The following is a 42869-nucleotide window of genomic DNA, read 5'->3' as shown; positions in this document are numbered from 1 at the left end:
TGGGCGCGAGCCCGGGGAAACGCATGCGCAAACCATCCGCCAAGCCCTGGAAGGGCGACATGGATGAGGCCATGCCAAACGTGCGAAGGCGGCCGGAGCATTTTATGTCGTCCCTCCGGGACTTGCGCCGCGGTGGGGGGCGGCACCCCAGGCTCGCGCCTGGGGCTACCACATGTCGCCACGCTGTGGCTGCTGCGCCGCGGTCTCGATCGGACGCCCGGCGGGAACGGGGGCTATCGCCCAAACGGCTCAGGAGGCCGGGCGACTTGACGACACGTTGTGGCTACCACGCCGCAGTCTCGATCGGACACCTGGCGGGAACCGGGGCTATTGCCCAAACGGCTCAGGGGGCCGGGCGACTTGACGAGACGCTACGGTTTTTCGCGTGCTTTGCTTACTGAAAACCGTTGAGTCTTGCTTTGCGTTGTCCTGCCTCGCCCTCGCTGAATGTGCCGCTGGTCCTGCTGCCGGTGTGTCTGCTCGGGGCGGTGGCGACGGCCGTGGTTCTGGTAGCGTCGTTGCCTTTGATGGTCGCTGTGCTATGGGCCGTTTGGACGGCGGCCGTCAGCTGGTTGGTCCTGGCCGCGGGCTGGATCGCCATTGCCCATCGCTTGCCCGGTTCGCTGGACCGAGGCCTCGGCAAGCGGTTGGTCGATTTTTGGATTCCGTTTGTCGGCGGGCTCTGGGCCGCTCACCTGTACGTGCTGTGGGTCGCCGGCCGGACGGTCTGGTTCTACTTGGCCATCTGCTTTGGAGCCGACGCCCAGCAGTGGCTCGGCAGCGGCGGTGTGACGCGGCACCTGCCCCTGTTCGTGCCCGGCGTAGCCACGATTCTCGTCAGCTGTCTGGCGGTTCGCGCAGCGGTTTCGCTGCTGCGGCGGCGACAATTGCCGGCCCGCTGGAGCCGCGTGGTGACGGCATCGGCCGCCGCTGTCCTGCTGGTCGGCTGGGTCGGCGGAGACCGCCTGCCGCCGCTGGCCCACGCGCCGCAGCGGTTGCCCGCCGGGTGGCAGCGGCAACTGCCCACGCTCGATGCCCGGCCGCAAGCGGAACCCCGTTCTCTCGAACGCGAGCCTTCGCAGAACATTGTGTTGGTCGTGATCGAATCGCTGCGGCCCGACGCGGTGGAGCCTGAGACGATGCCGTTCCTGAGCCGGTTGGCCGAGCAGGGAACGTCCTTTCCGGAACACTACAGCGGCGCGAACAGCTCGCTGCCGGGATTGTTTTCCCTCTTGAACGGGTCGACGGCCAGTGGGGCGGCCGAGCACCTGGCGGCTCAGCGGCCACTGCGGCTGCTGGAAGCGATGCGGCAGTCGGGCCGCGAAACGGTGTTGATCGCCGGCGGCGAACCCTCGGGGGACGCGGCCTGGGGCAGGATGCTTTCTCCAGCGCATTTCGATCGTTGCCTCACCCGCTCCCATGCCGATTGGTGGCAGGGCGATCGCTGGGCTGTCGAGCAGCTGAGCTGGGCCGTCGAGCAGCGACGCGATGACGGCAACCGCAAGCCGATGTTCGCCGTCGTCTTCCTGACCGCGACGCACTTCGCTTATGAAACCGATACCGCCGGCGACCCGCGGTTTCAGCCGCAGGCTTCGGATGCGATGCTGTTGTTGCCGGCCGACCCGCTCAGTCGCCGCGGTGTGGCGATCGCCAACCGCTACCGCGCGTGCGCGTTTCGGCTGGACCAGATCCTGCAAAGCCAGCTCGCGCATCTGGTCGATCAGGATTTGATCCTGGCGGTCACCGGAGACCACGGGCAATCGCTGTACGACGACGGTACGATCGCGCACTGGAGCCGGTTGAGCGACGCGCAGACGCGGGTTCCCTTTGTGATCGCCGGTGGAGACGCCCGGGCGCTGCGTATCGACCATCCGACGGTGCACGCCGATGCGGCCGCGGTGCTGGCCGGATTGGCCCGCGGCCGCGTGGAGCTGCCGCGACCCCGACCGCTGCTGCTGGTGCAAGCCAACCCGATCGCCGCTTATGAGGACTGGGTGATCGTCGATGGAGCTTCGCGCAGTGCCTGGCGACGCTACGAGGACCACACCGAGTTTGTCGGCGGGATCGACCGCCGCGGCCGCTTGCTGTGGTAATGTGTGGCAGAGGGCCAAGTTAGTCCCGGAGGGACGGCAGGTTGTAGCCACGGGCGTCAGCCCGTGGAATGGGAAATGATAGGACCGTTCAGTCCCGGAGGGACGGCAGGAACTGCATTCCTGTCGTCCCTCCGGGACTAGCCGAAGCGTGGAGCTACAGATCCATGGGCTGGCGCCCATGGCTACAGCCTATCGCCACCTCGTGGCTGCTGCGTTCGGATACCGCAGGCCATACATCGATTCCGCCGGAGTCAGTGAAATTGAATTTGCGTACGCGTATCGCCGACCGTGTGGTGTTGCTGCCGTCGACCGATGAGATCGAACCGGGCACTCAGCAGCGGGTCGAACTGCAGGCGGGGCCGTATGGACGGATCGAAGCGTTCGTGCACGCCGAACAGGGGCTGAGTGAAACGAAGCCGCGGCTGTTGGTGATCAAGTTGCCGGGAACCGGCGGGCGGGCGGAACGTTCCAGCCAGTTGCCGGTGAACTTTCTGGACGAGGTGCACGCCGAGGTGTGGACGTGGAACCCGCCCGGCTATGGTCGCAGCCCGGGGAGAGCCTCGTTTGCGAACCTGCCAGCGGCGGCGCTGGATTTTTTTGATGCTGTGGTCCAGCGGCGACGCGGCGAGCAGACGCGGGTGTGGGTGATGGGCAACAGCCTAGGCTGTGCCAGCGCCCTGTATCAAGCGTCCCAGCGAGCGGTCGATGGTTTGATCCTGCGCAACCCGCCGCCGTTGGTGCAGACCATCCCGCATGTCGCGCTGCGGCACCGCGCGGCGCTGCTGCATCCGCTGGTCCGGCCCGTGGCCCGCTGGATCTCGTCGGGCATTCCCGCCGAGATGGACGCTTTGGAAACGGCGCCGAAGTGCGACATGCCCGCGGTGTTTATCCAGGCCGAGTGCGACACGATGGTTCCGCCGGCTCTGCAGCAATTGATCCGCGACGCTTACGCCGGAGAGATTCGTTTGGTGCGCTGGGAAGGGCTCGAGCACCACGAGATGCCCGAAGAGTCGCAACTGGAAGAGCTGGGCGAAGCGGTCGGGTGGCTGATGGAGCAGTGTCGCCTTTCGCTCCGCGAAAGTAGCTGAGCGTCGCCTTTCGCTCCGCGAAAGTAGCTGAATGTCGCCTTTCGCTCCGCGAAAGTAGCTGAGCGTCGCCTTTCGCTCCGCGAAAGTAGCTGAGTGTCGCCTTTCGCTCCGCGAAAGTAGCCGAGCCGTTTGGGCGATAGCCCCGGTTTGGGGAGGCTTTCACAGGCTGGAAGCCTATGCCACTGGTTCACAGGCTGGAAGCCTATGCCACTGTTCGGCTACGGGCACGGCCACTAGTTGGCGGTCGTTAGGGCGGCGTCGTCGGTGTCGCGGGCTTCTTTCAGCATCTCGACCAGCTCGGGCAGGACCAGCGAGCCGGGCAGGGCGTAGCTGACCACGCGGCCGGCGCGAGCGATATTAATTCCCACGACGTTGCCTTGGGTGTCCAGCACCGGACCGCCGCACTGGTCCGGTTCCAGCACCGTGTCGTGCTGGATCACCCGCTCAAAACCGCTCAACCGCTGGCTTCGCTCGCCGTTGACGCGGGCATCGTTCTCGGATTCCTGCATCAGCGAAAAGTCGCGGATCTGGGCTTCGACCTCCACCGTCGTGTCGTCGCGCTGGAGTGTCAGCCGCACGATCTCGCCGGGGTACATGCCTCGCAGCGCTTGGATCACTTGTTTCTGTCCGGCTTCGTCCTTGCCATTGATCGCGACGATGCGGTCGCCGGGCAACACCCCAGCTTCGTCCGCTCCGCTCGAGGGCCAGACGCCGTCGACCAACGCCAAGCCCTGTTGGTCGTTGCGAAGGGCCACGCCCAAGCGGCCCACGTGCCCGACGCTCCGCGGTTGCGAGCCCATCACGCCCAGGCCGATGGGCGCGTCGCCGCGACCGGCACTGATCAGAAAGCTGCCGATCTGGGGTTCGTCGGTGGCAAACTGGACCCGCGGCAGGCCGCGAACTTTATCCACCTGCAGCAGCGCCAGGTCGACCGCACGGCGAACCGCCGCGATCCGGGCCTGCATCAGGCGGCCATCGGGCAACCGGACGCGGATCGGATCGGCGCTCAATTCGCTGTGCTTCGTTAACACGTATCCGTCGGTCGAGACGATCGTTCCGAGCGCCACCGGTTTGCCGGCCGAGAGCACCTGGACGGTGGCGTAGCCGGCTTGCTGGGCCAGCGGAGCGATCAGACGCATCATCTGGCCGTTGTCGCGGCGGTTGGACATCCGCGATCCCAAGTGCGCCTTCATCCAGTCGGGCGTTCCCAGGTCCTCGGCCCAGACCGCTGGCGTGGGCAATACCGCTGACGTGGGCAATGCAAAAACGATGCCCAGGCAGGCGAGGCACAGTGATCGAAGCATGGTATTCACCGAGGTGCACAGGATGAGAGGTTGTGAGAAGCGCAAGCGAGGGTCGGCAATGTGGTCGTGAGGCTTGGTTCAATCGGAACGCGGATCGCGGCCGATCTCGACGATGACACGTTTGACTTGGCCATCGCGTCGCAGCCGGATCACCACGCGTTTGCCCGGCATGGTTTGGTCCACCGCATCTTTCAACGACTGGAAATCCGTGATCGCGTCCTGGCCAAATCGTTCGATGATGTCGCCGGCTTGGATCCCCGCTTGGTCGGCGGGAGAGCGACGATGGACCGAATCGATGATCGCCAGCTCGCTGTCCGGTGCCCCGCGAACGCCCAGGACAGGACGGAAACCCGGCAGGAATCCCCAGGCTTTGCCGGCACACAGATCGTCCCAGGAGTCGCTGTAGTGGTCGACCGGCACGTGCAGGTTGTCGGCCACGTCGTTACCGATTCGGCTGTGCACCGCGATCAAGCGGCCCTGCATGTCAAACAGCGGACCGCCGCTGTCGCCGCCGATCAACGCACAATCGGTGACGATTGATCCGGGCCGGATGCTCAGGATTCGTCCTACGCGGGTCACCACCCCACGATCGAGGTCGTAGCCGCCCGGATGCCCGGTCGCCACGCACCACATGCCCGGCCGCAGGTCTTCACTGGAACCCAGCGAGGCGTGGGGCCACGGCCTGCCGTCGTTCTGGCCCGGTTCGATGCGGATCAGCCCCGCGTCGACTTCGCGGTTCATGCCCAGGGTCCGGCCGGCGTAGGTGCGGCCGTCGGCGAACGTCAAACGCACCCGCAGGCCCGGTCGTTCGGCCACGTGGGCCGCGGTTAGGACAAACCCGTCGGGCGTGATGACCACGCCACAGCCCTGGGTATTGCCCGCCTCGTGGCCGTTGATCTGAACATTCACCGTGCATTCGGCGGCCAGCTCGGCGATCTTTTTTTGCTGCTGCTCCAGCGCCAATAATTCCTCCAAATCGGAGGGAACCTTGCCCTGGCGAATCAAACCGACCAACCGCTCGGGCGGCTGGACGTAGGTCAGTCCGTCGCTGGCCGAGCCGGTCAAGCTGGCCGAGCCGGAAGCAGCGGCAGTCGGTTCGGCCGGGGCGTCCGCCGGCGAGGGTTCCGCAACCACGTTCGCCGAAGATGCCGCTTGGTCCGTGGGCGACTGAGCAACCGCCGGCGGGACAGCTGGCAGCGGCGAAGCGATCAGCAACGCCGCGAGGAGCCACCTGCGGGGAATAAGGTACAACGACAGACCTGGCAAACGCATGGCGGCTCGGCGGTTCGGGGACTTTGGAATAAGCGAGTTCTGCGGTCTTGCCGCGGAAAGTTCGGTCCGGCTGGGGATCGGACAATTAGCCAGGATCGGTATACTGACGTTTTATTTTAACCATAAACCAACCCCCGGGTCCAAATTCTGGGCTCCGCGCACGCTCTCCGGATCACACTGACCATGTCCGCTGCAAATTCGTCCACCGCTTCTCGATTCGCCGCGGATGGTCGCGACAAGGCGAAGGACGCTGCCGGGCGGGCCCTGATCGTGGGCTGTGGGTACCTGGGGCTGCGGGTTGCGGACCGATTGCAGCGGGACGGCTGGCACGTCGCCGCGGTGACGCGTAAATCCGACCGGGCCAGACAGTTAGCCCAGCAGGGCATCGAACCGGTGCGAGCCGACTGGACCGACCGGGCCAGCCTGCGAGCGCTGCCGCCGCACGAGCGCATCCTGGTCGCGGTGGCCTACGACCGCGACAGCGGTGAGAGCCGGTTGGAGAGCCAGTACTACGGGTTTCGGAATCTGCTGCGGTCGACCGACCCCGGTGCCGATCTGTGTTACATCAGCACCACCGGCGTATACCACCAGGACGATGGCCGCTGGGTGGACGAGCGTTCACCATGCTGGCCGCGTTCGGAGTCCGCGAAGGTGCACCTGCAGGCCGAGGGGCTGTTGGGCGAGCTCCGCGGCGGTGGGGGCAGCGAGCGGCGGGGCGATCGGGGGGGCCATCCGTGGACCGTGCTGCGGCTGGCGGGCATCTATGGTCCGGGCCGGGTGCCGCTGGTTCGCAACGTCCGCGAGGGCCGGCCGATCCCGGCCGCGCCGGAGCATTACTTGAACCTGATCCACGTCGACGACGCGGCCGCGGCGGTGCTGGCGTGTTGGCAGGCTGGCCCCAAACAGCGTCGCCGTTATTATGTCGTCAGCGATGGCGCGGCGGTGCGTCGCCGAGACTTCTACGGCGAGGTCGCTCGGCTGAGCGGCTGCGATCCACCGCGCTTCGTGGCTCCCGAAGCGGGCTCGTCGGCGGGCCGTCGAGGCGGCAGCAACAAGCGCATCTGGAACGCTCGCCTGCGGCAGGACTTACTGCCTCGACTACAATTCGCCGACTACCGTGCCGGGCTCCGCGACATCCTGCGGGCGGAGTCCTGAACCGCGGGGGCCTAGACCGCGGGGTCCTAGACCGCGGAGTCCTGAATCATTGTGCAAACCCTGCCGGGGCTGTCGTCCCGTGCGGGCTCATTCGTTTTTCTCTTGTTACCGTGCTCGGATTTATCCAGCGGAGTCGAACACCTGATGCTGTCTCGCAAGCCGATGTTTCCCGGCGTAATCGAACTGAATTTCCAAGCGGGCGAAGTTTTCGGCTGCAATGTCTATCTGGTCTATGACAGCGACGAATGGTTGTTGATCGATATCGGCTATGAGGAAACGGTCGACGATTTCATCGAAGTGATTCGTCGGCTGGATTTTCCGCTGTCCCGTTGCAAGACGATCGTCGCGACGCACGCCGATGTGGACCACATTCAGGGGCTGGCCAAGACCAAGCAGATTTTGCGCACCACCGTGACCTCGCATCCCAACGCCGTCAAACCCCTGCAAGCGGGCGACCGGCTGATGACGTTGGCCGAGATCGAACCGCAGGGGCTGCACATGGACATGCCCAAGGTGGAGATCGAGCATCAGATCAACGACGGCGACATCCTGACGGTGGGCAACAAGCAGTTGGAGGTTTGGCATACGCCGGGCCATACCGACAGCCAGTTGGCCTTCCGCATCGACAACATCCTGCTCAGCGGCGACAACATCTATCGCGACGGATGCGTGGGCGCCATCGACGCTCACCACGGCAGCGACATCAAGGCGTTCATCCGTTCGCTGACGCGGATCCGCGACAGCGATGTCGAGTGGTTGCTGCCCAGTCACGGACCGATCTTCCGCAAGGACAACGCGATGTTGGACGCGACGATCGAGCGGTTGAATGGGTACCTGACCATGGCCGACTTCGGCACCCTGGCCGAGTCGTGGCCGTTGATGGATCAGTGGGAAGACGAGGTCGCCGACGGAACGCTGCCCGACGGGGTCGGCGAAGTCGAGGCCTGACTCGTTGCCTCGTCCACTACGAGTTGCATAGTCGTTGTTTCAGCTCGCGGGCGGCCTGTTCGGGGGCGGCCGCCGCGGTGACGGCTCCGGCCACGGCAATGCGTTCAAATCCCGCCGCTTGGACGTCCTGGACGTTGCCGGCATCGATGCCGCCGATCGCAAATGCAGGCAAGCTCACGCGGTTGGCGACCTCCCGTAGAAACGCCAGTCCCGCGAACGCCGTAAAGCTCTTGGTTCGGCTGGGGAATGTCGGTCCGCAGCCGATGTAGTCGGCTCCGTCACGCTGGGCCTGTTCCGCTTCGCCGACACGATGCGTCGACACGCCGATCAAGCGATCCCGGCCGACGATCCGCCGGACCGCCGCCAAGGGCAGCTCGTCCTGGCCGACGTGCACTCCATCGGCACCGGCCGCGACGGCGATGTCGGCGCGGTCATTGACGATCAGCAGCGGTCGCGGCGCCGCATCCTCGCGACGAGCGGGGGAGGCAGCCGTCGAGTGGGTGCGTACGGCGTGCACCGCCGCGAGGGCTCGTTCGTACAGCCGCCGATCGTCCAGCCGTTTGTCGCGCAGCTGGAAGATGTCGACGCCGCCGCGGATCAGGGCCGCGATGCGCTGTTGCAGTTGTTCGTCACTGTCGCCCCCATCGATCAGCACGTACAGCCGGGCGGCGGCGAGCGTGCGGCGCACGACGTCGGGAGTCGCAGGAGTTTCGGGAGTTTCGAGAACGGGAGTTTCGAGAGCGGCTTCCAGCGTGTAGGTGCGGTACCGGATCGCTTCGACCGAGGGGCCGGCCGCGGGGTGCACGCATTTGAGGTATTCCTCGATGCTGCGCAGCGCTTGTTGGCAGCGGGCGGCCGCCGCGTGAGCGACCGCGGCGGTGGACACGCGAGACAGTTCGGCGGTGGTTTGGATCGTGGTGCCGACATCGCCTTCGGTGTCGCGAGCGGCCAGCAGCTGGTGTCGCGGCAGCGGGGCCAGCGCGGCGGTCAGGTCGTGGCGCAGCCCTTTGAAGGCTCGCGACAGTTCGGCATCGTTGCGCACGAAGCGGGCGTAATCTTCCAGAGTCCGCAGTCCCTCGGCGGCGCGGTTGCGCGAAGCATCGATGATGCGCAGTGCCGCCGCGGCATCCGCCGAGCCCGAACCGGCGGCGGCCGGCTTGTCATCGGGCGGCAATGAAGGTGGGGTGGTGGTCACAGCGGCAACGGAGAAAGGGTTTCGTTTCAAGCGGTGCAGGGCCAGCAGCAAGATGACCGTTGGCCGTCGGGTTCGCAAGGGTCGATCGCCTAAAGGCTAGACTCCAGCGCGTTCGGCTACGGCACGTTCAGCTACGCCGCTTGCCGCTTGGATTTGGAGTATCCTATCTGATCGCTAACCCATCGCTTCGACCCTGCTGATGCCTTCTGCTAAGGAGTTGCTATGTCCCGGATCGTCCCGTCCTGCGTCGTCCTCGCCGCTGCGTTTGCGCTCGCCGTTCCCGCTTTCGCCCAGTCCGCCGGTGATTCGTCCGCCGGCGGCGCTGGCTCGCAAGCGCCGCAGCAGGCGGCCGAGAAGGATCAGCCGATGAAACCGGTCGACGAGCAGCCGGATTTGCCTCGCGTGCTGCTGATCGGCGATTCGATTTCGATCGGCTACACCGTCCCGGTCCGCGAGCTGCTCGCCGGCGAAGCCAACGTGATTCGGCCGCTGACCAACTGCGGTCCCACCACGCGCGGCCTGGACCAGCTGGACAAGTGGCTGGGCGAGAAGTCGTGGGACGTGATCCATTTCAACTGGGGCCTGCACGATTTGAAGTACATCGGCGGCCAGGGCGATCGATTGGTACCGGTCGACACGGAGGGCAGTCGCCAGCAGGTGCCGCCGGAGCAGTACGCCAAGAATCTGGAAAGCTTGGTCAAGCGGCTGAAGCAGACCGGGGCGGAGTTGATTTGGTGTGCGACCACGCCGGTGCCCGAAGGGGCTCGCGGCCGCGTCGTCGGCGACAGCAAGAAGTACAACCAGATCGCCGCCGAGATCATGCAGCGGCACGAGATCGCAACCAACGACCTGTACACCGCGGCGATCGAGCGGCTGGACAAAATCCAGCGGCCGGCCAACGTCCACTTCACTCCAGACGGCTCACGCTACCTGGCCGAGCAAGTCGCCGGCCAGATCCGCCAAGCCCTCTAAGCAGTGGCATAGGCTTCCAGCCTGTGGGCAGTGGCATAGGCTTCCAGCCTGTGAGCAGTGGCATAGGCTTCCAGCCTGTGATCAATAATTCATCCACAGCCGTTCGGTCATCTTGGGCTTGTTCTTTTTGCTCGACGCCTTGTTGTCGATCTGGATGTCGACCACGTTCCAGTCTTTCAACCGCTGGTCGTACAGCTCGTTCGGGTAGCCCGACAACAGGACTTTGCCTTTGCACTGGCAGATCGCGTCGAGCAGCCGTTCGTGCTGTTCGGTGGTCATTTCGAAATCGTAATCCGCCGTGGTGACGCGGCTTTCGTGCACGTAGGGCGGGTCGAGATAGAACAGGGTGTTGTCGCCGTCCTGTCGCTTGACGACCTTGACGGCGTCCTGGCACAGCACGACCACGCGCCGCATCCGCCGGGCGATCTCGGGCAGGCCGTTGACGGCGTTCATCCACGAGGAAGCCTGTTCGTTCATCTGTCGCCGCGTGCGGTTACGGCTGAGCGTCGCGAAGGCGTTCAGCTTGCCGGCCCGGCTTTGGCGGCAGCGGATGAAGAATCGCACGGCCTGCTCGATCGGGTCGTCGGTCGGCTCGAAGGATTCCTTCCATTCGACTTCGGAGAACGGGACCGCTTCGACCACTCGCATGAACCGAGCAAACCGCTCTTCGTCCTGCAGGGTGCGCCAGAAATTGGTCAGTTCCCGATGGACGTCATTGATGACTTCCGAGACGCCGTGAGGGTCTTTGTTCAGCAGCACCGAACCGCCGCCGAAAAACGGTTCGACGTAATGCAGATGCTCGGGCATCAGATCGATGATGCGTTTGGCCAAATAATGTTTGCCGCCATGCCACTTCAGCGGCTGGGTCAATGGTTTTGGTTTTGGTTTGCCCTTGGTTTGCTTGTTGTCGATCGCAGCGTTCGGCTTAGCCGCCATTTGGGCATCTTCGAACAGGGGGGATTGAGTCATCGCAGCCAGGTCAGGGTAAGGGTGGGAAGGCGGATGCAGGGGTGCGGTTGAACCGCAGTTTATCGGCTGAGCGAGCACAGCGCTAGCGGGCAAAAGTGTCGCCTTTCGCTCCGCCGAAAGTAGCTCGGCCGTCCCGGCCGAGAAGGCGATGGGTTTCGGCTGAGACAGCCGAGCGACAATGGGCCTGCCCGGCGAGCGGACCGAGCGTTAAAATGGCCCGCAATCACGCCCTCGTAGCTCAGCTGGATAGAGCAACGCATTCCTAACGCGTAGGTCGCAGGTTCGAATCCTGCCGGGGGTACTGTGGCATAGGCTTCCAGCCTGTGAGGAAAGCCGCTGGGCCGCGAAAAACCGTAGCGCCGTGAACCGTGCCGGTCTCGCCGGAGGCCGCGGGCTGACACAGGTCTTGTGGTTCCGTAACAGCGTCTTCTTCGACTCTCGACGAACGCCGGGCTCTACTTCGTCGGCATGTCTGCGGCGTTGGCGAGCTGCGCAAATTGGTCGATGACTTGATAGGCTTCGCGGAGCCTTGCGAGTTCCTTGCCAATTTCTTCGTGCACGTGCCGGCTTTGAAAGATCACCAGCGAAGCGTTTTTCGGATAGGGTGCGAGCGTGGCGTTGCCCTTTCGTGTTTGTCCCCAGGTGGCCGGTGCGACCTTGGTCTGGAGGTAATTCATGATCGGAGCAAGGTCCTTCGCGGTCCAATCACCGTCGGCAGTTTCACCCTCGTGTGCAGGGTTCTTGGTCGCCCGTATCAGATCGGCGACGCGGTAGATGCGCTGGTCGTATTTCTGGTCCGCTTTCAGTTCCGCCTTCCTTGCTGCAGGTACGTCTGCCGGGTCCGAAGCTTCGCGGTGCTGGTTCGATGCGGCGTCGGCCTTGAGGGACGAGGCCTCGCGTGGCGTCGCGAGCGGTTGGTTGGCGGCCTGGCCTACGGAGAACGTGCTGGCAAGAAACAGGGCGGCAAGCGTGTAGGCGACGAGCTTCATCGGTACGTCTTCGATAGGGTAGGGCGGGGCGGATAGTTCTCCGGTGGTGTTGATTCTGTTGAGGGATCGCAATAGTGATTTCGGCGTGGGTGAAGGTCGTGGTGGTGCGTGGGGGCTTTCACAGGCTGGAAGCCTATGCCACTGTTCACAGGCTGGAAGCCTATGCCGCTGTTCACAGGCTGGAAGCCTATGCCACTGTTCACAGGCTGGAAGCCTATGCCACTGTTCACAGGCTGGAAGCCTATGCCACTGTTCACAGGCTGGAAGCCTATGCCACTGTTCACAGGCTGGAAGCCTATGCCACTAGTTCTTGAAAAGGGTTTCGTCTTTGAAGGTGAGCGTGCGGTAGGGGAAGGGGATCTCGATGCCGGCTTTGTCCAGGGCTCGCTTGATCGCCGCGACCACTTCGTCACGGCTGCGGCGGATGTCCACGGGTTTGCTGCCGGTCCACCAGGCGACTTCGAAATTGACACTGGAATCGGCAAACTCCTGGGCAAAGATTTCGACCGTGCGTTTGCCTTGCACGCTGTCGCATCCCGCGACCGCTTCGTGGATCACCTTGCGCGCTTGGTCCACGTCCTCGTCGTAGGCGACGCCGCAGGTCAGCCGCACGCGCCGCTGCGGTTGGCTGGTCAGGACATCGACCTGGTTCTTGAACAGATTGGCGTTGGGCACGACGGCCAGTTCGCCGTCGAGCCGCCGAATCAGCGTGTTGCGGATCGTGATCTGTTCAACTTTGCCCACCATGTCGTTACAGCTGATGAAGTCGCCGCGGTCGAAGGGGTAGCGCCAGAGGATCAGGATACCGGCGAAAAAGTTTTCGAAAATGTCTTTGAAGGCAAAGCCGATGGCGACCGAACCGAGCCCCAGGACCGTTAGCGCTTTGGCCGGAGTCATTCCCGGAAAGGCGATCACCGTGGCGATCAGTAGACCGACAATCCAGACCGCAATCGTGGTCAGCTGGTAGATCAGATCCTTTAAACTGGTGCGCAGCCCGCGCTTGTCCAGCAACCGCTCGACCGCCCAGCCGATGGCCTTGGCCAACAGGTACGTCAGGATCAGTGCGATCAGAGCGATCAACAGCAGCGGCGAACGTTCCAGGAAATCCGACCACAACGTTTCCAGGGACTCGCGAACGGTGGTCTGCGTGTTCTGGAGGCTGACCGTGTCGTCCAGAGCCAATTCGTTGATCACGGCGACGACGTCTTCGGTGTTTCTCGCGACTTTGCTCGCCCACTCGCGGTGCTCGGCGGTGTCGGCTTGCCCGGTCAGCGTGACGATGCCGCTGTCGACAACGACCTCGCTGCCGGTCAACCAACCGGCGTTGCTGGCCGCCGCATAGATCTTCTCAAGCCGATTGCGGATGGCGTCGTCGTCGGCGATGTCCTTGACGCCAATCTGCTCGGCCGGCGCATCGGATTCGGCCTCGCTGGCCGGCTCGTCGGCCGATTCCCCCGAGCCGGTCAGATCCTGAGCCGAGAGCGGGGCCGCCAAGCACAACAGCAAGAGAAACGACCAGCAGAACCGCAGAGCAGACATGGCAATCCAAAGATGAGCGAAGGGAGACGAGGGGGTAGAGCAAAGTTCGTGCCGCTGGGGAGACGCGAGGCGTAGGGGAACCGCGGCTAGGGGGCGGGGGAGTTATGATGGGAGGCCTGAAAAACGCGGGGCGATGTGACGGGGCTGCGCCGGAAAAAATGATTCGAGGTCGCGAAGGTTTTTTTTCGATAGGTTGATGATGAGAAACGTGGGACTGGTGTGTGGGCTGTTGCTGTCGGTTTGTTTGATGGGCCGAAGCCAGGGGGACGAGTTGCTGTTTCCCAATTCGGACTTCGAAACCGGCACGCTTGAAGGCTGGACGGCCGAAGGCGAGGCGTTTGTCGATCAGCCGACCAAAGGGGACAACAGCCGAGCACGGAACCGCGAAACGGCCAACGTGCAGGGCGAGTGGTGGATCGGCGGCTTCGAACGCTACACCGGAGCGGTGGGCCAGCCCGGGGCGACTCGCGGTGACCAACCGACCGGAACGCTGACCAGCCAGCCGTTTACGATTCGGCGTCCCTACATCAGCTTTCGCATCGGAGCGGGGAACTTGCCGGGCGAAGTCGGCGTGCGGCTGTTGGTCGGCGACGAACGCGTCGAACTGGCCACAGGCATCGACAGCGAGACGATGGTTCCCTACAGCGCGAACGTGCGGCAGTACGTTGGCCGCGAAGCTCGGCTGCAGGTCTTCGATGCGGCCAGCGGTGGCTGGGGGCATATCAATGTCGACGACTTCCGCGGCACCGACCAGCCGGTGGTCGATACGTCCAAGGAGTTTGCGCTGGCCGATGGGATCACGGCGACCAGCTACCCCGACGTCGGCTATGACCAACGCTACCGGCCGCAGTTTCACTTCGTCTCGAAGCGGAACTGGTTGAACGATCCCAATGGCATGGTCTACGACGGCCGGCGGTACCATCTGTTCTTCCAGCACAATCCGCTGGCGACCGTGTGGGGCAATATGACCTGGGGACATGCGACCAGTCCCGACATGGTGCACTGGACCCAGCAGCCGCACGCGCTGTTGCCCTACCGCGTGGACCGCCGCTCCGGGACGATCTTTTCCGGCACGGCCGTCGTCGATCACAACAACCGCTTGGGCGTCCAGGAGGGTGACACCAAAACGCTGTGCGCGTTCTTCACTTTCGCCGCCAAACCCGCCTTCTACCAAGCGATGGCCTACAGCACCGACGGTGGGGCTACCTGGAAGTACTGGAACGAAGGCCGCCCCGTGGTCGAGAACCAAGGCTTCAACAGCGGCGAACGCGACCCCAAAGTGTTTTGGCACGAGCCGTCGAAGCAGTGGGTGATGGTGTTGTGGGTGCAGCGGGACCCGGGCCGCATTCGATTCTTCACCTCCGACAACCTGGTCGACTGGCAATTCGCTTCGGACCTGATGCGTGACTGGGCCTTCGAATGCATGGACCTGTTGCCCTTGGCGGTCGACGGCGACGAACAGGACACGAAATGGTTGCTGTACGACGCCAGCTTTGATTACGAGATCGGCCAATTCGATGGTCAGCGCTTTGTTTCCGAGACGCCGGCACTGAAGATGGGCCGAGGGAATTTCTACGCCGCTCAAACGTTTAACAATGCCCCGGAGGGACGCGCCGTTCAGATGGGCTGGATGCGCGGCGGTCCCAATTCGGCCACACACTACGGCGTGCCGCACAATCAACAGATGAGCTTTCCCTACGAGCTGCAGCTGCGGACGACGCCCAAAGGCGTACGCTTGTTCTGCTGGCCGATCCAAGAGATCAACAAACTGGTCCAGCAGAACTGGAAAGCCGACGGGATGACGCTCGAACCCGGCGCGAACGCTCTGAAAGGTGTCGGCGAACTGGATCTGGTGGACTTGGAGGTGTTGTTCTCACCGGGGGATGCCCAGCAAGTCGTCTTCGACCTGCCGCGAGTGACGCTGCGCTATGACACCAATCGCAACTCGCTGTTCCACACCGGGGTGAACGATCAAGCCGAACCGGTGGAGGTGATGACGATCGACGAGGTGCCGATGCGCGAAGGCATGGTTTGGCTGCGCATTCTGGTGGATCGATTAAGCGTCGAAGCGTTCGTCGGCGGCGGCCGACAATTCGGAGCCTACTACATCGACCCCCGCAGCGGCCCGGACACGATCGCGATGCGAGCCGAAGGGGGAAAGGTGAAAGTGCATTCGCTGACCGTCCAGAAACTGGAATCGGCGTGGTAGGTTGGTTGATGGTTGTTGGTTGTTGGTTGTTGGTTGTTGGTTGTTGGTTGATACCACCCGTAGCTGAACTCGCCAGAGTTTGGAGTGGCGAGTGGCGAGTTTTTCGTGCTCGTGCTCGTGCTCGATCTGAGATTTGAGATCTGAGACCTGCTGACTCTAACGGATTCTATGTGCGACGTGGGGAGGTCAAATGCAGTGTTTTCTCCCCTCTCCCCCGCGGCGCCGCGAGCGTCAGCGAGTGAAGCAGTGGTGGGAGAGGGGCCGGGGGTGAGGGGGCTCAGGTGCAATGGGATGACTCATGGTGTACGATCCCCAGGGCCGTGCACCGTATCCAGATACGGCAATGGTGCTGCTGCTCTGCATTCCCCCCTCACCCCCGACCCCTCTCCCCCAAATCCTGGCTCGCTTAGGCTCGCCAGGCCTTGGGGGAGAGGGGAGAGATCTTTTCTTTTCGTACATAGAATCCGTTAGAGTTAGGAGATCTGAGACGCTTCTTTCGCGGAGTCCTCGACCGGAATGCGCGGTCCAAACTCTGGCGAGTTCGGCTACGTTTGTCCTCCGCCTTTCGCCTTCTGCCTTCTCGCCTTGGCTCACTTGGCTGGGGGCGGGGGAAGTTGTATTTCGGTGGGCGACGTTTGCAGAGACTGCTGGTAGTGCTTCAGCAGCGCGAACACCGATTGAAACTCGGGGCGGCTGGTCAGCTGCTGGTACTGGGTATTGCTGGCGACCGTGCGGAAGCGATCAATCGTGCTTTGCAATTCCAGCGGCGGAGGGTCTTCGCCGCGCAGCAATTCGGGCGGCAGGGCCAGGTACGTCGACCAGTGCTCGTCGAGCAGGGCGAACAGCCGCGGTGCGATCTCCAGCAGTTGGTCGCGGACCACTTCCGATTCGGCCGCTCCGTACTGCTGGACGAACTCGCCCTGAAGTGCCGTCGTATGCTCCGGGGCCGGGACCACGGGGCGGCTGCCGGCGTAGCTGGCGATCAACTGCGTCAGCTGGGTCGCCGCCGGCGGTACGGTGACTTGGCCGGCCGGACCGCTGCGGTAGTACAGCCCGTTGGCAAAGCGATCCATCTGCAGGACCGAGCCGTCGACTGAGACGCCCGCGAACAGGCCGCGGCTGCGTGAGTAGGTGTAGATCTCCGCGCCCAACTGGCCGTCGGTGGCGATCCCGCCCTGGCGGCCCACCGGTCCGGCCGCAGCCGCCACGTCGGCGCCCAGGGTCAGTTTGCCATCCAGGATGCCCTGAATGCTGCGCGCGGTCTTGAACACCAAGACGATGTCCGAGGACTGCACGCCGACCTGCCAACCGATATTGCCGCCGGTGACCGAGATGAATACCGGGGCGTGCCAGATCCCGCTGGGTTCGCGGACAAACAATACGCCGCGGCCGTGGCGGGCGCCGACGATGAAGCTGCCTTTGACCACGTTGGGGATGATCGCCACGCCGTGGGCGTCAGCCAACATGCTCTGCGGGATCCGGTTCCCCGGCGTCGCCATCGCTTCGTTGAGCACGACCGAGGCCAACTGGATCGTCCGCTGCTCCTGGTGCTGGGCGGAAGCGGTCGAGCTCGGTGCCAACAGGACCGCGAGGCCCACCATCCAAGTCTTGAAACGAAGCGTTGCCATCCGTTGCATGGGATCGATTCCGTAAAGTGATTGAAAGCCAGAAGACGGGAAATGCGCAAAGCCCGCGGCCAAGTGTAGGCATTGCTCGCCAATCGGCAAACGACAATCACTCGGAAAAGGACGTGTCAGCTTTTGCTAGCGTTAGTGGTTTGATCCACGTGTTGCGGTACCGCACGTCGTGACCTTCGTTCTGCAGTTTCAGCCCCTGGGGCGTATCGGTGATGCCGGCCCCGCCATCGTTGCCGCCGTCGACGCCCGAGCGGGGGCCGCCCCAGACCTTGTTGATCTGGACGTTCTCGTGAGCTTTCTGGCCGTTGAAGTAAACCGTGACCAAGGGCTTCTGGACCAGTTTGCCGTCCTCGAATCGAGCCGCCCGGAAGACGATGTCGTAGGCGTTCCACTTGCCGGTGCCGTTGTACAGGTGGTAGGGCGATTCGGTTTCGTTGATCACCGCCCCCATGCCATGCTTGGTTTTATCGCCATCGAGCACCTGGATTTCAAAGCGGTTCTGCAGGTACACGCCACTGTTGCCGCCGGGTTTGGTCACCAGGAATTCGACGTGCAAGCGGAAATCGCGGTAGGGCTTTTTGGTGACGATGTCGGCCGTGCCGTACTTGCCACCGGCGGCCACCGGGTCGAAGGACATCAGCACGGTGCCCTCATCGACCGGATCGTCGACGATCTTCCATTTGATCGGCAGACTCGACGCAAAGGCCGGCCCCTGCCAGTAGGTCCATTTCTCGTCCAGGGTTTCCCGCGTGCCATCGATCAACACATCGGCCCCCGGCGGCGGAGCAGCGCCCAAGCCGACTTCGGCACGAGCCGGAGAAAGGTCCAAGAGGTTCAAGCAGACGGCAAGCAGTAACGCGGAGGGCAGGGTGAAACGCAGCATGGGAAGCTCTGGAGATTTGAGGATCGAGGATTGAGGATTGCGGATTGAGGATTGAGATTTGAGATTTGAGATTTGAGATTTGCGGATTGCTGGAACGGGCGGAATCTATGTGCAACGCGGGGCGGTCAAACGCAATGTTTTCTCCCCTCTCCCCCGCTGCGCCGCGAGCGTCAGCGAGTGAAGCAGTGGTGGGAGAGGGGCCGGGGGTGAGGGGGCTCGGGTGCAACGGAATGACTCATGGCGTACGATCCCCAGGACTGTGCACCGCATTCAGATACGGCAATGGTGCTGCTGCGCTGCATTCCCCCTCACCCCCCGACCCCTCTCCGCCAAATCCTGGCTCGCTTAGGCTCGCCAGGCTTTGGGGGAGAGAGGAGAAAACGATTCTTTTCATACATAGAATCCGCCGGAGTCAGGAGATTTAAGATTTGAATAGGGCGTGCGGGGCGATGGGCCATTATAGATGCTGGCACGCTGGTCGGTGGCAACGAAAGTGTCACCCACCCCGGGCTTGGGATCGCCAGGCGGCGTACAATGCTGGGTGGCCTCGATATATCTATGGTTTTGAAATTGATTGGGTTTCATTTTGAGCGAGAAAGAAACGGGTTTGATTGTCTTGGAGGATCAGGTCGGGTTGGCGGAACTGCGCGAAGCCAAAGAGGTGCTGACGCATCGCGGGATGGCCGATCGCTTGACGGAGTTGATCGGCATGCCCGTGACGGCCACGATGCGGATGTTGCCCGATGCGGCCGAAGGTGCCGTTCACGGAGCGATCGAAAAGGCCCTGCGCACGGCGCTGAATGTGGCGGTCAAAACCCTGGGTGACGAGAACGCCCAGCGGGGCGCGGCCCCGCGGCTGCTGAGCCATAAGTGGATGGCCGGCTTGACCGGGGCCGCAGGCGGCGCGTTCGGGATGGCTTCGGTGGCCGCCGAGTTGCCCGTTTCGACGCTGTTGATCCTGCGCAGCGTCGCCGACATCGCCCGCAGCCAGGGCGAGGACCTGAGCGATCTCGAGACGCGTCTGGCCTGCCTGGAAGTGTTTGCGCTCGGGGCGGGCAACGAACGCAGCCCCGAGGGCGAAGGCGATGAGAGCCGCGAGATCGGTTACTTTGCCGTCCGCGCCGGGCTGGCCAAACACACGGCCGATGCCGCCAAGTACATGGCCAAGAGCGGCGCGCTGGACGCCTCCGCGCCGCCGCTGGTACGCTTGGTCGGCGAGATCGGAAAACGGTTCGGAATCGTGGTCAGCGAGAAACTGGCCGCCCAGGCGATCCCCGTGGTCGGGGCCGTCGGCGGGGCCCTGATCAATACCTACTTCATCGACCACTACCAGGAACTGGCCCGCGCCCACTTCACCGTGCGGCGGCTGGAACGCACCCACGGCCCGGCGGCGATTCGCGCCACCTACGAATCGCTGTGATTGCCGGGCTCGCTGCGTTCGACCGGAATCGGCGAACCGTGGGGGTCCTGTTCGGCGCCTTCGGTGGCCGCGTCCAGTTCGTCTCGTAGGCTGCGGTCTGTGAAATGTTCCAGCCGCTCGGCTTTATCGTGAACGCGCGCCGCGTCGATATTGGCGAAGGACGTCAGGTACTGTTCCCACAAGCGGTGCGAGCGGACCAGTTGGCGAGCGATGTGGCGGCCGGGACGGGTCAGCCGCAGTTGGCCGTCGTGCCGCTGGATGTAATGGCGGCGGCGGAGCCACGCGAGCACCAGGCGGAAAGAAAACTGGTCGGCCAGCAGCAAACCGCGCAGCGTGTTCGGATCGGTCGCCGCTTCGGGGTCCCGCTCCTGCAGACGGTACAGCAGCGCCACCGTGTCGTCGGCCAGGATCTTCCAAGCCAGCCGGCGGCGGCGAAGGAATTTGACCAGCACTCCATGCCGGGGGCTGAACAGGATCGCCAGAGCCAGCAGGGCCCCGGCGGCCACGGCCATCATCCCCGCGGTGGTCGTGCTGCGGTACCCGAACCAGCGCGGCACTTCGATTGCCAGCACGTGCCCGGAAACGGCTGCGACGGTCGCCAAGAACACGCTGATCCAGATCATCGGAGCCAGACGGTCGGCCAGCATGTAGGCGGTGGCCGGAGGCACGATGAACATGGCGACCACCAGGATACTGCCGACGCTTTCGAAACTGGCCACCGCCGTCACGGCCACCAACACCATCAGCAGGTAATGCAGCAGGCCGGCGCTGAAGCCCGTGGTGGTGGCCAGCGACGGGTCGAAGGAACTGAGCTTCAGCTCCTTGAAGAACAGCGTCACGAACAGGGCATTGATCACCGTCACGACGCCCAGCACCAGCACGGCGCGGGGGATCTCCGCACCGGCAACGGAAACCGTGTCCAGCCAAGTTAATTCGATCGCGCCGTACAGCACGCAGCCCGCATCCAGGTCGACGTTGTCGGCGGCCTGGACGATCAAGACCAGTCCCAGGGCGAACAGCGACGTGAATACGACGCCCATCGAGGCGCCTTCGTCGACGTGTCCAAACCGCCGCACCCATTCGGTGAACAGCGCGGTCAGCACGCCCACGATCACCGCCCCCAAAAACATCGGCACGCTGCTGCGGCTGCTGCTGATAAAGAACGCGACGGCCAGGCCCGGCAGGATCGCATGGGTGATCGCATCGCCCAACATGCTCATTCGCCGCAGGACCAGAAAGTTTCCCAGCAGTGATGAAGCCACCGCGCACAGCACCCCGGCGGCGATGATCCAGCCGTCGATCTGCCAGCTCCAGTGTTGCCACAGATGCATCGTCAGGAGCCCTCCGCAGGAGGCACAGGGTCGGGCTGGTCCAGCCGGTGCGGGCTGGCCGGCAGCGCCGGTCCACTGCGGCTGAGGATGGCTTCCAGTTCCTCGATGATCTCCGGTTCAAGCACATGTTCGATCGCGTCGGCGTCGCGGTCGACGTGACTGGGCGCGACGTCGGCATAGTGGATCAAGAATAATTCCCACAGCCGATGCTGGCGCGTCAAACGTCGAGCTTCGATCACGCCGCGGCGGGTCAGCCGCACGCGGTTTCCCCGGGCCTGCACCAAGAGATCATCCTGGCAGCGGCGGATCTGTCTGAGCAGCCGCGGCCGCGACCAGCTGCGCTTCCGCAGCAGCGCCTCGAGGCGAACGCCCTCGTGCCGCTGGGCGTTCGCGTCGTCTGCGGTGGACGATTCCTCCAGCAATTCGTACAGCCCCCGCAGCAGGTGCTGGCGATCGATCGAACGGTTCAGGCGGCGGCGTTTGAAAGCCCGCACCGCCACGCCGCGTGCCGATCCGAAGGCCATGCTGAAGGCGAACATCGCCGTGCAGACCAGCACGATCATCGCGCCGGAGGGCAGTTTGGAGAACACCGCACTGACGCTCGCCCCCAACCATCCGCTGGCCGCCCCCAGAGCGCCGGAGATCAGGAACATCCGGCCCAGGCGTTCGGTCCAGAAGCGCGCAGCGGCGGCCGGAATGATCAGCAAGGCGATCATCAGGATCAGACCCACCGCCTGCAGCCCCACGATGGTCACGATCACGACCAGGGCCATCAACGTGATGTCCAAGCGGCGGACCGGAAAGCCGCGCGAGCCGGCGAAGGCGTCGTCGAAACACAACAGTTTTAATTCTTTGAACAACAGCACACAGCCGGCGATGCAGGCCGCCGCCGCGGTGGCGATCAAACGGATGTCGGCGCGGCCCATCGAGGCGGTCTTGCCGTAGATGAACGATTCCAGGCCCGCCGCGTTGCCCTCACGCATCTGCTGGACGATGCTCAATAGCGCCACCCCCGCTCCGAAGTACACGCTGAGCACCGCGCCGATCGCCGTGTCCTCTTTCAATCGCGTCAGACTGCGAAGGACCAGAATGGTGGCCACGCCCAGCAACCCGCTGATCGTCGCTCCGACCAGCAGGACCGGTAGAGCTTTGCCGTCGCCGCCGTAGAGCGTGGCCAGGATGAACGCCAGGGCGATGCCCGGCAGCGTCGCGTGGCTGAGCGCGTCGCCCATCAGGGCGCGTTTACGCAGCAGTGTAAAGCTGCCCACCATGGCCGCCGCACAGCCCAACAGCGTCGTGCCCAGGACCACGACGCGCGTGTTGTAGTCCTGCAGCAGCAGCACGCGGCGAAGCTGCCGCCAGGTGGGCCAATCCAGCGAGCGGCCCGCCAGGGATCGATCCGAACGCGAAGGGTCGCCAGCTGTATCCACAGTCAGCAACTCGCCGGCCAGAGCAGGGGACAGCAGAGCAGCAATGGGGCGGGCACTCCACGAGACCCTCTCCGGGCCTGAGAGCCCGACTCTCCCAGAGGGAGAGTAATGTGCAAACACACAGGGCGACGTGCTTAGGTTGCAGCAGAGCACCAGAATCAGCGCGGCCCCGCGCAGCCGGCGCGACGCGGAAAATGGCTCGCGCTGAACTCGCGGTTGTGTCCGCAGCGTGCGATCGTCACCGCTCATAACGATCGTTCCCGGCGACGCATCGCTTCGGCCACTTCGTCGAGCAACGTCAGCCGGCCGCCGTAGGTCTTCTGCAGGTTCTCGGGCGTGAACGTTTCGGCGACCGGACCGTGGGCCACAATGCGCATATTCAGCAGGACGACATAGTCGAAGTATTCGGGCACGCTCTGCAGGTCGTGATGGATGACCACCGAGGTTTTGTTGCGGTTTTTCATTTCCCGCAGGATGTCGATGATCGCCCGTTCGGTGGCCGCGTCGACCGCGGCGAAGGGTTCGTCCATCAGGTACAGGTCCGCGTCCTGCACCAGAGCTCGGGCCAGGAAGGTGCGTTGCTGTTGGCCGCCGGACAGTTGGCTGATCTGGCGGCGAGCCAGGTCGGCGATGCCGACGCGGTCGAGGGCTTCGATCGCCAGGTCACGATGCTTTTGGCGGACCGGCAGGCACCAGCCGATGCGGCGGTACAGCCCCATCGTCACCACATCGAGGGCGTCGACCGGAAAGTCCCAGTCGACGCTTTCGCGCTGGGGAACATAACCCACGCGGTGCCGCATCTTGCGGTACGGAGCCCCGAAGACTTCGATCCGTCCCGAAGCCGGCGAGAGCAGATCCATGACGGCTTGCAGCAGCGTGCTCTTGCCCGCCCCATTGGGTCCGACCACGCCGACCAACGACCCCGGCGGTACGTCGAAACCCACGTCCCACAGCACGGGCTTGCGGTCGTACGCGACGGTCAAGTCGTGCACGCTCAGCGGCAGCGTCGCAGCGGCGGGATCGGAGGACATGTGGGTTGGTTGTTGGTTGTTGGTTGTTGGTTGTTGGTTGTTGGTTGTTGGTTGTTGGTTGTTGGTTGTTGGTTGGCGAGTGGCGAGTTTATCGTACTCGTACTCGTACTCGTACTCGTACTCGTACTCGTACTCGTACTCGTGCTCGTGCTCGTGCTCGTGCTCGTGCTCGTGCTCGTGCTTGTGGCAGATGATCGTGCGTCGGGGCCGGAGCCCTGGGTTGTTGTAGGCTGCTGTGCAAGCCCCCTCACCCCCGACCCCTCTCCCCCGCAGCCTGACTCGCTGGGGCTCGCCAGGCTGCGGGGGAGAGGGGAGAAAGGATCAGAGCAAACAGGCGGCGTCTGAGGGGATGATCCCAAATCCCAAATCCCAAATCCCGCCGCTCCAATTTGCAATTCGCAATTCGCAATTCGCAATCCCCCCCCTCCCTGTCTTACCTCTCCAGCTTTCCTTGCATCCCGCCCTCGGGTGCTTCGCCTCCCAGCGCTTGCGTGATGGTTGTGACGTTGTGATCCAGCATTCCGATGTAGGTGCCTTGGTAGGTGCCCTCGGGGCCCATGGCGTCGGAGTACAGTTCGCCACCCACGACCACTTCGTGACCTCGCGACTGGGCTCCTTCGATCAGGGCGTCGATGCTCTTGCGCGGCACGCTGCTTTCGATGAACACAGCCTTTACATCTCGCTCGACCAGCAGGTCGACCAGTTCGTTGACGCGCTGCAGGCCGGCTTCGCTTTCGGTCGACAGTCCCTGGACGCCTTGAACGTCCAAACCGTAGGCGCGGCCCAGGTAATTGAAGGCGTCGTGGGAGGTGATCAGGACGCGGCTGTTCTCGGGAATGCTGCCGATGGTCTGCTGGGCGTAGCGATGCAGTCGATCGAGTTGTTCGCGGTAGGCGGCCGCGTTTTCGGCGAAAGTATCGGCGTGCTGCGGCGCCGCGTCGGCCAAAGCTTCCTGGACCGCCGCGACGCACTCGCTCCAGGCCGAGACGTCCATCCAGACGTGCGGGTCGTAATGGCCCTGCATCGCTTCGGGTTCAAGGAGCAGGTCGGGGTCGACCGCTTCGGTCACCGCGACGACCGGTCGCTGGCGAGCCATCTTCACCAGCGTATCGGACATTTTGCCTTCGAGCATCAAGCCGCTGTAGAAGATCATGTCGGCATCGCTCAGCAGGCGAGCGTCGTCGCGGGTGACTTTGTACAGGTGCGGGTCGACGCCGGGGCCGCAGATCTGAGTGACCTCGACGTGCGGGCCGCCGACTTGCCGCACGATGTCGGCGACCATGCCGACGGTGGCCGTCACGCGAATCGGGTCGCTCGAAGACCGCTGCGGTGCCCGTTCGGATGAACGGCCACAGCCGATAAGCGACAGGGCGACCAGCGTCAGCAGGGCGGAGGCGAAGCGGAGCCGCAGTGGCGATCGCCGAGTAGGGAGCATCGAAATGGGAACACCTTTATGGATTGCTGGCATACGTTCCGGATGACGGTGGGAAAAGTTAGCTGGGGCTAAGAATGGAAAGCTAGTCCTCGAGCCGCAAACTGTCAACCGCGGCGGAGCCGAACTGGTCACCCGGAGCCGAACTCGCCAGAGTTTGGACGGGACGGGTTGAGGGTTATTGTTTCCAAAGTCTGGCGACTTCGGCTACGGGGATTCGGGGATGACGACGTGGTTGGTGTCGCCGGCGTTGTCCGTGTCGATCCAGAGGGCGATGCCGTTGGTGGGGCCGTCGGGGACGTTCCATTGGCCGCTGTCGTCCATCATGAAGCGGCGGCGGAAAAGGCTCAGCGGCTGCGTGGTCAGCGATTGCCGCAGCGTGCGGATCTCGCTCGCCCCGCTGCTGCCTCGGCGCGGATTCCACTCCAGCGGCCGTGTGTCGCTCAATCGGACTTCGTCATCGATCACGACGTCGATCTGCCAGTGGTCGTCGGCTTTTCTGCTGCGCAGCTCCAGTTCGTGCTTGCCCGGTGGGATCGATGCGGAGGCCACGGGCGTCGGTTGGCCGCGGTGGTCCACGGCATCGGTCGCCAAATGCACCTGGTAGCGGTGCTGGGGCGGCAGATACACACGCCAGCGAAAATCGTCGTCCCACAGGCTGTGCTGCTGAACGGCGGCGTACTGCGCCGGGTCCTCGACAATCAGCCTGCGCGCGATTTCTCGCAAGCCCGGCAGCTCGGCACGGATCCGCTCGGTGCGCTTGGCGATCCGCCAATATGCCAGCCAGCTGGCGGTGGCCGCGATCAGCAGCAGCAGGGTCAAGAGACTGAATCGAGGCCGCAGCCGCGACCGCGGGCGAGCTGGGGACGGGACCGAAGCGTCGCTCATCGGTTGCCTCCGCCCTGTTTGGCGTTCTGGAAAGCTTCGTCCGCATAGGCCTGTGGCGTGCCCACGCGGATGACGACAACTGGCTGGTCGAGCAGCGGCGAGTTCTCGCCGAGTGTGTCGATCACCTCCTGCTTCATGTCCTCGGGAACCCGGACCGTTAGCAACGTCAGCACCGCCTCGGGGGCCAGGCTGCAGGGATCTTCCGCGCAGGCGTCCGTGACCTCCAAGCGATCGGCGTTCGCTTCGAGGAACCGGACAAGTTTCTCATTGCCGGTGGAGGAAGTGGAAGACCCGCTGCCGCTTTTGAAGTAGCTTTGCATGCCGGTGTCGGTAAATCGGGCTCGCCAGCGAAGGATCGTTTCGGTCTTGTTCGAAGAGTTGCTGCTACTACTGCTGCCGAACAGCGTCTGACAGATAAACCTCACATCCAGGTCTTCAGGGATACGGGTCCGCCAAGCAAAATGCAGCGGCTGGTCGGTGGCAAGCCTTGCAAAGTACAGGCGATCTGGGGACTCGACGTCCAGCCGGCCCACCTGGTCGACAAGTTCGCCGTGTTCGGCGAGGAGAGGACGCTGGTGGTTCCAGGCCGACAGCGTCGCCACGATTCCGCTGCAGGTGACCAGGGCCAGCGTGATATGGACGAAACGCATCATGGGACGATCAGGGTTCGCGGGTCGGTGCTTGTGGCGATTCGAGCGATTGCGAAGAGGATTGGCTGTGACGCCGGCCCAGTTGTTCGACGACCAGGACGGCGATGCAGGCCACCGCGGCCAGGGTGACCAGCCACAGCAGCGATCCGGACCAGTCGGCCGGAGCGACCAATTCCCAGTGGCGATGTGAAAATTTAGCGGCGGCGGTTTCGGCCGTGGCCCGCTGCAGGGGCCACAGCCGCCGCAGCGATCCGATCATCAATCCTATCAGAATGATGAACGTGGGGTCGCGGTAGCGGCCCAACAACCACCGCAGCACGCGGCTGAACAACGTCAGGCCCACGGCGCATCCCAGGCCGAATGTCGCCAGCTTTACCAGCCCCTCGCCGCTGACTTGGCCGCGAGCCAATTCTTTGATCAAGCCGGTGATCGGTTGGTACACGCCCAGCACCAACAGGATGAACGCACCGCTGATGCCCGGCAGGATCATCGCACAGATCGCCACGGTGGAAGCGACAAAGATGTACGGCAAGCTGGGCTCGGCCACCGTCGGGGTCAATTCGCACAGGGCGTACGCGGCCGCCGCGGCCACCACGCCCAGGGCAAGCGACGCGGGCCGCCACCGCTGGACTTGGCCGGCCACGATCAGGCTGCTGGCCACGACCAGGCCGAAGAACACGGCAAAGGTTTCCGGCATCCGGTGGTCCAGCAACCAGTGCATGGCGCTGGCCAGCGTCAGGATGCCGCCGGCCACGCCGACCAACAGGGCCAGCAGAAAACGCAGGTCGCAGTGCCGGGCCGCGGCGGCGAACTGCCGCTGACGCAGCAGATCCAGGGCCGCGGCGTCCAGGTGGCTGATCGCCTGGATCAGCCGCTGGTAATGCCCCAACACCAAGGCCACCGTCCCGCCGCTGACCCCCGGCACCGTGTCGGCCGCACCCATCGAGTAACCGCGGAGGACGTTGATCAAGTCGGCGCGCCAGGGACGGCCGGCCGGCGGGTCTGGAAGCGTTGCGGCGGAAGCGGCAGCGCCGGCGCCGGCATCGAGAGAGTCGTCGTCGCGCAAAGTCGTGGCCTATGGGCGTTGTGGCGGGGAAGTGCAGGGCAGGGGAAGTGAGACCGTCCCTACAGCTTGGTTTCTGAGTCCGACGCCGGCAAGCAGCCCGCCGCAGCGCGGTAGCGGAAAACGCCTAAAACGGCTAGCTTTGCACCGGCTCGGCGCCGCTCTTCCCGGCGAGCCTTCCCACTCGAATCAACCCGCAAGCCACAGGTGCCGATGCATGCACTGGTATGAAGTATGGGTCCTTGCCGTGGTGCAGGGCATCGCGGAATTCCTGCCGATCAGTTCCTCGGGCCACCTGGTCGTGCTGGGCGCCTTGATGGGCGGGCAGAGCGAGTCGGCGACGCTGGAAATCATCCTGCACAGCGGCACGTTGGCGTCGATTCTGGTGGTCTACTGGCAGCGGATCCTGGCGCTGCTTCGGTCGGATCGCCGCGTGATTCCGCTGCTGGTCATCGGCACGTTGCCGGCCGTCGTGGTCGGGTTGACGCTGAAGACGCAGTTCGAAGCGATGCTGAAGAATCCTTTGCTGGCCGGGTGCATGCTGTTGGTCACCGCCGCGATGTTGGCGGCGCTGCGGTGGATTCCGCGCGGCGAGCGAGCTTACCAGCAGTTCAGCTGGGCCGGCGCCTTGGCCGTGGGATGTTTTCAAGCCTTCGCGATCCTGCCCGGGGTCAGCCGCAGCGGTTCGACGATCGTCGGCGGCCGGTTGCTGGGGCTGCGGAACGAGGACGCGGTCACGTTTTCGTTCCTTCTGGCCATCCCCGCGATTCTGGGCGCCACGGTCTTGGCGGTGAAGGATCTGGTCGAGCAACCGCCCAGTGGCGAGGGCCTCAGCGTGCTGTTGTCCGGCGCCGTGGTGGCCTTCGTCGTCGGGGTGGTCTCGCTGCGGTGGTTGATTCGTTGGAGCCAACTGGGCAGGCTGGACTGGTTCGCCCTGTGGTGCTTTCCGGTCGGCCTGACCGTGATCGCGCTGTGCTACTCGGGCTATCTCGCGGCTCCGGCGAGCTAACGTCCAAACGTACCGAGACAAACTTCCAAACGAAGCGGGGCTAACGTCTAAACGGCTGAGCGGCATTGCTCCGTCACGTCTGCCCCGCCGCTGCATCGATTTCGTCTACTTATCTGAGAACCCTGCCGATGGCCTCTGTGACTTACGGAAAACTGGCTCAACTGCGCTCCCCCGCCGCCTTTCGCGAACGTTTGACCGAGTTGCAGTTGACGCTGCCGGTCGACGAGCAGGTCTTGTCCGCCGAACAGGGCTCGCCCTTGGCCGCCGAGGCCAGCGTGGGCGAAGGCAGCGTGGGACAATTGCGGATCGGTAACCGTTGGTGCATCCATCCGATGGAAGGCTGGGATGCGGAGCGGGACGGCAGCCCGTCGTCGTGGACGATCCGCCGCTGGCAGCGTTTCGGGGCCAGTGGAGCGAAATTAATTTGGGGCGGCGAGGCCGCGGCGGTTCGCGCCGATGGACGCGCCAATCCGCATCAAACGCTGGCGCTGGAAAGCAACGAGGCCGGACTGCGAACCCTGCACGCCGCGCTGGTCGAGGCGCATCAGGAGGCGATGGGCGACACCGAAGGGCTGGTCATCGGCTTGCAGCTGACCCACAGCGGTCGTTTCTGCAGGCCCAACGATAAACAGCGGCTCGAGCCGCGGATCGCTTACCACCATCCCATCCTGGATGCCCGCTGCGGCATCGACCCCGACGACGACACCGCGGTGTGGACCGACGCCCAACTGGACGATCTTGTCGACGACTATGTGCGCGCCGCCCGGCTGGCCGAACGCTGCGGGTTTCACTTCGTCGACGTCAAAGCCTGCCATGGATACCTGCTGCACGAGATGCTCAGTGCTCGGAGTCGCCCGGGACGTTACGGTGGCGATTTCGACGGCCGTACGCGATTGCTGTTATCGATCATCGATGCGGTCAGAGCGGCTTGTCCGCGGCTGGCCATCGGGGTGCGGCTGAGTCTGTTTGATACGCTGCCCTACGAACCGGGGGCGGAGGTCGGCCAGCCGGCGGCGGCGCCGGGCGGCCAGCGGTATGAGGCCGGTTTTGGGTGCCGCGCCGACGATCCGCTGCAGCAGGATCTGGAGGAACCGCTGCGCTTGGTGCGGCGGCTGGCCCGCCGCGGCGTGCGGCTGTTGAACCTCAGCTGCGGCAGTCCCTACTACAACCCTCACATCCAGCGGCCGGCCATCTTTCCGCCCAGCGACGGGTACCAGCCGCCGGAGGATCCGCTGTGCGGCGTGGTCCGACAGATCGACGCGGTGGCCCAGTGCAAGCGAGCGGTCCCGGAGATGTTCGTCGTCGGCAGCGGCTACACCTACCTGCAGCAGTTTCTGCCGCACGTCGCACAGGCGGTCGTGGAGCAGGGCATGGTCGACGCGGTTGGGCTGGGCCGGATGGTGCTGTCCTATCCCCAGTTGCCGCGGGATGTGCTGGCCGGTCGGCCGCTGGAGCGGAAGTTGATCTGCCGCACGTTCAGCGACTGCACGACCGCGCCGCGCAACGGCTGGATCAGCGGCTGTTACCCGCTGGATCCGGCCTACAAGACGCTTCCCGAGCGGCAGCAGCTGGTGCAGCTGAAAAAACAGGCCAGTGGGAGCGGAAGTTAAGTCCCCTACGCCGTGTGTTTGGGCGTTTCGCTCTTCGCATCCTCTCTCTCTCTCCGCATCCTCTACGGCCTGTCGGTTCCTTCGAAAACGCACTGCTTGGTGTGAGCCGTTTGGGCGATAGCCCCGGTTTTGCAGTGACGAAACCGAAGCTAGTGCCTGAGAGCCCGACTCTCCCAGAGGGAGAGTGAAGCCGGATTAAAGGTTGCGACGTGCTTGAACGGCTCAGTCAACCGCCAGGCCGTCCGGGGTCCGGCTCGTTTTTGCCAGCTACATTTTCGCCTCGTTTTTTCTGTTCCGTAGGGGGGTAGACATCCTCAGTTTGGGGTGTACAATTTGATACTGTACAGGCGGCCCTAGTCAGCTCGGCGGCCGCGCATCACCCACTGAGGGAGTATCCGAAAAATGGAAAACGCAAAACTGACGGCGCGGCAGCAACAGGTGTACGACTTGATCCGCAATCTGATCGTGCAGCGTGGCTACGGCCCGACGGTTCGGGAGATCGGCGAGCAGTTCGGGATCAAGAGCCCCAACGGAGTGATGTGCCACTTGAAGGCCATCGAGCGGAAGGGGCTGATCCGCCGCAGCCCCAACAAGTCGCGGGCCATCGAGTTGACGCATCAAGCCGACCGTTCGCCCGGGGCGATTCAGTTCGCCGGCGTGGTCGCAGCCGGTCCGACGACGTTGGCTTTTGAGCAGAACGAACGGATGGATCTGAGCGAGATGTTTGCCGGAGAGAACCGGTTTATCTTGCAGGTCTCGGGCGACTCGATGATCGAAGCCCACATCGCCGATGGGGATTACGTGGTGGTCGAGCGCCGGCAGTGGGCTTCGCCCGGCCAGATCGTCGTGGCGCAAACGCCCGACGGCGAAGCGACGTTGAAGTACTGGTATCCCGAAGAGGACCGCATCCGCCTGCAGCCGGCCAATCGCGAGATGGAACCGATCTACGTTCGCGACGCCCAAGTCATGGGCATCGCCGTGGGCGTGATCCGCCAGAAGTTGTAGCGAGGGGCGATGGGCTCACGTTCCTGACAAAATTCTAAGCCCGTCGGCATGAATCTTTCGGTGAAACCCCGCGACAACACCCTCCCGCGCAGCAGGAGGGTAAAGAGCGGGTCCCTGGGCTCGCGCCCATGGCTACGACCTATCACCACTTCGTGGCTGTCCAAAGTCTGGCGACTTCAGCTACCGGGTGGGGAAACCTTACCCGGCTTTGTTTTCGACCGCGGCGTTGAGCTTGTTGTACAGCGTCTTGAGGCTGATCCCCAGTTCGGCGGCGGCGGCCGGTTTGTTGCCGTCATGGCGCTCGAGCGCCTCGTCGATCGCGTGCATCTCCAGGTCCCGCAGGCTGATCGGGCCGTTGGCCCGCAGCTCTTTGCGGAGCTGCCGGTTGCTGAAGTGCCGCGGCAGATGCTCCGGCAGGATCGGTAATTGATCACACAGGATGGCCGCGTGTTCGATCACATTGGCCAGCTCCCGCACGTTGCCCGGCCAGACGTGTTCGCCCAACACACGCAGGGTTTCCGGGGCGAAGCTTTCCTCGGCGCTGCCCTTGGCGTCGGGACGGAAACGCCGCAGCAGGTGGGCGGCCAGGACGGGGATGTCGCTGGCCCGCTGGCGAAGCGCCGGAACGCGGACTTCGAAGGTGTTGATGCGGAACATCAAGTCTTCGCGGAATTGGCCTTCGTGAACCATCTGTTCCAGGTCGCGGTGCGTGGCACAGACGACGCGGACGTCGATGTGTTTGGTGTCGTTGTCGCCGACGCGGCGGATGTCGCCGGTTTCCAGCACGCGCAGCAGCTTGGCCTGCATCGACAGCGGCAGCTCGCCGATCTCGTCCAGGAACAAGGTGCCGCCGTCGGCCATTTCGAACAGGCCGGTGCGAGCGGCGTCGGCGCCGGTAAAGGCACCGCGGCAGTGACCAAACAATTCGCTCTCGATCAGGTTCTCCGGCAGGGCGCCGCAGTTGATCGCCACGAACGGTTGGTCGGCGCGACCGCTGTTCTCGTGCAGGGCCCTGGCGACCAGTTCCTTGCCGCAGCCGGTTTCGCCGCGAACCAGGACGGTGCTTTCGGAGGCTCCGACGCGTTCGATCAGGCGCATCGTTTCGTGCATCGAGGGGTGTTCGCCGACCAGCCGGGTTTCGCCTTCGGCCCGCCGCACCCGATGTTCCAACGCCGCCACTTGCCGGCGGCTCTGGCGGCGTTCGCGGACGCGACCGAGCAGTCCCGCGATGTCGGCCAACCGGCAGGGTTTGGTCAGGTAGTCGAAGACCTGGTACTGGACCGCCGCGATGGCCGTTTCCTGGCTGGGGTTGCCGGTCATGATCACGGTGTCCATGTCCGGACGCAGCTGGGCGGCTTTCTCGATCACCTGCAGCCCATTGAGTCCGGGCATCTGCAGGTCGACGATCATGCAGTCGAAGTCTTCTTTTTCCAGAGCCGCCACGGCGGTTAAGCCATCGGGGCAGACCGTCACGGCGTAACCCATCCGCGGTACTTCGCTGCGGACCAACTCCTGCAGGTTCTCCTCGTCGTCGGCGAACAGGATACGCATCTGGGGTTCATTCTCAGGCGACTTGGCGCGTGGCATATTCTCTCTCGACAGGTTCCAGGGGCAGGGTGACTTCCAGCCGCGAGCCGCGGCCGACGCCATCGCTGTAGGCGGTGATCAGGCCTTGATGTTTGCAGACGATGCGATAGGTGATGCTGAGTCCCAATCCGGTACCGCGACCGTCGTTGCGGCGGGTAAAGAAGGGTTCGAACAGGTGTTCGCGGACCTCTTCGGTCATCCCACAGCCATCGTCGCTGACGCAGATGCAAACCTGTTGGTCCTGTTTGCGAATGCTCACTTCGACCAAGCCGTCGCTGGCGACGCTCTCCAGGGCGTTGGTCAACAGGTTCAGCACGACTTGGCGGATCTCTTGGGCGTTGACCGCCGCGACGACCTTTTCGGGGCAGATCACCTGAATCGATTTACAGCGATACTGTCCGAGGGTGCTGACCATCGAGACGACGTCCTCGACCAGGCTGCCCAGATCGGTCGGTTCGACCGTCACATTGCCGAGGCGGCTGAAGTCCAGCAAGCGTTCGGTGATGCCTTTGCAGCGGAAGGCTTCGTCTTGGATGCGAGAGAGGTTCTTGCGGATCGTAGCGGCTTCCTCGCCGGTGATGCTGCGGGTTTCGTCATCGCCATGCAGCACGTCGTGCAGCCGCGATTCCAGGGCTTCGGCACTCCAGGCGATCGAGGCCAGGGGGTTGTTGATTTCGTGCGCGACGCCGGCGGCCAGGAAGCCGACGCTGGCCAATTGTTCGCGCTGGATCACTTCGCGCGTTCGTTCGCGAACTTGGCGATCCAGGTCTTCGCACATCAGGTGCAGTTCGGTGCAGGTCTGCTGGAAACGTTCGGTCATTCCGTTCATGGCCTGACCCAGTTCGTCCAGTTCGTCGCCGGTGCCCAGTTCGATGTGGTGGTTGAACTGGCCGCCGGCCACCAGGCGGCAACCGTCCAGCAGCGTGCGAAACGGCTGGACGACCAACGTTCGGAACAACCACAGCAGTACGCCCAGCATGATCAGCGCGAGCACCGTACACAGCCAGGCCAGGGCGATCCAGGTGCGGTACTGGCCCTTGACCTCATCGCGAACGGTGGTCATGCGCATCTGCAGAAAGCCGGGCAATTGCTGGGTTTGATCGTACAGCTCGTCCAGCTTCAGTTGCAGCGACGCAAACTGAATCGGTTCCAATTCATTCACCGGACGCCGGTGCAATTGTTGGAGGTCTTGCACCGTCCGTTCGATCGCGTCCAACAATCTCTGCTGCTGGCGGGGATCGGCAAATAGGATGTCTTCGCTGCTGGATGCATCCAGGGATGCGCGGTAGCGGGAGAGGACCGAGGTGAACTCTTCCAACGCATGGTTGAAGCGATCGCTTTCGGTGTGCAGGATGGCGCTGGACAGCAGGCGTTCGGATCCCAGCGTCAACCGCCGGAAGCGAACGTCTTCGATCCGGTGGCAACTGTCGCGCAGGGTTTCGACGCTGCGGATCAGAGCGTTGGTTTGAGGAATTTCGGCCGCCCGTTGGCTGACGCTATTGGCCAGCCGGCGGTACCGGTACAGGCCCCAGAATCCGCTGAAAGCCAGCGTGGTGACCATGGCCGTCAGGATCGCCAACGCCAACAATAGTTTGGTTCGAATCGGCGATCTTGCTAACACCGTCCAGCCTCCTTGCTGGGTAAGTTCCGTCTACGCTCGCAAGGCGAGTCTAGCAAGCGGTTTGTAAAAATTGCAACAGCGAAAAAGGGGCTTTGTGGCAGGCCCCGGTCGCGGTCGCTAGACTGATCACCCCTGCACCGTATGCACCCCACTCCTACCACGCCGCGCTCGCTCGGGTTGTTTGTGCAACCAAGCGTTCACGCGGTTTCTGTTTTGCACTGAGGTACTCACCATGAAGATCACGATGTCCTTTCCCGTCTTGCTGGCCGGCCTGTTGGTCGTCGGCGGGGCATTCGACGTCGCCGCCCGCGCCGACGTGCGGCTGCCCAACGTCTTCTCCGACCACATGGTCCTCCAACGAGACCAGGAGAATCCGGTTTGGGGCCGGGCCGATGCCGGCGAGAAAGTCACGGTCCGCCTGGGCGATCAGGAACACAGCACTCAGGCCGACGCCGAGGGCAATTGGCGCGTGACGCTGAAACCACTGAGCGTTGGCGAGCCGCGGCAGATGACTGTCGAGGGCAACAACAAGGTGACCGTCAGCGACATCCTGGTCGGCGAGGTCTGGATCTGCAGCGGCCAGTCGAACATGGCTTGGACCGTCAATCGATCGGAGGATTTGGACCTGGAAGTCGCCGCGGCGAACTATCCCGAAATCCGCATGATTAATTTTCCTCGGGTGGGAACCCAGCAGCCGGTCTGGTCGCACGACGATCACACCTGGATGGTTTGCTCGCCCGAGACGGTTGGCAATTTCAGCGCGGTCGGCTACTTCTTCGGCCGCCAGTTGCATCAGACGCTCGACGTGCCGGTCGGCTTGATCAATAACGCCTGGGGCGGTTCCGCCGCGGAAGCTTGGGTGCCGCGAGAAACCCTGGCCAAGGATCAAGAGATGTACGGGCCCTTGCTCGCCCGCTATGAGCAGATGGAATCGCAGTACCAGGAGCTGAAGGACAAAGAAGACCTCAGCCAGGACGAAAAGAAACAGCTGGCCGGGCTGCGTCGAGCCGTGACCGGAAACCACAATCCCGGCAATATCTATAACGGCGTGTTGAAGTCGCACCTGGGATACGGCATCCGCGGAGCGATCTGGTACCAGGGCGAATCCAACGCCGGCCGAGCCTACCAGTACCGCGACCTGTTTCCGTTGATGATCCAACAGTGGCGCGACGACTGGGGCCAGGGCGATTTCCCCTTCTACTGGGTCCAGTTGGCCGATTTCCGCGCCGAAGTCGAGCAGCCCGGCGAGAGCAGCTGGGCCGAGCTGCGCGAAGCCCAGACGATGACCATGGACAAATTGCCCAACACCGGCGAGGCCGTAATCATCGACCGCGGCGAAGGCAAAGACATCCACCCGCGGAACAAGCAGATCGTCGGTCGCCGCTTGGCCCGCTGGGCACTGGCGCAGCAGTACGGTGTCGAGATGGACTACCGGAGCCCCCGTTTTGCTTCGATGGAAAAGCAGGGCAACAAGCTGGTGCTGTCGTTTGACCACGTCGGCAGCGGCTGGCGGCCCTTCGATGTGAATCACCCGGTCGGCTTTGCCGTCGCCGGCGAAGACCGCAAGTTCCACTGGGCCGACGCCAAGATCCTGAAGGATGGGCGGATCGAGGTTTCCAGCGGCGAGGTCCAGGATCCGCAGGCCGTCCGCTACGGCTGGGCCGACAACCCCCGGGTGAACCTGTACAACCAGGACGACCTGCCCCTGACGCCGTTTCGCAGCGACGATTGGCCGGGCGTGACCGTCGACGCGCGCTAAGCGAGAGTAACAACACCCTCCCGCGGAGCGGGAGGGTCGGGCTCTCAGGCCCGGGGAGGGCCCCCAGGAAGACCCTCTCCGGGCCTGAGAGCCCGACTCTCCCCGAGGGAGAGTGATGCCGAAACACACCTTGCGGCGTTCCCTGCACACAGGCTGGAAGCCTATGCCACTGCGGTTTTGCATTCACAGGCTGGAAGCCTATGCCACTGCGGTTTTGCATTCACAGGCTGGAAGCCTATGCCACTGGCCTTGGATTCGTTACAGGCGTTTTGATCGTTCTCACACGCCGGCTCGGCCCAGGCGGCAAACGGCGCGGAAGTTTCTCTGGCCCGCGTCCAAAGGCTATTCTGGACAGTATGGTTTTGCAGTCATCCTGTCCTCTGTTCGAGACCGTTTCATGTTGCCACTTTGCCGGACGCGTTTTGCCGCTGGTGATTCGCCGCGCGGATTTTCGGGCGTGCCCCGCCGGGCCCTCACGTTCGCTTTCTTTGTCGTCTGCTGTCTTGGTTTTTCTGTAGGGAGTCGTTCCGTGGCTGAAGATCCGTATGCCCCGCTCCGCGAGGAGTTGGTCGAGACGCGGATTCGCAGCGCGGGCGTGACCAACACGCGCGTCCTGCGGGTCATCGCCGAGACGCCGCGGCATCGGTTTGTGCCGCCCTCGCAGCGGAGCAAGGCGTATTACGACATGGCGCTGCCGATCGGCGATGCGCAAACGATCAGCAGTCCGTTTATCGTCGCGCTGATGACCGAGGCGCTCGATCCCCAGCCCACCGACAAGGTGCTGGAGATCGGTACCGGCAGCGGTTATCAGGCGGCCGTGCTGAGCCCTCTTGTGGAGAAGGTTTATACGATCGAGATCGTCAAACCCTTGGGCGAGAAAGCCGCTCGGACGCTGGCCGAACTGGGCTATGACAACGTCTCGGTTCGTGTCGGCGACGGTTTCTTGGGCTGGCCCGAGGCGGCGCCGTTCGACAAGATCATCGTCACCTGTTCGCCCGAATCGATCCCTCGGCCGCTGGTCGACCAGTTGCGTGAGGGCGGCCAGATGATCATTCCCGTCGGCGAGCGTTACCAGCAGACGCTGTATCACATGATCAAGAAGGACGGCAAGCTGGAGCGGCAGCCGCTGCGGCCGACCCTGTTCGTACCGATGACCGGCACCGCCGAAGAGGGCCGCCAGCGGCAGCCCGATCCGTCGCGGCCCGAGATCATCAACGGCGATTTCCAGCAAGCCGGCCCCTCGCCGGCCTTCATCCCGGGCTGGTACTACGGCCGTCAGGTCCGCCGCGTCAGCGCAGGGTTGGATTCCTCGGCGGGCCAATCCAGCGAGAACCAGGCCAGCAGCAATGCCTCGGGGCCGGCCTTTGTGCGTTTTGAGAACGAAACGCCGGGGCTGGATTCGCATCTGCTGCAGGGCGTCGCCATCGACGGCCGCGCGGTCACGCTGGTCCGGCTGGCCGGCCGCGTCCGCACCGAGGACGTCGGCGGCAGCAGCCGCGCCGATCGCCTGCCCATGGTGGCCATCACCTTCTACGACGACCTCCGCCGCGAGCTGGGGACGTATTGGCTGGGCCCGTTCCGCGGCACGCGCCCCTGGCGTGAGGAGAGTCGCATGATTCGCGTTCCGCCGCAGACCCGCGAAGCGATTTTGCGAATTGGCTTGTTCGGCGCGACCGGGACGGCGGATTTCGACGACATTCGGCTGGAAGTTCGCTAGATCGCCTATCTGCTAAAATTTGCCTGATCTGCTTGAACGGCACCCCGGGCGAGTTATCCTTAAAGTGGCTGCATCTACCAGCGAGGGGGAAGGTGCCCCTGGGGGCGTGCAGTGTGTTGGCTTACTGAAGGAAGCATCTCATGAAAAAGCTACGGTTCTTGGCACCAGCAGCGACGTTGCTGGCCGTGTTTGCGTGTTCGCCGGTCGAAGCCGGCTGGGGCTCACGGGGGTATCATTCGGGCGGTTCCAGTGGATACGCCTCCTACGGCTATGCCAGTGGCGGCAGCAGTGGCGGCAGCTACGGAAGCTACGGCAGTAGCGGCGGCTACAGCAGCTACCGCAGTCACGGCAGTTACGGAAGTCATGGCAGCAGCGGCGGCGGCCTGTTGTCGCGGCTGCACGCCAAGATTCACCGTCACATCGCCGCCAAACGGGCTCGCCACGCCAGCCACGGCAGCAGCGGCTACGTCAGCTATCGCAGCCACGGCAGCAGCGGCTACTCCTCCTACGGCAGCAGCTACGGCAGTCGTGGGTACGCCGGTTACGGCAGCAGCAGCCACGGCAGCAGCGGTTACGCCAGCTACCGTTCGTATCGTCACTACAGCTACGCCAGCGGCGGATCCAGCGGTGGGCATTCCTCCGGATCGACCTACTCCTACGCCGCTCCGTTGGTCTATCAGTCGCACAGTGTCGCCCCGGTCGTCAGCGGTGGCTATGACAGCGGCACGATCCTCGACCAGCCGTACAGCGAAGGCGTGATCCTCGATGGCGGCCAAGTCGCTCCCCAGGCTGATCCCGCTCCCCAGGATGCTCCGGCTCCGGCCGACGCCACCGCTCCCGAAGCCGCCGCTCCGGCCGAAGCTCGACTGCAAGCCGACGCGGCGTTGATCACCGTGGCCGTTCCCGCGACCGCTCGCGTGACCGTCAACGGACACCCGACGACCAGCGAAGGGCCGATTCGTCAGTTCATGTCGCGTGGACTGAAAGCCGGTTACACGTACGCTTATGAAATCGTCGTCGAAGACGAATCGGGCGGTCAAACCAGCCGCGAAACCAAGACGCTGCGTGTTCGCGCCGGCGACAAGGAACGCCTCGTCTTCGCCGCTCCGCAAGCGGAGTCGGTGGAAACGGCGTTGACCGTGCACGTGCCCGATGACGCCAAAGTCACTCTGGCTGGTAACGCGACCGCAGCCGAAGGCCAGACCCGGGTCTTCCGCACCAGTCAACTGCGCGAAGGCGAAGTCTGGGACGGTTATGAAATCGCGGTGACCGTGGTCCGTGAAGGACGCGAAGTCACCAAGAAGAAGACCTTGCGATTGGTCGCTGGCAGCGAGCAGGAGCTGGCGTTTGATTTCGCCGGCGAAGCCGCTTCGGCCAAGCTTGCCGCTCGCTAAGCTCTCCCGCCCGCTATTCGGTTTTCAGTTTTCGGGCGGCCCCCTCCCGCGGGATAGCCGTCTGGAACACCGATCGGAACACGACGCCGCCCCGGCCCTTTCAGGTCGGGGCGGCGTTTTTGTTTGCTCCTCTCGCAGCGCCGCGGCCGCGTGCTATGCTTGCCTACCGCTTCGACATCTTTCCTCTGCGGTCACCCCGCTATGCCATCCCCACCATCGCATCCAGCCCAGCCCCCGCGGCGCCGTTCGGCAGCTCAGCCGGCAGCACCGAGCGGCAGTCCAGCGGTCGACTCGGACCCGAACCCCCAGCCGGCCTTGCCCGCGGTTCGCTGGCGGTGGTTGTTGTCGGGCTTGATCCTGTGGCAGTTGTGGGCCGTGCTGGGGGAGCCGGTGGAGTTCATGACGCGGGTGCCGATGAGCACGTCGGGGTCGCCCTTTGGCGAAGCCTTTAATCGTCCGGTCAGCCCTTACAGCGAATTAACTTACCTCAATCACGGCTATGCCTTCTTCGCGCCCGATCCCGGACCCAGTCATTTGATCGAAGTTCGCATCGCAGGCGAGGGGGACGCCCCGCCGCAGCTGGAAACGTTTCCCGACCTCCAGCGGCAGTGGCCACGGCTGTTGTACCACCGCCATTTCATGCTGACCGAGTTTCTGCACAACGTGCACACCGCGCCGCTGCCGGCCGAATTGGCCGAGGTCGATGACGCCGAAGCCCGCGCTTGGCGGGCCTCGCGGCGGCAGTACGAAGCCATCCGAGATTCCTTTCGGCGGCATATCGCGGCCCGCCGAAACGTCGATGTCCAGCGGGTGACCATCGCCCGCATCGAACACCGCGCCCCGTTCGTTCCGGAGTACTTGCTGGACCGTGTTCGGCTGCATGATCCGCGCCTGTATCGTGAGTTGCCCGACGATCTGGGACCGATGCCCAGCCCAGCGCCCGGTCCCGGCCCAGCACCCGGTCCCGGCCCAGCATTCGGTCCCGGCCCAGCATTCGGTGCTCCACCGTCGCCCGAGGTCGTGCCGGCCGGTCCCATGCCGGGCCTGGGGGGGCGACCTGCCGACCGGGAGCCCGCGCGATGAGTCGTTCACAGGTGGTGGTGGAAGCGAGTGTGAACTGGTTGCGGCAGTGGACCGGAGCGTGGAACGCGTTTTGGTTTCTGCCCCGCTTGCCGCATACCCTGGCGATCATGCGGATCGCCGTGGGCGCGATGTTGCTGTACACGCACGTCGTCCTGGCGACCGACCTGATGTCCTTTGTCGGGCCCGACGCTTGGATGGACCCGGAGACGATTGGCGAGCTGCATCGGGGCGGGATCGTACCGCAGAACGCCGACTGGGGACGATCCTATCTGTGGCACATCGATAGCCCCGGGTTGCTGTGGGCTCATCACGCTTTGACGATGCTGGTTTCGGCGATGGTCATGGTTGGGTTTGCCACGCGGCTGAGCACGCCCCTGGCCTGGGGGCTGCAGTTGATGTACATGCACCGATTGACCGGGGCCCTGTTCGGGTTGGACCAGATCGTCACGATGTTGTTGATGTATCTGATGCTGTCGCGGTGCGGTTCGGTGTTTGCGGTCGATGCTTGGCTGCGCCGGCGCCGTCCCGACTGGGCGGCCACGAACTGGGGGCGGCGCCTGTTGCCATCGGCCCAGCCGGCCACCGCGAACATGATTGCGACCCGGTTGATTCAGCTGCACCTGTGTACGATCTACCTCTTCGGCGGGCTCTGGAAGGCTCGCGGCGAAAGCTGGTGGGACGGCAGTGCCCTGTGGTTCTCGGCGGCGAACCTCGAGTACCAGTCGGTGGACGTCACCTGGTTCGTCGCTCGCTATCCGTTTCTGTGCAGTGCGCTCTCGCACGTGACCGTGTTCTGGGAGACGTTTTACTGCGCGTTGGTTTGGCCTCGTTTGACTCGCCCCTTGATCTTGTTGATGGCGGTCATGGTCCACGGCGGCATCGCCCTGTTTCTGGGCATGATCACCTTTGGCACGATCATGATCGTCGCCAATCTGGTCTTCCTTTCCCCGTGCTTTGTCCGGCGTTTGGTGGGACGGGAATAGCGTCTTGTGGTGGGGTGGTTTCCGGCCCTGTAACTTGGGCGTGGGGGCTTAGTGGTGGGGCTTCCGCCCTTGGTGCTGGTCTTCATCCGGATAATCGCTACCGCCCCAACGAGCGACCCGCCGCGTGGGTTTTCATCCTACAAAACCTCGGCCTGTTGCCATCGAGAAGTCGATAGCTGGGGGTACTGGCGGAGCACAAGAACACTTCGTTTGTGCGCCAACTTTTGGATTGGGGAGAATCCTAGGATGAAGATTAGCAAACTAGCTCTGTTGGCGGCTGCAGCGTGCATGATGCACGTCGGCGGTGCGACAGCAGCAGATAACCATACAAACGACCGTTCGATCGCGCAGGTGGGCTTCTTCGAGTCCCATGGCTGCGACGACGGAGCCTGCGACAGCGGCTGTGACAGCCATGGCGGTTACAGCCTGGGCGACCTGGGCTTGGGCGATTACCTCAGCTGTGGCGACTGCTGCATCGGGGATCCCTATGAGGTGTTCGGCGACTACTACGGCTGGCACGTCGGGGGCTGGGGCCAACTGGGGTACCACTCCAGCGATTCGCCTCGTCGCTTCAACGACGACGCCGATGGCGTGCGTCTGCAGCAGGCTTGGCTGTACGCCGAGCGTGCGGTCGACGGCAGCTGTGGGTTGGACATCGGCGGCCGTATCGATCTGATGTACGGTATCGATGGGCCGGACACTCAAGCCTTTGGACCCAACGATGACAGCTGGGACCAGGACTGGGACAACGGTGGTTCCTACGGCTGGGCACTGCCTCAGTTGTATGCCGAAGTGGCCTACGGCGACCTGTCGGTCAAAGCCGGTCACTTCTACACGATCATCGGGTACGAAAGCGTGATGGCTCCGCAGAACTTCTTCTACAGCCACACCTACACGATGGTCAACAACGAGCCGTTCACCCACACCGGGATTCTGGCCACCTACCAAGCCACCGAAGACATCGCCGTTTACGGCGGTTACACTCTGGGTTGGGACAGCGGCTTCGAAGACAACGGCGACACCTTCCTGGGCGGTTTCTCGCTGGGATTGACCGAGGACGTCACGTTCACCTACGGCACGACGATCGGTCGCTTCAACACCAACTTCAACAACACGGGCGTGACCGAGCAGGGCTACATGCACAGCATGATCCTGGACGTCGCGCTGACGAACAACCTGCAGTGGGTTTCGCAGTTCGATTGGTTGGACACCGAGCGAGCCACCGACGGGGCTCGGCTTCGCGAAGGCGGGGCGTTCGTCAACTACCTGTTCTACGCCCTCAACGACTGCACCAGCCTGGGTGTGCGTCACGAGTACTTCCAGCGTGACCCATCGTTGGCAACGGCCACCGGTGACGTGGATGTCAACGACCTGACCTTCGGCGTCAACCACCGCATGAACTCGAACCTGATCGTTCGTCCGGAATTGCGTTGGGACTGGGACGACGCGGGAGCTTATGGCGTGAACGAAAACAATCGCGCTTCGCAGACGACCTTCGGCGTCGACGCGATCCTGACCTTCTAGGTCCGGCGTCCGGCCGTAACGTGCACGGCACGATTTGAGAAAAGCCGGACGGCTGGTCGCTCGCTGACGAGCGACCAGC

General features: G+C 63.8%; 34 protein-coding genes and 1 tRNA gene. 18 read left to right on the top strand and 17 right to left on the bottom strand.

The features are described 5' to 3' along the window. Nucleotides 1-419 precede the first annotated feature (419 nt). Both GE027_RS04360 and GE027_RS04355 read left to right on the top strand, forming a co-directional pair. Complete coding sequence (locus tag GE027_RS04360; protein WP_153555953.1) at nt 420-2093, top strand: sulfatase-like hydrolase/transferase; 1674 nt, start codon at nt 420-422, stop codon at nt 2091-2093. 266 nt (nt 2094-2359) lie between these two features. Next, a complete protein-coding gene (locus GE027_RS04355) occupies nt 2360-3181 on the top strand; it encodes an alpha/beta hydrolase (protein ID WP_153555952.1) in 822 nt (273 codons plus the stop codon). A gap of 233 nt (nt 3182-3414) precedes the next feature. Here the strand turns inward: GE027_RS04355 and GE027_RS04350 are convergent, their stop codons facing one another. Together GE027_RS04350 and GE027_RS04345 are read right to left on the bottom strand one after the other, a co-directional pair. Continuing rightward, nucleotides 3415-4485: a S1C family serine protease gene (locus GE027_RS04350; protein WP_153555951.1), complete on the bottom strand. Its 1071-nt coding sequence runs from the start codon at nt 4483-4485 to the stop codon at nt 3415-3417. Nucleotides 4486-4563: 78 nt separating this feature from the next. Further along, a complete protein-coding gene (locus tag GE027_RS04345) occupies nt 4564-5736 on the bottom strand; it encodes a S1C family serine protease (RefSeq protein WP_237607259.1) in 1173 nt (390 codons plus the stop codon). Between the two features lie 204 nt (nt 5737-5940). On the opposite strand from GE027_RS04345, the gene GE027_RS04340 reads away from it, so the two are divergent. Together GE027_RS04340 and GE027_RS04335 are read left to right on the top strand one after the other, a co-directional pair. Continuing rightward, complete coding sequence (locus tag GE027_RS04340; RefSeq protein ID WP_153555949.1) at nt 5941-6912, top strand: NAD-dependent epimerase/dehydratase family protein; 972 nt, start codon at nt 5941-5943, stop codon at nt 6910-6912. Nucleotides 6913-7056: 144 nt separating this feature from the next. After that, entirely contained in the window at nt 7057-7860 is an 804-nt protein-coding gene (locus tag GE027_RS04335) for an MBL fold metallo-hydrolase (protein ID WP_153555948.1), read from the top strand. A 16-nt stretch (nt 7861-7876) separates the two neighbouring features. On the opposite strand, the gene GE027_RS04330 is transcribed toward GE027_RS04335, so the two are convergent. Beyond that, nucleotides 7877-9133 (bottom strand): thiamine phosphate synthase, encoded by a 1257-nt coding sequence (locus tag GE027_RS04330; RefSeq protein WP_237607258.1) that lies wholly within the window; start codon nt 9131-9133, stop codon nt 7877-7879. Nucleotides 9134-9277: 144 nt separating this feature from the next. On the opposite strand from GE027_RS04330, the gene GE027_RS04325 reads away from it, so the two are divergent. Beyond that, complete coding sequence (locus tag GE027_RS04325) at nt 9278-10027, top strand: SGNH/GDSL hydrolase family protein (RefSeq protein ID WP_153555947.1); 750 nt, start codon at nt 9278-9280, stop codon at nt 10025-10027. Between the two features lie 81 nt (nt 10028-10108). On the opposite strand, the gene GE027_RS04320 is transcribed toward GE027_RS04325, so the two are convergent. After that, the gene (locus tag GE027_RS04320) at nt 10109-10996 is read right to left on the bottom strand and encodes a DNA adenine methylase (protein ID WP_237607257.1); all 888 of its coding nucleotides are present in this window, start codon (nt 10994-10996) and stop codon (nt 10109-10111) included. A gap of 227 nt (nt 10997-11223) precedes the next feature. Here GE027_RS04320 and GE027_RS04315 point away from each other — a divergent pair. Next, nucleotides 11224-11297: transfer RNA gene (locus GE027_RS04315), tRNA-Arg, on the top strand. Between the two features lie 154 nt (nt 11298-11451). Here GE027_RS04315 and GE027_RS04310 read toward each other — a convergent pair. Then, the gene (locus tag GE027_RS04310; protein ID WP_153555946.1) at nt 11452-11985 is read right to left on the bottom strand and encodes a hypothetical protein; all 534 of its coding nucleotides are present in this window, start codon (nt 11983-11985) and stop codon (nt 11452-11454) included. A gap of 74 nt (nt 11986-12059) precedes the next feature. Between GE027_RS04310 and GE027_RS04305 the strand changes: the two genes are divergently transcribed. Continuing rightward, nucleotides 12060-12299 carry a hypothetical protein gene (locus GE027_RS04305; protein ID WP_153555945.1) on the top strand — a complete coding sequence of 80 codons (240 nt, stop codon included), beginning with the start codon at nt 12060-12062 and terminating at the stop codon, nt 12297-12299. On the opposite strand, the gene GE027_RS04300 is transcribed toward GE027_RS04305, so the two are convergent. Next, nucleotides 12289-13524: a mechanosensitive ion channel family protein gene (locus GE027_RS04300; protein WP_153555944.1), complete on the bottom strand. Its 1236-nt coding sequence runs from the start codon at nt 13522-13524 to the stop codon at nt 12289-12291. The two genes, GE027_RS04305 and GE027_RS04300, sit on opposite strands and share 11 nt — an antisense overlap. A gap of 196 nt (nt 13525-13720) precedes the next feature. Between GE027_RS04300 and GE027_RS04295 the strand changes: the two genes are divergently transcribed. Beyond that, the gene (locus GE027_RS04295) at nt 13721-15733 is read left to right on the top strand and encodes a glycoside hydrolase family 32 protein (protein ID WP_153555943.1); all 2013 of its coding nucleotides are present in this window, start codon (nt 13721-13723) and stop codon (nt 15731-15733) included. A gap of 590 nt (nt 15734-16323) precedes the next feature. Here the strand turns inward: GE027_RS04295 and GE027_RS04290 are convergent. Both GE027_RS04290 and GE027_RS04285 read right to left on the bottom strand, forming a co-directional pair. Further along, nucleotides 16324-17370: a lipid-binding SYLF domain-containing protein gene (locus GE027_RS04290; RefSeq protein WP_153555942.1), complete on the bottom strand. Its 1047-nt coding sequence runs from the start codon at nt 17368-17370 to the stop codon at nt 16324-16326. 97 nt (nt 17371-17467) lie between these two features. Continuing rightward, nucleotides 17468-18253, bottom strand: coding sequence for a 3-keto-disaccharide hydrolase (locus GE027_RS04285; RefSeq protein ID WP_153555941.1), 786 nt, complete (start codon nt 18251-18253; stop codon nt 17468-17470). 586 nt (nt 18254-18839) lie between these two features. Here GE027_RS04285 and GE027_RS04280 point away from each other — a divergent pair. Beyond that, nucleotides 18840-19673 carry an EcsC family protein gene (locus GE027_RS04280; RefSeq protein ID WP_237607256.1) on the top strand — a complete coding sequence of 278 codons (834 nt, stop codon included), beginning with the start codon at nt 18840-18842 and terminating at the stop codon, nt 19671-19673. On the opposite strand, the gene GE027_RS04275 is transcribed toward GE027_RS04280, so the two are convergent. The 7 genes from GE027_RS04275 to GE027_RS04245 form a co-directional block, all read right to left on the bottom strand. Next, complete coding sequence (locus tag GE027_RS04275; RefSeq protein WP_153555940.1) at nt 19658-21004, bottom strand: metal ABC transporter permease; 1347 nt, start codon at nt 21002-21004, stop codon at nt 19658-19660. The genes GE027_RS04280 and GE027_RS04275 overlap by 16 nt on opposite strands. Before the next feature lie 2 nt (nt 21005-21006). Beyond that, complete coding sequence (locus GE027_RS04270; protein WP_237607255.1) at nt 21007-22434, bottom strand: metal ABC transporter permease; 1428 nt, start codon at nt 22432-22434, stop codon at nt 21007-21009. 245 nt (nt 22435-22679) lie between these two features. Next, nucleotides 22680-23465, bottom strand: a complete 786-nt coding sequence (locus GE027_RS04265; protein WP_153555938.1) for a metal ABC transporter ATP-binding protein — start codon at nt 23463-23465, stop codon at nt 22680-22682. A 433-nt stretch (nt 23466-23898) separates the two neighbouring features. After that, nucleotides 23899-24900, bottom strand: a complete 1002-nt coding sequence (locus tag GE027_RS04260) for a metal ABC transporter solute-binding protein, Zn/Mn family (protein WP_153555937.1) — start codon at nt 24898-24900, stop codon at nt 23899-23901. 204 nt (nt 24901-25104) lie between these two features. Beyond that, on the bottom strand, nt 25105-25785 hold the full coding sequence (locus GE027_RS04255) for a hypothetical protein (RefSeq protein WP_153555936.1): 681 nt from the start codon (nt 25783-25785) through the stop codon (nt 25105-25107). Beyond that, a complete protein-coding gene (locus GE027_RS04250; protein ID WP_153555935.1) occupies nt 25782-26438 on the bottom strand; it encodes a hypothetical protein in 657 nt (218 codons plus the stop codon). Before GE027_RS04250 ends, GE027_RS04255 begins: the two co-directional genes overlap by 4 nt. A 7-nt stretch (nt 26439-26445) precedes the next feature. After that, nucleotides 26446-27501, bottom strand: coding sequence for a DUF368 domain-containing protein (locus GE027_RS04245; RefSeq protein WP_153555934.1), 1056 nt, complete (start codon nt 27499-27501; stop codon nt 26446-26448). Between the two features lie 214 nt (nt 27502-27715). On the opposite strand from GE027_RS04245, the gene GE027_RS04240 reads away from it, so the two are divergent. The 3 genes from GE027_RS04240 (at nt 27716) to lexA (ending at nt 31122) form a co-directional block, all read left to right on the top strand. Further along, nucleotides 27716-28507, top strand: coding sequence for an undecaprenyl-diphosphate phosphatase (locus GE027_RS04240; RefSeq protein WP_153555933.1), 792 nt, complete (start codon nt 27716-27718; stop codon nt 28505-28507). A 128-nt stretch (nt 28508-28635) separates the two neighbouring features. After that, nucleotides 28636-30117 carry an oxidoreductase gene (locus tag GE027_RS04235; RefSeq protein WP_237607254.1) on the top strand — a complete coding sequence of 494 codons (1482 nt, stop codon included), beginning with the start codon at nt 28636-28638 and terminating at the stop codon, nt 30115-30117. Nucleotides 30118-30519: 402 nt separating this feature from the next. Continuing rightward, nucleotides 30520-31122, top strand: a complete 603-nt coding sequence (lexA, locus tag GE027_RS04230) for a transcriptional repressor LexA (protein WP_153555932.1) — start codon at nt 30520-30522, stop codon at nt 31120-31122. 198 nt (nt 31123-31320) lie between these two features. Here lexA and GE027_RS04225 read toward each other — a convergent pair whose 3' ends face one another. Then, nucleotides 31321-32673, bottom strand: a complete 1353-nt coding sequence (locus tag GE027_RS04225) for a sigma-54-dependent transcriptional regulator (RefSeq protein ID WP_153555931.1) — start codon at nt 32671-32673, stop codon at nt 31321-31323. A gap of 13 nt (nt 32674-32686) precedes the next feature. Continuing rightward, complete coding sequence (locus GE027_RS04220) at nt 32687-34330, bottom strand: sensor histidine kinase (protein ID WP_153555930.1); 1644 nt, start codon at nt 34328-34330, stop codon at nt 32687-32689. Between the two features lie 232 nt (nt 34331-34562). Between GE027_RS04220 and GE027_RS04215 the strand changes: the two genes are divergently transcribed. The 6 genes from GE027_RS04215 to GE027_RS04190 all read left to right on the top strand — a co-directional run bounded on the left by GE027_RS04215 (nt 34563) and on the right by GE027_RS04190 (nt 42790). After that, nucleotides 34563-36089: a sialate O-acetylesterase gene (locus GE027_RS04215; RefSeq protein WP_153555929.1), complete on the top strand. Its 1527-nt coding sequence runs from the start codon at nt 34563-34565 to the stop codon at nt 36087-36089. 529 nt (nt 36090-36618) lie between these two features. Next, nucleotides 36619-37806, top strand: coding sequence for a protein-L-isoaspartate(D-aspartate) O-methyltransferase (locus GE027_RS04210; RefSeq protein WP_315852908.1), 1188 nt, complete (start codon nt 36619-36621; stop codon nt 37804-37806). Nucleotides 37807-37946: 140 nt separating this feature from the next. Continuing rightward, on the top strand, nt 37947-39200 hold the full coding sequence (locus tag GE027_RS04205; protein ID WP_153555927.1) for a TIGR03000 domain-containing protein: 1254 nt from the start codon (nt 37947-37949) through the stop codon (nt 39198-39200). 201 nt (nt 39201-39401) lie between these two features. Beyond that, the gene (locus GE027_RS23015; RefSeq protein ID WP_153555926.1) at nt 39402-40283 is read left to right on the top strand and encodes a hypothetical protein; all 882 of its coding nucleotides are present in this window, start codon (nt 39402-39404) and stop codon (nt 40281-40283) included. After that, the gene (locus GE027_RS04195; RefSeq protein ID WP_153555925.1) at nt 40280-41266 is read left to right on the top strand and encodes an HTTM domain-containing protein; all 987 of its coding nucleotides are present in this window, start codon (nt 40280-40282) and stop codon (nt 41264-41266) included. The genes GE027_RS23015 and GE027_RS04195 overlap by 4 nt, the downstream gene beginning before the upstream one ends. Before the next feature lie 246 nt (nt 41267-41512). Beyond that, nucleotides 41513-42790: a porin gene (locus GE027_RS04190; protein ID WP_237607253.1), complete on the top strand. Its 1278-nt coding sequence runs from the start codon at nt 41513-41515 to the stop codon at nt 42788-42790. Nucleotides 42791-42869 lie beyond the last annotated feature (79 nt).

The sequence above is a fragment of the Roseimaritima sediminicola genome (assembly GCF_009618275.1).
GTDB classification, from domain to species: Bacteria; Planctomycetota; Planctomycetia; order Pirellulales; family Pirellulaceae; genus Roseimaritima; species Roseimaritima sediminicola.
Note: the sequence above shows the minus strand (reverse complement) of the source record. Positions and strands in the feature narration are given on the sequence as shown.

Excerpts from the sequence above, each read along its gene's own strand:
- GE027_RS04350 (WP_153555951.1), bottom strand. The coding sequence starts at position 4,485 with ATGCTTCGATCACTGTGCCTCGCCTGCCTGGGCATCGTTTTTGCATTG.
- GE027_RS04340 (WP_153555949.1), top strand. The coding sequence starts at position 5,941 with ATGTCCGCTGCAAATTCGTCCACCGCTTCTCGATTCGCCGCGGATGGT.
- GE027_RS04335 (WP_153555948.1), top strand. The coding sequence starts at position 7,057 with ATGCTGTCTCGCAAGCCGATGTTTCCCGGCGTAATCGAACTGAATTTC.
- GE027_RS04325 (WP_153555947.1), top strand. The coding sequence starts at position 9,278 with ATGTCCCGGATCGTCCCGTCCTGCGTCGTCCTCGCCGCTGCGTTTGCG.
- GE027_RS04320 (WP_237607257.1), bottom strand. The coding sequence starts at position 10,996 with ATGACTCAATCCCCCCTGTTCGAAGATGCCCAAATGGCGGCTAAGCCG.
- GE027_RS04310 (WP_153555946.1), bottom strand. The coding sequence starts at position 11,985 with ATGAAGCTCGTCGCCTACACGCTTGCCGCCCTGTTTCTTGCCAGCACG.
- GE027_RS04300 (WP_153555944.1), bottom strand. The coding sequence starts at position 13,524 with ATGTCTGCTCTGCGGTTCTGCTGGTCGTTTCTCTTGCTGTTGTGCTTG.
- GE027_RS04295 (WP_153555943.1), top strand. The coding sequence starts at position 13,721 with ATGATGAGAAACGTGGGACTGGTGTGTGGGCTGTTGCTGTCGGTTTGT.
- GE027_RS04290 (WP_153555942.1), bottom strand. The coding sequence starts at position 17,370 with ATGCAACGGATGGCAACGCTTCGTTTCAAGACTTGGATGGTGGGCCTC.
- GE027_RS04285 (WP_153555941.1), bottom strand. The coding sequence starts at position 18,253 with ATGCTGCGTTTCACCCTGCCCTCCGCGTTACTGCTTGCCGTCTGCTTG.
- GE027_RS04275 (WP_153555940.1), bottom strand. The coding sequence starts at position 21,004 with ATGCATCTGTGGCAACACTGGAGCTGGCAGATCGACGGCTGGATCATC.
- GE027_RS04265 (WP_153555938.1), bottom strand. The coding sequence starts at position 23,465 with ATGTCCTCCGATCCCGCCGCTGCGACGCTGCCGCTGAGCGTGCACGAC.
- GE027_RS04260 (WP_153555937.1), bottom strand. The coding sequence starts at position 24,900 with ATGCTCCCTACTCGGCGATCGCCACTGCGGCTCCGCTTCGCCTCCGCC.
- GE027_RS04255 (WP_153555936.1), bottom strand. The coding sequence starts at position 25,785 with ATGAGCGACGCTTCGGTCCCGTCCCCAGCTCGCCCGCGGTCGCGGCTG.
- GE027_RS04250 (WP_153555935.1), bottom strand. The coding sequence starts at position 26,438 with ATGATGCGTTTCGTCCATATCACGCTGGCCCTGGTCACCTGCAGCGGA.
- GE027_RS04240 (WP_153555933.1), top strand. The coding sequence starts at position 27,716 with ATGCACTGGTATGAAGTATGGGTCCTTGCCGTGGTGCAGGGCATCGCG.
- GE027_RS04235 (WP_237607254.1), top strand. The coding sequence starts at position 28,636 with ATGGCCTCTGTGACTTACGGAAAACTGGCTCAACTGCGCTCCCCCGCC.
- lexA (WP_153555932.1), top strand. The coding sequence starts at position 30,520 with ATGGAAAACGCAAAACTGACGGCGCGGCAGCAACAGGTGTACGACTTG.
- GE027_RS04225 (WP_153555931.1), bottom strand. The coding sequence starts at position 32,673 with ATGCGTATCCTGTTCGCCGACGACGAGGAGAACCTGCAGGAGTTGGTC.
- GE027_RS04215 (WP_153555929.1), top strand. The coding sequence starts at position 34,563 with ATGAAGATCACGATGTCCTTTCCCGTCTTGCTGGCCGGCCTGTTGGTC.
- GE027_RS04205 (WP_153555927.1), top strand. The coding sequence starts at position 37,947 with ATGAAAAAGCTACGGTTCTTGGCACCAGCAGCGACGTTGCTGGCCGTG.
- GE027_RS23015 (WP_153555926.1), top strand. The coding sequence starts at position 39,402 with ATGCCATCCCCACCATCGCATCCAGCCCAGCCCCCGCGGCGCCGTTCG.
- GE027_RS04195 (WP_153555925.1), top strand. The coding sequence starts at position 40,280 with ATGAGTCGTTCACAGGTGGTGGTGGAAGCGAGTGTGAACTGGTTGCGG.
- GE027_RS04190 (WP_237607253.1), top strand. The coding sequence starts at position 41,513 with ATGAAGATTAGCAAACTAGCTCTGTTGGCGGCTGCAGCGTGCATGATG.